General features: G+C 71.0%; 49 protein-coding genes and 1 pseudogene (2 of these 50 running past the window's edge). 29 read left to right on the top strand and 21 right to left on the bottom strand.

Features of this window, described 5'->3' with window-relative positions; all coding sequences use genetic code 11:
* Nucleotides 1-32: the end of an HAD family hydrolase gene (locus tag KSK32_RS08350; protein WP_013475152.1), read on the top strand. Its footprint begins 610 nt before the window's first position; only the last 32 of its 642 coding nucleotides appear in the window; the start codon falls outside the window, past its left edge; the stop codon is at nt 30-32.
* Between the two features lie 9 nt (nt 33-41).
* Here the strand turns inward: KSK32_RS08350 and KSK32_RS08345 are convergent, their stop codons facing one another.
* Both KSK32_RS08345 and KSK32_RS08340 read right to left on the bottom strand, forming a co-directional pair.
* Nucleotides 42-698, bottom strand: a complete 657-nt coding sequence (locus tag KSK32_RS08345) for a response regulator transcription factor (protein WP_216930061.1) — start codon at nt 696-698, stop codon at nt 42-44.
* Nucleotides 699-800: 102 nt separating this feature from the next.
* Nucleotides 801-2,105: a sensor histidine kinase gene (locus KSK32_RS08340; protein ID WP_216930059.1), complete on the bottom strand. Its 1,305-nt coding sequence runs from the start codon at nt 2,103-2,105 to the stop codon at nt 801-803.
* A 390-nt stretch (nt 2,106-2,495) separates the two neighbouring features.
* Here KSK32_RS08340 and KSK32_RS08335 point away from each other — a divergent pair, with 390 nt between their 5' ends.
* The 6 genes from KSK32_RS08335 to KSK32_RS08310 all read left to right on the top strand — a co-directional run bounded on the left by KSK32_RS08335 (nt 2,496) and on the right by KSK32_RS08310 (nt 9,317).
* A complete protein-coding gene (locus KSK32_RS08335) occupies nt 2,496-3,269 on the top strand; it encodes a redox-sensing transcriptional repressor Rex (RefSeq protein ID WP_216930057.1) in 774 nt (257 codons plus the stop codon).
* Entirely contained in the window at nt 3,266-4,639 is a 1,374-nt protein-coding gene (locus tag KSK32_RS08330) for a glutamyl-tRNA reductase (RefSeq protein ID WP_216930055.1), read from the top strand. The genes KSK32_RS08335 and KSK32_RS08330 overlap by 4 nt, the downstream gene beginning before the upstream one ends.
* A complete protein-coding gene (gene hemC, locus KSK32_RS08325; RefSeq protein WP_216930053.1) occupies nt 4,636-5,622 on the top strand; it encodes a hydroxymethylbilane synthase in 987 nt (328 codons plus the stop codon). The genes KSK32_RS08330 and hemC overlap by 4 nt, the downstream gene beginning before the upstream one ends.
* Nucleotides 5,619-7,199: a uroporphyrinogen-III synthase gene (locus tag KSK32_RS08320; protein WP_216930050.1), complete on the top strand. Its 1,581-nt coding sequence runs from the start codon at nt 5,619-5,621 to the stop codon at nt 7,197-7,199. The genes hemC and KSK32_RS08320 overlap by 4 nt, the downstream gene beginning before the upstream one ends.
* Before the next feature lie 14 nt (nt 7,200-7,213).
* Nucleotides 7,214-8,197: a porphobilinogen synthase gene (gene hemB / locus KSK32_RS08315; RefSeq protein WP_216930042.1), complete on the top strand. Its 984-nt coding sequence runs from the start codon at nt 7,214-7,216 to the stop codon at nt 8,195-8,197.
* Nucleotides 8,198-8,675: 478 nt separating this feature from the next.
* Nucleotides 8,676-9,317, top strand: coding sequence for a helix-turn-helix transcriptional regulator (locus tag KSK32_RS08310; RefSeq protein WP_289256520.1), 642 nt, complete (start codon nt 8,676-8,678; stop codon nt 9,315-9,317).
* Between the two features lie 32 nt (nt 9,318-9,349).
* On the opposite strand, the gene KSK32_RS08305 is transcribed toward KSK32_RS08310, so the two are convergent.
* The 3 genes from KSK32_RS08305 to KSK32_RS08295 form a co-directional block, all read right to left on the bottom strand.
* On the bottom strand, nt 9,350-12,616 hold the full coding sequence (locus KSK32_RS08305; protein ID WP_216930038.1) for a lamin tail domain-containing protein: 3,267 nt from the start codon (nt 12,614-12,616) through the stop codon (nt 9,350-9,352).
* 92 nt (nt 12,617-12,708) lie between these two features.
* Nucleotides 12,709-13,725, bottom strand: a complete 1,017-nt coding sequence (locus KSK32_RS08300; RefSeq protein ID WP_216935920.1) for a GNAT family N-acetyltransferase — start codon at nt 13,723-13,725, stop codon at nt 12,709-12,711.
* A 67-nt stretch (nt 13,726-13,792) separates the two neighbouring features.
* Nucleotides 13,793-14,893, bottom strand: coding sequence for a lytic murein transglycosylase (locus tag KSK32_RS08295; RefSeq protein ID WP_216935918.1), 1,101 nt, complete (start codon nt 14,891-14,893; stop codon nt 13,793-13,795).
* A 56-nt stretch (nt 14,894-14,949) separates the two neighbouring features.
* On the opposite strand from KSK32_RS08295, the gene KSK32_RS08290 reads away from it, so the two are divergent.
* Both KSK32_RS08290 and KSK32_RS08285 read left to right on the top strand, forming a co-directional pair.
* Nucleotides 14,950-15,165, top strand: coding sequence for a zinc ribbon domain-containing protein (locus tag KSK32_RS08290; RefSeq protein WP_216930036.1), 216 nt, complete (start codon nt 14,950-14,952; stop codon nt 15,163-15,165).
* A 155-nt stretch (nt 15,166-15,320) separates the two neighbouring features.
* A complete protein-coding gene (locus tag KSK32_RS08285) occupies nt 15,321-18,137 on the top strand; it encodes an adenylate/guanylate cyclase domain-containing protein (protein ID WP_216930034.1) in 2,817 nt (938 codons plus the stop codon).
* A gap of 78 nt (nt 18,138-18,215) precedes the next feature.
* On the opposite strand, the gene KSK32_RS08280 is transcribed toward KSK32_RS08285, so the two are convergent.
* The 5 genes and pseudogenes from KSK32_RS08280 to KSK32_RS08255 all read right to left on the bottom strand — a co-directional run bounded on the left by KSK32_RS08280 (nt 18,216) and on the right by KSK32_RS08255 (nt 24,235).
* On the bottom strand, nt 18,216-18,758 hold the full coding sequence (locus KSK32_RS08280; protein ID WP_216930032.1) for a phospholipase: 543 nt from the start codon (nt 18,756-18,758) through the stop codon (nt 18,216-18,218).
* Nucleotides 18,759-18,918: 160 nt separating this feature from the next.
* Nucleotides 18,919-20,583 carry a glycoside hydrolase family 10 protein gene (locus tag KSK32_RS08275; protein WP_216930030.1) on the bottom strand — a complete coding sequence of 555 codons (1,665 nt, stop codon included), beginning with the start codon at nt 20,581-20,583 and terminating at the stop codon, nt 18,919-18,921.
* A 298-nt stretch (nt 20,584-20,881) separates the two neighbouring features.
* The gene (locus tag KSK32_RS33270) at nt 20,882-21,403 is read right to left on the bottom strand and encodes a hypothetical protein (RefSeq protein WP_254186975.1); all 522 of its coding nucleotides are present in this window, start codon (nt 21,401-21,403) and stop codon (nt 20,882-20,884) included.
* Between the two features lie 6 nt (nt 21,404-21,409).
* Nucleotides 21,410-22,726, bottom strand: a pseudogene (locus KSK32_RS08260) (ABC transporter substrate-binding protein).
* Nucleotides 22,727-22,762: 36 nt separating this feature from the next.
* On the bottom strand, nt 22,763-24,235 hold the full coding sequence (locus KSK32_RS08255) for an alpha-N-arabinofuranosidase (RefSeq protein ID WP_374226697.1): 1,473 nt from the start codon (nt 24,233-24,235) through the stop codon (nt 22,763-22,765).
* Between the two features lie 149 nt (nt 24,236-24,384).
* On the opposite strand from KSK32_RS08255, the gene KSK32_RS08250 reads away from it, so the two are divergent.
* Nucleotides 24,385-25,383 carry a LacI family DNA-binding transcriptional regulator gene (locus KSK32_RS08250; RefSeq protein ID WP_216930028.1) on the top strand — a complete coding sequence of 333 codons (999 nt, stop codon included), beginning with the start codon at nt 24,385-24,387 and terminating at the stop codon, nt 25,381-25,383.
* A gap of 108 nt (nt 25,384-25,491) precedes the next feature.
* On the opposite strand, the gene KSK32_RS08245 is transcribed toward KSK32_RS08250, so the two are convergent.
* The 3 genes from KSK32_RS08245 to KSK32_RS08235 form a co-directional block, all read right to left on the bottom strand.
* Entirely contained in the window at nt 25,492-26,217 is a 726-nt protein-coding gene (locus tag KSK32_RS08245; RefSeq protein ID WP_216930026.1) for a BON domain-containing class I SAM-dependent methyltransferase, read from the bottom strand.
* A 507-nt stretch (nt 26,218-26,724) separates the two neighbouring features.
* Complete coding sequence (locus tag KSK32_RS08240) at nt 26,725-27,042, bottom strand: hypothetical protein (protein ID WP_216930024.1); 318 nt, start codon at nt 27,040-27,042, stop codon at nt 26,725-26,727.
* 38 nt (nt 27,043-27,080) lie between these two features.
* The gene (locus KSK32_RS08235; RefSeq protein ID WP_216930022.1) at nt 27,081-28,718 is read right to left on the bottom strand and encodes an ABC-F family ATP-binding cassette domain-containing protein; all 1,638 of its coding nucleotides are present in this window, start codon (nt 28,716-28,718) and stop codon (nt 27,081-27,083) included.
* Between the two features lie 85 nt (nt 28,719-28,803).
* Here KSK32_RS08235 and KSK32_RS08230 point away from each other — a divergent pair, with 85 nt between their 5' ends.
* The 3 genes from KSK32_RS08230 to KSK32_RS08220 all read left to right on the top strand — a co-directional run bounded on the left by KSK32_RS08230 (nt 28,804) and on the right by KSK32_RS08220 (nt 30,338).
* Nucleotides 28,804-29,574, top strand: a complete 771-nt coding sequence (locus KSK32_RS08230; protein WP_216930020.1) for an ROK family protein — start codon at nt 28,804-28,806, stop codon at nt 29,572-29,574.
* A gap of 87 nt (nt 29,575-29,661) precedes the next feature.
* Entirely contained in the window at nt 29,662-30,024 is a 363-nt protein-coding gene (locus KSK32_RS08225) for a M48 family metallopeptidase (protein WP_216930018.1), read from the top strand.
* A 59-nt stretch (nt 30,025-30,083) separates the two neighbouring features.
* The gene (locus KSK32_RS08220; RefSeq protein ID WP_013288724.1) at nt 30,084-30,338 is read left to right on the top strand and encodes a Smr/MutS family protein; all 255 of its coding nucleotides are present in this window, start codon (nt 30,084-30,086) and stop codon (nt 30,336-30,338) included.
* Nucleotides 30,339-30,426: 88 nt separating this feature from the next.
* Here KSK32_RS08220 and KSK32_RS08215 read toward each other — a convergent pair whose 3' ends face one another.
* Nucleotides 30,427-31,623, bottom strand: coding sequence for a helix-turn-helix domain-containing protein (locus KSK32_RS08215; RefSeq protein ID WP_289256519.1), 1,197 nt, complete (start codon nt 31,621-31,623; stop codon nt 30,427-30,429).
* Between the two features lie 361 nt (nt 31,624-31,984).
* On the opposite strand from KSK32_RS08215, the gene KSK32_RS08210 reads away from it, so the two are divergent.
* Entirely contained in the window at nt 31,985-32,734 is a 750-nt protein-coding gene (locus KSK32_RS08210; protein ID WP_216930017.1) for a helix-turn-helix transcriptional regulator, read from the top strand.
* 27 nt (nt 32,735-32,761) lie between these two features.
* On the top strand, nt 32,762-33,232 hold the full coding sequence (locus tag KSK32_RS08205) for an NUDIX hydrolase (protein ID WP_216930015.1): 471 nt from the start codon (nt 32,762-32,764) through the stop codon (nt 33,230-33,232).
* Here the strand turns inward: KSK32_RS08205 and KSK32_RS08200 are convergent.
* Together KSK32_RS08200 and KSK32_RS08195 are read right to left on the bottom strand one after the other, a co-directional pair.
* Nucleotides 33,229-33,696: an HD domain-containing protein gene (locus tag KSK32_RS08200; RefSeq protein ID WP_289256518.1), complete on the bottom strand. Its 468-nt coding sequence runs from the start codon at nt 33,694-33,696 to the stop codon at nt 33,229-33,231. The genes KSK32_RS08205 and KSK32_RS08200 overlap by 4 nt on opposite strands.
* 842 nt (nt 33,697-34,538) lie before the next feature.
* Complete coding sequence (locus tag KSK32_RS08195; RefSeq protein ID WP_216930011.1) at nt 34,539-35,975, bottom strand: PIN-like domain-containing protein; 1,437 nt, start codon at nt 35,973-35,975, stop codon at nt 34,539-34,541.
* A gap of 708 nt (nt 35,976-36,683) precedes the next feature.
* Between KSK32_RS08195 and KSK32_RS08190 the strand changes: the two genes are divergently transcribed.
* A complete protein-coding gene (locus KSK32_RS08190) occupies nt 36,684-38,126 on the top strand; it encodes a hypothetical protein (protein ID WP_216930009.1) in 1,443 nt (480 codons plus the stop codon).
* A gap of 369 nt (nt 38,127-38,495) precedes the next feature.
* Here the strand turns inward: KSK32_RS08190 and KSK32_RS08185 are convergent, their stop codons facing one another.
* Entirely contained in the window at nt 38,496-39,206 is a 711-nt protein-coding gene (locus KSK32_RS08185; RefSeq protein WP_216930007.1) for a hypothetical protein, read from the bottom strand.
* 114 nt (nt 39,207-39,320) lie between these two features.
* Nucleotides 39,321-41,699 carry a M28 family peptidase gene (locus tag KSK32_RS08180; RefSeq protein WP_216930005.1) on the bottom strand — a complete coding sequence of 793 codons (2,379 nt, stop codon included), beginning with the start codon at nt 41,697-41,699 and terminating at the stop codon, nt 39,321-39,323.
* Nucleotides 41,700-42,021: 322 nt separating this feature from the next.
* Between KSK32_RS08180 and KSK32_RS08175 the strand changes: the two genes are divergently transcribed.
* From KSK32_RS08175 to KSK32_RS08145, 7 genes are all read left to right on the top strand, one after another.
* Nucleotides 42,022-43,158 carry a PP2C family protein-serine/threonine phosphatase gene (locus KSK32_RS08175; RefSeq protein WP_216930003.1) on the top strand — a complete coding sequence of 379 codons (1,137 nt, stop codon included), beginning with the start codon at nt 42,022-42,024 and terminating at the stop codon, nt 43,156-43,158.
* A gap of 28 nt (nt 43,159-43,186) precedes the next feature.
* A complete protein-coding gene (locus KSK32_RS08170; RefSeq protein WP_216935898.1) occupies nt 43,187-44,917 on the top strand; it encodes a sensor histidine kinase in 1,731 nt (576 codons plus the stop codon).
* Nucleotides 44,914-45,366 (top strand): response regulator, encoded by a 453-nt coding sequence (locus KSK32_RS08165; RefSeq protein WP_018787678.1) that lies wholly within the window; start codon nt 44,914-44,916, stop codon nt 45,364-45,366. Before KSK32_RS08170 ends, KSK32_RS08165 begins: the two co-directional genes overlap by 4 nt.
* Nucleotides 45,359-46,168, top strand: coding sequence for an inositol monophosphatase family protein (locus tag KSK32_RS08160; RefSeq protein WP_216930001.1), 810 nt, complete (start codon nt 45,359-45,361; stop codon nt 46,166-46,168). Before KSK32_RS08165 ends, KSK32_RS08160 begins: the two co-directional genes overlap by 8 nt.
* Before the next feature lie 184 nt (nt 46,169-46,352).
* Nucleotides 46,353-47,390, top strand: coding sequence for a hypothetical protein (locus tag KSK32_RS08155; RefSeq protein WP_216929999.1), 1,038 nt, complete (start codon nt 46,353-46,355; stop codon nt 47,388-47,390).
* Nucleotides 47,391-47,426: 36 nt separating this feature from the next.
* Complete coding sequence (locus tag KSK32_RS08150) at nt 47,427-48,983, top strand: fused MFS/spermidine synthase (protein ID WP_216929997.1); 1,557 nt, start codon at nt 47,427-47,429, stop codon at nt 48,981-48,983.
* 71 nt (nt 48,984-49,054) lie between these two features.
* Nucleotides 49,055-50,755: a serine/threonine-protein kinase gene (locus KSK32_RS08145; RefSeq protein WP_216929995.1), complete on the top strand. Its 1,701-nt coding sequence runs from the start codon at nt 49,055-49,057 to the stop codon at nt 50,753-50,755.
* 17 nt (nt 50,756-50,772) lie between these two features.
* Here the strand turns inward: KSK32_RS08145 and KSK32_RS08140 are convergent, their stop codons facing one another.
* The gene (locus tag KSK32_RS08140) at nt 50,773-51,441 is read right to left on the bottom strand and encodes a TrkA family potassium uptake protein (RefSeq protein WP_216929985.1); all 669 of its coding nucleotides are present in this window, start codon (nt 51,439-51,441) and stop codon (nt 50,773-50,775) included.
* Nucleotides 51,431-52,765 (bottom strand): TrkH family potassium uptake protein, encoded by a 1,335-nt coding sequence (locus KSK32_RS08135; protein WP_216929983.1) that lies wholly within the window; start codon nt 52,763-52,765, stop codon nt 51,431-51,433. Before KSK32_RS08135 ends, KSK32_RS08140 begins: the two co-directional genes overlap by 11 nt.
* A gap of 106 nt (nt 52,766-52,871) precedes the next feature.
* Here KSK32_RS08135 and KSK32_RS08130 point away from each other — a divergent pair, with 106 nt between their 5' ends.
* Nucleotides 52,872-53,990 carry a glycerophosphodiester phosphodiesterase gene (locus KSK32_RS08130; RefSeq protein WP_216929981.1) on the top strand — a complete coding sequence of 373 codons (1,119 nt, stop codon included), beginning with the start codon at nt 52,872-52,874 and terminating at the stop codon, nt 53,988-53,990.
* A gap of 353 nt (nt 53,991-54,343) precedes the next feature.
* Here KSK32_RS08130 and KSK32_RS08125 read toward each other — a convergent pair whose 3' ends face one another.
* Nucleotides 54,344-54,571 (bottom strand): GntR family transcriptional regulator, encoded by a 228-nt coding sequence (locus tag KSK32_RS08125; protein ID WP_073829006.1) that lies wholly within the window; start codon nt 54,569-54,571, stop codon nt 54,344-54,346.
* Between the two features lie 294 nt (nt 54,572-54,865).
* Between KSK32_RS08125 and KSK32_RS08120 the strand changes: the two genes are divergently transcribed.
* The 5 genes from KSK32_RS08120 to KSK32_RS08100 form a co-directional block, all read left to right on the top strand.
* A complete protein-coding gene (locus tag KSK32_RS08120) occupies nt 54,866-55,033 on the top strand; it encodes a hypothetical protein (RefSeq protein ID WP_289256516.1) in 168 nt (55 codons plus the stop codon).
* Nucleotides 55,030-55,275 carry a hypothetical protein gene (locus tag KSK32_RS08115; protein WP_216929978.1) on the top strand — a complete coding sequence of 82 codons (246 nt, stop codon included), beginning with the start codon at nt 55,030-55,032 and terminating at the stop codon, nt 55,273-55,275. Before KSK32_RS08120 ends, KSK32_RS08115 begins: the two co-directional genes overlap by 4 nt.
* A gap of 216 nt (nt 55,276-55,491) precedes the next feature.
* A complete protein-coding gene (locus tag KSK32_RS08110) occupies nt 55,492-56,694 on the top strand; it encodes a substrate-binding domain-containing protein (RefSeq protein WP_216929976.1) in 1,203 nt (400 codons plus the stop codon).
* 3 nt (nt 56,695-56,697) lie between these two features.
* On the top strand, nt 56,698-57,441 hold the full coding sequence (locus KSK32_RS08105; RefSeq protein WP_013288706.1) for an ABC transporter ATP-binding protein: 744 nt from the start codon (nt 56,698-56,700) through the stop codon (nt 57,439-57,441).
* Nucleotides 57,442-57,497: 56 nt separating this feature from the next.
* Nucleotides 57,498-57,518 carry the 5' portion of an ABC transporter ATP-binding protein gene (locus KSK32_RS08100; protein WP_216929974.1) on the top strand. The gene runs 708 nt beyond the window's last position, so 21 of the gene's 729 nt are visible here — the first part of the coding sequence; its start codon is at nt 57,498-57,500; its stop codon lies off the right edge, out of view.

The raw sequence follows: 57,518 nt of genomic DNA, 5'->3' as shown, positions 1-57,518 counted from the left end.
AGGCGGTGACACTGGCCCGGACGCTCGCCTGACCCGCCCGGTCAGGCGCGCAGGTGGGCCAGGACGGCCAGGACGCGGCGGTGGTGGGTGGTCGCGTCCGGGGGCAGGTCCAGTTTGGTGAAGATGTTGCGGACGTGCTTCTCGACCGCGCCGTCGCTGACCACGAGCGTCCGGGCGATGGCGGTGTTCGAGCGGCCCTCGGCCATCAGTGCCAGCACCTCGCGCTCGCGCGGCGTCAGTGACGCCAGCGGGTCGTCGCGCCGTCGCCGGACCAGCAACTGGCTGATCACCTCCGGGTCGAGCACGGTTCCGCCGCCGGCTACCCGGGCCAGGCCGTCGAGGAACTCGTCGATCGCGGCGACCCGGTCCTTGAGCAGGTAGCCGATCCCGCCGCCGGCCCCGCCCGCGGTGTCCAGCAGGTCGTCGGCGTACGACACCTCGACGTACTGGGAGAGCACCAGGATCGGCGTACCAGGCACCCGGCGGCGGGCCTCCACCGCGGCGCGCAGTCCCTCGTCGGTGTGTGACGGCGGCATCCGCACGTCCACCACCGAGACGTCGGGCCGGTGCGCCACCACCGCCTCGACCAGCGCGTCACCGTCACCGACGGCCGCCACCACCTCGTGCCCGAACTCGGTCAGCAGCCGGACCAGCCCCTCCCGGAGCAGTACGGCGTCGTCCGCGATCACCACCCGCATGGGTCCGGTGTCTATCACGCCCGGACCCGGTGGCCCCCCGGTGGCCCGGATACCGGGCGCGCCGCCCGGTCGCGCGACGGCCCGGAGTCCCGGCGGGCCGGGTCACCTCGGCAGTTCGGCGTGGATCCGGGTCGGCCCGCCGGCCGGGCTGTCCACCTCCAGCGTGCCGCCCGCCGCCCGGACCCGGTCGGCGATGCCGCTGAGCCCGTGTCCCTTGGCCACGTGCGCGCCGCCGTCTCCGTCGTCGGTGACGGTGATCTCCAGCCGGCCCACCTTCCGGGTGACCTCGACCCGGCAGGCGGTCGCCCGGCTGTGCTTCGACACGTTCGTCAGCGCCTCGGCCACCACGAAGTACGCGGTGCTCTCCAGCCCCGGGTCGAGCCGCCCGGCGGCGGTGCCCAGGTCGTCGTCGAGCGCCAGTTCGGTGGGTACCAGGGCGCGGGCGGCGAGCGCGGCGAGCGCGCTGGGCAGGCCCCGGTCGACCAGGATCGGCGGCGCGATGCCCCGGGACAGGGCGCGCAGCTCGTCCAGCGTCTCCCGGGTCTGCGCGACCGCCTCGTCGAGCGTCTGCCGGGCCGCCTCCGGGTCGGCGGTGAGCTGGTGGCGGGCCCGGCCGAGGTCCATGGCGAGCCGGACCAGCCGCTGCTGCGGGCCGTCGTGGATGTCGCGCTCCAGCCGGCGCAGCGCGACCGCCTCGGCCGAGGCGGCGGCCCGCTTCTGCTCCTCCAGCGTGACGATCCGCTGCCGCATCTCGGCCACGCCGGTGAGCAGCGAGTACGCCAGCCCGGCCTGGAGCCGGGCGCAGCCGCGCGCCATCAGCGGGAGGGTGAACAGGGCGAACAGACCGATCGCGGTGTTCAGGACGATCCGTGGGCCGGGGCCGTCGCCCATCCCGAGGAGCTGGCTCAGGTCCTGTTCGCCGGCGCCACGCGGGATGGCCCAGTCGTAGGTGATGTAGAGCGTGCCGCCCAGGGCCAGCACCCACCAGACCACCAGCACCACGAACGTGGGCACCGCCACGAGCAGCCGGACGAAGGCGTGCAGCAGGTCGAGCCACGACTGGGCGTCCCGGATCGGGGTGAACACCCGGCGCCAGAACCCGGCGCCCGGCTCCGGCCGCCGGTAGACCGGCCGTACCCGGGGCCGGTCCTGCACCCCGGCGAGCCGGAGCCGCTCGATGTCGGCCAGCCCGCGGGCCGCGTAGAGGAAGCCGGCGAGGATCGGCAGGCCGAGCGTGGTCACCAGCAGCCCGGCGCTGAGTGAGATCCCCACCACTGCCAGCACGAAGCTGACGAGCGCCAGCGGGAGGCCCACGAGTACGTAGGTGGTGTCGCGGGCGAGGCGGCGCAGGAGCCCTCGTACGGGGGAGAGCGGGGTGGGCGCGGTGGCCAGTGGCACGGCGGTCATGGTTCGAGGCTATGGGCGCGTGACCCGCCGACCCATCCCGCACGCTGGCCTGTTCGGGGTGGGGTTCTCCCTACTCGAAAACGTGAGCCTCGCCTCGCCACGCCGGTCACGGAGCGCTACGGGCCCCGCGCGATTGGTCAGGGAAGTCTGGATTGAGCAATAATCGCCACGCGCCGCCGAGAGACGCGGTTGATCGATCTTACGGGAATGGAGGGGCAGGTGAAGGCGCGTCGCGAGCTTTCAAGATCGCGATTTGTGCACCCCTTCACAAACACCTACTCTGTAGTTCCGACGCGCCCTGCTAGCACAGCCGGCAATCTCGGTCGCCAGCGGGAGTCCCGAAACGACCGGCCCCCGTCGCTGGTCGAGGATCGCACCGCACGGAGTCTCATGAGCCAGCACCGTCAACCAGGCGCGTCCGGTCGCACCGGTGCCATACCGGCGCTCCCGGACCTGCCCGAGGCGACCGTGTCCCGGCTCCCGGAATACCTGCGTGCGCTGCACGCGCTCGCCGACGCCGGACACGAGACGGTGTCCAGCGAGGGCCTCGCCAACGCGGCCGGCGTCAACTCCGCGAAGCTCCGCAAGGACCTGTCCCACCTCGGCTCGTACGGCACCCGCGGCGTCGGCTACGACGTGGCGCTGCTGGTCGACCAGATCTCCTCGGTGCTCGGGCTCACCCAGTGCCGGACCGTCGCGCTCGTCGGTGTGGGTAATCTCGGTCACGCGCTGGCCGGCTACGACGGCTTCGCCAACCGCGGATTCCGCATCGCGGCGCTTGTCGACGCCGACCGGTCCCGCGTCGGCGAGGTGATCAACGGCCTGGTCGTACGGCACGTCGACGAGCTGCCCCAGATCGTCGCCGAGGAGTCGATCTCGATCGGCGTCATCGCCACCCCCGCCCCGGCCGCCCAGGCGGTCGCCGACCAGCTGGTCGCCGTCGGCGTGACGAGCATCCTCAACTTCGCGCCCTGCGTACTCTCGGTCCCGGACGGAGTCGACGTGCGCAAGGTCGACCTCGCCATCGAGCTGCAGATCCTGTCCTTCCACGAGCACCGCAAGGCATCGCTGACCGCGCTCCCCGCCACCACCGGCGGGTCCGCCCTCACCGCCCTGCCCGGCGGACTCGCGGCAACCGACACCCAGGAGGCGATCGGCACGTGAAACTGCTCGTCGTCGGCGCGTCCTACCGCACCGCCCCGGTCGCCACCCTGGAACAGCTGGCCGTCCCGCCGGCCGACCTCACCCGCACGCTGGACCGCCTGCTCGCCCAGCCGTACGTGGCCGAGGCCGTCCTGGTCTCCACCTGCAACCGGGTGGAGGTCTACGCCGCCGTCTCCGGCTTCCACGGCGGGCTCGGCGACATCTGCGCGGTCCTGGCCGACCAGGCCGGCTGCCAGCCGGCGGCGCTGGCACCGCACCTCTACGTGCACTACGACGCCGCCGCCGTGGACCACGTCTTCCGGGTGGCCGCCGGGCTCGACTCGATGGTGGTGGGCGAGGCACAGATCCTCGGCCAGCTCCGCGACGCCTACCACTCCGCCGGTGGCGCCGACTCGGCCGGGCGGCTGCTGCACGAGCTGATGCAGCAGGCGCTGCGGGTCGGCAAGCGCGCGCACGCCGAGACCAACATCGACCGGGCCGGGCAGAGCGTCGTCACCGCCGCCCTCGACCTCGCCGCCGACCTGCTCGACGGTGACCTGGCCGACCGGCCCGCCATGGTGGTCGGCGCCGGCGCGATGGGCTCGCTGGGCGTGGCCACGCTGTCCCGGCTGGGCGCCGGCCCGCTCACCGTGACCAACCGGGGCGCCGCCCGTGCCGTCCGGCTGGCCGAGTCGTACGGCGCGTCCGCCGTGCCGATGGCCGAGCTGGTCGGCGCGCTCGCCGCTGTCGACGTCGTGGTCGCCGCCACCGCCGCCACCGAGCCGGTGCTCACCCGCGACGTGGTGACCCGGGCGCTGGCCCGCCGGGACGCCGGCCGCGGCCCGCTGGTCCTGCTCGACCTGGCCGTCCCGCGCGACGTCGAGCCCGGTGTCGCCGAGCTGCCCGGCGTCGAGGTGATCGACATCGACCGGATGGCCGCCGTCCTCGCCGACGGACCGGCCGCGGCCGACGCCGCCGAGGTGGCCCGGATCGTGACCGGCGAGGTCGAGGCGTTCCTGAACTGGCTGCGCGGGGCCGACGTCGCACCGACCGTGGCCGCCCTGCGCGGCCGGGCCGAGGACGTCGTCACCGCCGAGCTGCGCCGGCTCGGCCAGCGCCGCCCCGACCTCAGCGACGACCAGCGCGCCGAGGTCGCCCGGACCGTGCACCGGGTCGTGCAGCGGCTGCTGCACCAGCCGACCGTACGGGTCCGCCAGCTCGCCGCCGAGCCCGGCGGCGACCAGTACGCGGCGCTGCTGCGCGAACTGTTCGACCTGGACGTTCCGCAGACGTCCCCGGTCGACACCGTCCCCGACGTGGTCGCCACCGATCTCGACGGACGGTCGTCGTTCGACGCCGCCGACGTCCCGCCCACCGGAGGTGCGCGATGACCGCCCCCCTTCGCCTCGGTACCCGGGGCAGCACCCTGGCAATGGCCCAGTCCGGCCACGTCGCCGAGGCCCTCACCGCGGCCACCGGCCGGCCGGTCGAGCTGGTCGAGGTGGTGACCGCCGGCGACCGGTCCACCGCACCGGTGCAGCGGCTCGGCGTCGGTGTGTTCGTCTCCGCGCTGCGCGACGCGCTGACCGCCGGCGAGATCGACTTCGCCGTCCACTCGTACAAGGACCTGCCCACCGCGGCGGCGCCCGGCCTGCACGTCGCGGCCGTACCGCCCCGGCAGGACCCGCGCGACGCGCTGGTGGCCACGAACGGCCGTACGCTCGCCGAGCTGCCGCCCGGCGCCCGCGTCGGCACCGGCGCGCTGCGCCGGATCGCCCAGTTGCACGCGCTGGGCCTGCAGTTGGAGGTCAGCCCGATCCGGGGCAACGTCGACACCCGGCTCGGCCGGGTGCTCGGCCCGGACGCCGACCTCGACGCCGTCGTGCTGGCTCGCGCCGGGCTCAACCGGATCGGGCGCGCCGACGTCATCACCGAGACGCTCGACCCGATGCTCATGCTGCCCGCGCCCGCCCAGGGTGCGCTGGCCGTCGAGTGCCGGGCCGACGACCAGGACGTGGTCGAGCTGCTCGCGCTGCTCGACCACGCACCGTCCCGTGCCGCGATCACCGCGGAACGGGCGCTGCTGGCCACCCTGGAGGCAGGGTGCAGCGCACCCGTGGCCGCGTACGCCGTTCTCGCCGAAGGCGAGCCCACCGACGAGGGCGACGTCAATCAGGAGATCTACCTGCGCGGTGCGGTGATCAGCCCGGACGGTACCCGTGACCTCCGGCTGTCCCGCACCGGAACGCCCGCCGACGCGGCGGAGATCGGCAAGGCACTCGCCGCCGAACTCCTCGAACTCGGCGCCGACTCGATCCTCGGCCAGGACGCACAGGCCAGCCCGGGGACCCAGCAACTTGGGAGCACAGAATGACCCGCACCCGTAAGCCCGTAGGCCAGATCGCATTCGTCGGGGCCGGACCCGGCGACCCGGGCCTGCTGACCCGCCGGGCGCTGGACGCCCTGGTCGAGGCCGACCAGGTGGTCTACGACCGGGGCGTACCCGAGTCGCTCCTGGCGCACGTCCGCGCCCAGGCCCGGCCGGACGCCGAGTTCAGCCCCGCCGAGGGCGTGCCGGGAGACGTGGCGAAGGTGCTGATCTCCGCGGCCCGGTCCGGGCAGAACGCCGTGCACCTGGTCGCCGGTGACCCGTTCGGCCACGACTCGGTGGTCAAGGAGGTGCAGGCGGTCGCGCGTACCGCCGCGCACTTCGAGGTGGTGCCGGGCGTCGGCCAGGCCGAGGGCGTGGCCACCTACGCGGGTGTCCCGCTGCCGGGCGTACGCACCGCCGCCGACGTCGAGGACGTCACCGCGCTGGACTTCGAGGCGCTCGCCACCGCGGTCGCCCGGGGTTCGCTGGCGCTCGCCGTGGACGCCGGTGACCTGGCCGCCGTCCGGGACGGCCTGCTGGCCGCCGGGGTCGACGGCACCACAGCGGTCGGGGTGACCGGCGACGGCACCGGCGAGACGCAGTACACCACCACGTCGAGCGTGGACTCCTTCGTCGCGGCGGCGCTCGGCTTCACCGGCCGGGTGGTGCTCACCGTGGGCGCGGCCGTCACCGACCGCGACAAGCTGAGCTGGTGGGAGAACCGCCCGCTGTACGGCTGGAAGGTGCTGGTGCCCCGCACCAAGGAGCAGGCCGGCGTGATGAGCGCGCGGCTGCGCGCGTACGGGGCGATCCCGTGCGAGGTGCCGACCATCGCGGTCGAGCCGCCGCGTACTCCGGCGCAGATGGAGCGGGCCGTGAAGGGCCTGGTCGACGGCCGGTACGCCTGGGTGATCTTCACCTCGGTGAACGCGGTCCGGGCGGTCTGGGAGAAGTTCGCCGAGCACGGCCTCGACGCCCGCCACTTCGGCGGCGTGAAGATCGCCTGCATCGGTGACGCCACCGCCGAGGCGGTCCGCGCCTTCGGCATCCAGCCCGAGCTGATCCCCTCCGGGGAGCAGTCCTCCGAGGGCCTGCTGGCCGAGTTCTCGCCGCACGACGAGATCCTCGACCCGGTCGGCCGGGTGCTGCTGCCGCGCGCCGACATCGCCACCGAGACCCTGGCCGCCGGCCTGACCGAGCGGGGGTGGGAGGTCGACGACGTGACCGCGTACCGGACCGTCCGCGCGGCCCCGCCGCCCGCCGAGATCCGCGACGCGATCAAGTCGGGCGGGTTCGACGCGGTGCTGTTCACCTCGTCGTCCACGGTGCGGAACCTCGTCGGTATCGCCGGGAAGCCGCACGCGCGGACCGTTGTTGCAGTGATCGGGCCTAAGACGGCGGAGACCGCCACCGAGTTCGGCCTGCGCGTCGACGTGCAGCCGCCGCACGCCTCGGTGCCCGACCTGGTGGAGGCGCTCGCCGCCTACGCCGTCGAGCTGCGGGAGAAGCTCGCCGCCATGCCGGCGAAGCAGCGCCGGGGCTCGAAGGTGCAGGGCCCCACCGCCCTGCGGTTCCGCTGACGAGGAGGCCCGTCATGCCGTACCCCGAGATCCGGCCCCGCCGGCTGCGCCGCAACGCGGCCGTGCGGCGGTTGGTCTCCGAGACCCGCGTCGACCCGGCCGAGCTGGTCGTGCCGATGTTCGTCAAGGAGGGACTGACCGAGCCGCGGGCGATCGCGTCGCTCCCGGGGGTGCTCCAGCACTCCCGGGACTCGCTGCGCAAGTCCGCCGTGGAGGCGGTCCAGGCCGGGATCGGCGGGATCATGCTGTTCGGGGTGCCGGCGACGCGGGACGAGACCGGGTCCGGTGGCATCGACCCGGCCGGTGTGCTCAACACGGCGATCCGGGACGTGGTCGCCGAGGTCGGCGACTCGACTGTGGTGATGAGCGACCTGTGCCTGGACGAGTTCACCTCGCACGGGCACTGCGGCCTGCTCACCCCGGACGGCGGGGTCGACAACGACGCCACGCTCGCCGCGTACGCCGACATGGCGGTGGCCCAGGCCGCCGCCGGGGTCCACGTGGTCGGGCCGTCCGGGATGATGGACGGCCAGGTCGGTGTGGTCCGCAAGGCGTTGGACGCCGCCGGGCACCGGGACGTCTCGGTGCTCGCGTACGCGGTGAAGTACGCCTCAGCCTTCTACGGCCCGTTCCGCGACGCCGTGGAGTCGGCGCTGGAGGGGGATCGGCGCACCTACCAGCAGGACCCGGCGAACCTGCGCGAGTCGCTGCGCGAGGTCGAGCTGGACGTGGCCGAGGGCGCCGACCTGGTGATGGTCAAGCCGGCGCTGCCCTACCTCGACGTGGTGTCGGCGGTCCGGGCCGCGGTGAACGTCCCGGTCGCCGCCTACCAGGTCTCCGGCGAGTACGCGATGGTCGAGGCCGCCGCCGCGAACGGCTGGATCGACCGGGAGCGGGTGATGCTGGAGACGCTCACCTCGATCCGCCGGGCCGGCGCCCAGATCATCCTCACCTACTGGGCAGTCGAGGCCGCCCAGTTGCTGCGCGAGCGCTACTGACCGCCGCTCGGCCGACGTCGCCCCTCTGCTGCCGCCACGTGCGGCGGCAGGGCTCGGCTCGCCGGGTTCTCCGGTTCCGCCCTCCTCGTTGTGGTCGCCGTGCCTTATCCACAGCCCGAGGCGGTCACTCAACGTGCCTTTTCGGTAGGCAGGACACTTCACCGCTCGCCGACTTTGCTCTGCAGCCATCGACGCAACTGTCACGAGCCGTGAGCGCTGCCTCGGTGGCTGCAGAGCAAAGTCTGCTGAGGTAGTTCTCCCTCCCTCAGCCATTGGGAGGGTTGTGTCCGCTTAAGTCGCGTTTGTGATGGCGCTGAGATGATCGCTTCAGTGGTGGTGCTTAACGCTGAGTGGTCGTCACCCTCTGTGTGCGCTGACGGTCGGCGCCGGAGTCGGCTTGAACGCCGCGTCCCGGGTTTTCCACAGGGGCGGAGAGCGGGGTTGCCCGGTCGGTGCGGGGGACGGGACCGTGGGTGGCGTGACAGACATCGCCGACACCGAGCCGGAGGCGGCCGCCGCTGCCGGCACCGCCACGGGCGCCGGCCGCGCCACCGCCACGGGCGCAGGCACGGGCACGGGCACGGGAGCCTGCGCCGCACCCGGCGGGCCGGCGCTGCTCACCGAGCCGTTCGACGTCCCGTTCCCGGCGCCGGGGATCGTCCGGGCGGTGCGCCGCCGAGCCGACGCCAGCCAGCGTGAGCTGGCCCGGTTCGCCCGGGTGCACCCGAGCACGATCGGGCGGATCGAGGCGGGCAGCCTGACGCCGAGCCTGACCATGCTGTCGCGCATCGTCGGCACGGCCGGCTTCCGGCTCGTGGTCGTCGACGAGGCCGGGCGGGTGCTCAAGCCGATGCGTGACCGGGCCGACCTGCGGGACGGCGCGGAGCGGCGATACCCGTCCCACCTCGACGTCATCACCGACCCGGAGCCGGGGGAGTGGTGGGCCGACCGGTACGGGTTGGCCCGCCCGCCGGAGACCTTCTATCGCAACCGGGAGGTCCGGGACTGGCTGCGCCGCCGCAGCCAGTGGGAGGTGCGGGTGGCCAAATACCGGAGCGTGCCGCCTCCGCCCGATCCACAACGGTGCGGATACCGCGGCGGCCCGCCGATCCGCCCGTGAGCGAATCGACGGGCCGCCGCGCGGAACGCCGCTCAGTCGTCGTTCAGGATCGTCCCGACGCCGGACGGATCGGCGAGCCGCAGGCCCGGCACCCCTGCCACGTACAGCGTGAGCTTCTCGTCCGCCTCGCGCTTGCGGTCGCCGCGCACGGTGACCGGGAACGTCAGCGAGGTCCGGCCCGCGGCCAGCACCCGGCAGCCCACGTACGGGGCGTAGTCCGACCCGGCCTGCGCGGTCGTGCCGTAGGTGGCCGCGCAGACCAGGGCCGGCTCGGAGAGCGGGCGGGACACGGTGACCGTGAACGTCATCGTGCCGGTGCCCTTGTCGCCCTCGGTGACCGAGGCGTCCGCGACCCGCAGCGAGGCGCGCGACCGGAACCGGGCCACCTGCGGGTCGTGGTCGCTGGCACCCCGGTCACCCAGGTCCGGCGCGTCGGTGGGGTAGTCGGCGTTGATGTGCGCGGTCCGTACCTGCACCAGGTCGTCGTGCATCGGGTCGTTGACGAAGAGGTTGTCCAGCGTCTGCGCCTGACCGCTGAAGGTGTACGAGTACGCCGACGCCGGAGCGTCCTGCACCAGATCGTCCCAGAGGTTGTGCAGCCCGGCCTCGTAGAGCGGGGCGAGCTGGTCCGACGGGGTCGGGTTCTGGGCGGTGGCGATCGGGTCGTCCGGCCGGGGGAAGACGTTCAGGTCGCCGCCGTAGACCACGCGGGCGTTCGGGTCGCTCGCCTCGGCGGCCCGGACGATCGCCGCCCCGTACGCGGCCTGCTCGCGGCGCTGCCCGACCCGGCTGTCCGGTCCGGACGAGAAGTGGTTGGCGACCGCCCAGAGCGTGAATCGCTCGGTCGATCCGGGCCCGGCCTGCACGGTGAACCGGGCCACCTGCGCCGCGCGGGTGTAGACGTTGCTGCCGTCCACCCCGGTCGACCGGTCCACGTCGTCCGGCAGCACCGCGTTGAGCGCCTTCGGGTTCTGCACGTCGGCGTTGGACGGCAGCGCCGCCGAGCGGTACTGGACCGTCGGCGCGGCCCCCAGCAGCGGGTCCGCGGCGGTCGCCTCGGCCAGCGACAGCCGGTCGGTCCGGAAGAGGAACGCCGAGGTGATGCCCCGGGCGTCCGCACCGGTCCGGTCGTACGCGGCGGCGTACGCCGGGCCGCCGTTGGCCGCGACGGCGAGCGCCAGCTCCTGCACGGTGTCCGGCGCGCCGTCGGCGTTGTCGGTGTCGCCGCAGGCCAGCGCGCCGTCGACCACCGAGCAGATGTCCTGGTCCTCGGCCTCCTGCACCAGGATCAGGTCGGGGCTGTGCAGCGACTGGACGATCTGCCGGGCCTGCACGGCCAGCCGGGCGGCGTACGCCTCCGGGCTCGCCGGCACGTAGTCGAACGGCGGGCTGACCCCGGGGCAACCGGTGTTGCCGGCGAAGTCGCAGCCGTCGAACGGGTCGTCCCGGTAGTCGTACAGGTTCTCCACGTTGTACGTGGCGATGGCGACCTCACTGCCGCGGTCGGCCGGCTGCGGCGGGTGGTTCGCCGCCGGGTCGGCGCCACCGGTCAGCGTGAGCTGCTCCGGCTGCACGCTGTACTTGCTGAACGCGTACGAGACGGAGCCGTAGGCGTCCTCGGTGAGCGTGTCGAACGTCCGCGCCTCGGGCAGCAGCGCCCGGGAGTCACCGGCGGTCGCCTTCACGCCGCCGGCGCCCAGCAGGATCCGCTGGTTGTTGCCGTTGTCGAACAGCGTGCCGGGGATGTCGTCGAGCGGGTGCGCGTCCCGGAACACCCGCCGGGCGTACGGGTCGGACCGCTTCATCACCGGGTCCTCGCGGTCCAGCACGTAGATCTCGGAGTCCGCGGTGGAGGAGTAGATGTGCCGGGGCGCGGAGACACCGCTGCCCGCGCGTACCCGCATCCGCTCGCCCTCGTGCCGCTCCCAGAACAGGTCGGCGGCGGCCGCCTCGGTCGGCGGGACCGCGTCGTCGACCCGGACCACGGTGTCCACGTCGAGGCCGGAGTCCAGCTTGCGGACCAGCGAGGCGCCGGAGAGCTGGGTCTGGTTGAAATACTCGGAGACCCGGCCGCGCAGCACCACCTCGTCACCGACGGTCGGGGCGTATCCGCCGATCAGCGTGGTGAACGAGCCCATGAAGACGAACAGGCCGTCGGAGGTCAGCGGGTCGTCGTCTTCGGTGCCGAGTCGGCTCTGGAGGTAGAAGCCCCACTGGTCGGCCCCGGCCGAGCTGCGGGTCAGCGACTTGCCGGTGATGACGCCGCGCACGTCGTACAGCGTGGAGCTGGTGCCGTTGCCGCTGGCCGGCGCGAGCGGCGACCGGTCGGTGCGGCCGTCCTCGTCGGCGGTGCGGCCCTGCACCTCGCCGATCGACAGCACGCTCGTTGCCTGCACGGTGAGCGTGCAGGTGGCGGTGTCGCCCGCGGCGTCGGTGGAGGTCACGGTGACCGCGTAGCTGCCGGCCGGCAGGCCGGTGGCGCTGAGCGTCGCGGTGGCCGTGCCACCGTTCCCGGTCGCCGGGGTGAAGGCGGTACGGCTGATCGAGCCGCTCGCCGGCACCGGCACGACCGCGGTGACCGCCAGGTCGGTGACCGTGTCGTCGGCGTCGGTCGCGGTGACCTCGCGGGTGGCAGTGGCGCCCGCCGACAGCGTCAGCGGGCCGCCGCAGGCCAGGGTGGGCGGCTGGTCGACCGGACCGCCGCCGGTGGTGTGGCTGCCCAGCCCGTCGAACGTGTCGGTGGCGAAGCCGGCCCACTGCGCGGCCGGGTCGAACGCGTCCGCCGGGTCGGTGTCGCCCCCGGTCACCGAGGGCAGCCGGCGCAGCGTGTTGTCCGCCGTGCTGGTGAGGCCGCTGCCCCACTCGCTTCCCGGGTCGACGCCGACCTGGCCCAGGGAGTCGACCACGGCGTCTCCCTTGCGCAGCACGATCGCGTCGTCGCCGTTGAACAGTGAGCCGGAGTACGTCTGGTCGGCTTGGGCGAGGATCGCCGGCGCGGCCGCCGCGGCGGCGAAGACGAACACGTCACCGGCGGCGACGGTGCCGGTCAGGGACACGTTCGTCGAGGTGGAGGCACCGTTGAAGAAGAACTGGAGCTGGTAGCCGCCGGCCGTCAGGTCGATCGGGGCGCCGGTGCCGTTGTACAGCTCGACGGCCTTGTTGTTGGACGACCCCTCGACGTACTCGGAGATGAACAGGTCGGCGGGCGCGGCGCTGGCCGCGGTGGGTGCGACAGCGATCGCCGTGAGGGTGACGGCGGCGGTGGTCGCGAGCGCGGCGAGGGTGCGGCGCGGGCGCATGGGGCCTCCACGATGGGTGGGCAGGAACTAACGAACGTTAAGGCTCTCGTGGGCACACCGTCCAGCCCCTTCGATGGCCGGCCGGTGAACGGTCAGCGGTGACTGTCCAGCCGGTGCACCAGCTCGGCGACGTCCACACCGTATTCGCACCAGTCGCGGTCGGGACGGTAGCCCAGCTCGGCGTTGACCTTGAGCATCGACTCGTTGTCCTGCGCGTTCCAGGTCTGCACCTCGGCCACCTCGGGCTCGGCCGAGCGCAGCTCCAGCAGCATCCGCGCCTTGATGGCCCGGTCGATGCCGTAGCCGCGATGGTCGTGGACGACGATCGTGTCGTACTGGTCGGCCCGGGTCGGGTGCTGCGCCGGCACCACCACCTCGGTCAACCCGGCCACCTCGCCGGTCTGCTCGTGCAGCGCCAGCACGATGTACGGCTTCATGCCGCGCCGGTGCAGCGTGGCGAGGCTGTCGCGCAGCCGGTCCGGGTCGTAGGAGCTGGGCCGCAGCTCCACGTCGTCGGAGTCGCGCACCTCGGCCTTGGCCCGCGCGTACGCCTCGATGAGCTCGTCCGGCGGGCCACCCGGCCAGAACTCCACGCGGTAGCCCGCGCCGACCTCGGCGGCCATCTCGGTGAGCGCCGGCCAGTCCACCGAACGCAGGTCGAGCACGCTGCGGGTCTCCACGTAGTCGCGGGTGAAACCCAGCGACTCGTAGAACCCCACGGCGGGGGTGTCGCCGACCACCTCCACGCCGATCGACTGGAAGCCCTCGTCCCAGACCCGGCGGGCGGCCACCCGCACCAGCTCGCGGCCGATGCCGCCGCGCCGGATCGACGGGTGCACCAGCACTTCGAGCACGCCGATCCCGCCGAGCAGCAGCACGTGCACATGCCCGAGGATCGCCCCGGGCGTGCCGTCCGCGGCGTCGTCGTCCTGCGCGACCCACGAGATCCGCCGCTCGCCGGGCATCACCTCGGACAGATACTCCCGCATGGAGCTCTCCCGCCATGGCGGATCCTGCGGCAGATCGGCCGCCAGGACCGCGTTCAGCGTGTCCAGCAGGGACGCGATCTCGGCGGACGACGCGGTCCTGGGATCCCACTCGCGCACCATCACCCGTCTAGCTTGCCGTCAACGGCAGCCGGGGGGAAGGGTTCAGTCCGCGAATGTACGCGAGCGGTCACCTCACGTTGCGGCTGAGCCTGCCGTACTCGTCGGCCTTGTCGAAGACGGCCTGGGCGTACCGGCGCACATCGTTGTAGGAGAGGATGGCGCCCCACCAGTCACCCGGGATGGTCATGTTCCGGCCGCCCTTGCACAGGTAGAGCCCGGCGGCGAGCGCCGCGTCGTCGATGTCGTGCGGGTTCTTCACGCCGTCACCGTCGGCGTCCGCGCCGATCTCCTGCCAGGTGGTCGGGATGAACTGCATCGGGCCGAGCGCCCGGTCGTAGACGCGGTCCTCGTCGAGCACTCCCTGGTCGGTGTCGAGGATGCGGGACCGGCCGCCCTTCCCGTCGAGCGGCTCTCCCTTGATCTCCGGCAGGGCCCGCCCGTCGGCTTGCAGCGTGGCGCCGTTGGCCGCGCCGTGGCGCGACTCGACGTAACCGATCGCGGCCAGCGTGGTCCAGCTCAACTGGCAGGCGCGGTTGGTCTGCGCGAGCACCAGTTCGGCGTAGGCGTACGCCTGGAGCGCCACCGCGGGGATGCCGGTCACCGCGCTGACCCGCTGCGCCCAGCCGGCGAGCGCGTCGGCCGGGCGCCCGGTGGGCAGCACCGGGGCGGTGGTCGCGCCGGGCAGCGGAGTGCCGGTCGGTACGGCGGTGCCGGGCAGGCCGGTCAGCTCCGGAAGTGGGGGTGTGACGGGTGCCGCGGCGGTCTGCGGCACGCTCGGTTCCGGAAGGGCCTCGGTGGCCGGCTCCGGCCGGCCGACCGCCGCCGGCACGATCACCGCTCCTGCGGTGGCGGCTACGGCGACCAGCGCGAGCAGGAACAGTGCGGGCAGCGTGGTGCGCCCGCCGGGCCGCCGGGACCAGGCGCGGGTGGCCCGGACCGCCCCGACGGTGATCTGCCTCGGGCGCGTCCGGACGGCGCGTGCGAACGGTATCCGCCGCCGCCCGCCGCTCTCGGCCGCCGCCTCGACCTTCGTCGCCGGCTCGGAGCCCGGCTCCGGGGGGAGGGTGTCGCGGTCGCGGCGGGGCCGCGGGACGGGCGGAGTGCCGTCTTCGGGTGGCGCGGCGCGTCGCAGGGGCCGGGCCGTCGCTCGCCGTTCGCCGTCCACCACCCGTCGAGTATCACCCATCCGGGTGACGACGTCAGGCCCGGCCGTACGCTTGGGGCATGCCCCGGTACGAGTTCCGTTGCCGCGCCTGCGGCGACACCTTCGAGGTCAGCCGCCCGATGGCCCAGGCCGGGCAGCCGGCCGCCTGCCCGCAGGGCCACGCCGACACGGTGAAACTGCTGTCCACGGTGGCCGTCACCGGCCGGAGCGGTTCCGCCCCGAGCGGTGGGATTCCCAGCGGCGGTGGTTGCTGCGGCGGCTCCTGCGGCTGCTGACTTTCCGCCGTCCGTCCCGCGGGTCGATCGGGGTCTTGCCGCCGGGGTGATCTTTTGGCACCTTGGGGCGGAATCTGTCCAGCCGTTCTCACGATGCGTGACGGCACGACCATAGGGCAGCATGAACCCGACGTCACCGGGCGGAGGTTCGACGTATGTCGCACGGACACCACCTCCCCAGCGGGTGGGTGACCTTCGTGTTCACCGACATCGAGGGCTCGACGCGGCTGGCCCGGATGCTCGGCCCGGTGTACCGCCCGGTCCTGCACGAGCACCGGCGGCTGCTGCGCGACACCCTGGCCGGCACCGACGGCGCGGAGCTGCTGACCGAGGGGGACTCGTTCTTCCTCGCGTTTCCCGACGCGGCCGCCGCGGTCCGCGCCTGCCTGACCGCCCAGCGCGCGCTCGCCGGCCACGAGTGGCCCAACCCGGACGCCACCCCCCGGGTACGGATGGGGCTGCACACCGGCTACGCCGAACCCCGCGACGGCGAGTACGCCAGCCCCGAGGTGCACCGGGCGGCGCGGGTGGCCGCCGCCGCGCACGGCGGACAGGTGCTCTGCTCGGCCGCCACCGCCCGGCACGCCGACCCGCTGCCGGACGGGGTGTCCCTGCTGGACCTCGGGCTGCACCGGCTGCGCGGCTTCGACGACCGGGAGCGGCTGTTCCAGCTCGTCGCGCCCGGGTTGGAGCGGCGGTTCCCGCGTCCGCGTACCGCCGACGCGACGGCGCACAACCTGCCCACCCAGGTCACCTCGTTCGTCGGCCGGCAGGCCGAGCGCGCCGAGCTGGGGCGCCTGGTCGAGGCGTACCGCCTGGTGACGGTGCTCGGCGCGGGCGGCGCCGGCAAGACCCGGCTGGCGGTGGAGCTGGCCTCCGGGATCGTCGAGGACTACCCGGACGGCGTCTGGTTCGTCGACATCGCCGCGGTGACCGACCCGGGGCTGGTGGCGTTCGAGATCGCCGCCGTGCTCGGCCTCCGCCCGGAGCCGGGCCGGCCGATGGTCGACACCCTCGTCGAGTACGCGGCGCCGCGCCGGATGCTCGTGCTGCTGGACACCTGCGACGCCCAGACCGCGGCGTCGGCCGAGGTGATCGGCCGGCTGCTGGCCGGTGGCCGGGGTGTGCGGGTGCTGGCGACCAGCCGGGAGTCGTTCGGCGTACCCGGCGAGGTGGTGTGGCGGATCCCGCCGCTGTCGGTCGACGAGGGGCCGGACGGCGGGGGCAGCGACGCGGTGGCACTGCTGCTGGACCGTACCGCCGTGGCCCGGGGCGGCCGGGCGCCGGAGCCGGCCGAGCAGGCCGACCTGCACCGGGTGGTACGCCGCCTGGACGGGTTGCCGCTGGCCATCGAGCTGGCCGCGGCCCGGCTGCGGGTGCTCTCGGCCGGGCAACTCGCCGAGCGGCTGGACGACATGCTCGGCACGCTCGACGCCGGCCGCGAGACGGCGGAACCGCCGCCGGTGGAGGCCGGCTGGAGCGGCAACCAGCAGGACACGGTGGACCTGGTGGCCGCCGCGACCGGCGCTGCCCCGCCCACTCCGGCGACCCGGGCGGTGCAGCGTTCGGCGAGCGAGCGGCACCTGACCATCCAGGCCACTGTGACCTGGTCGTACCGGACGCTCGGCGCGCGCTCGGCCCGGCTGCTGCGCTGGATGGCGGTGTTCGCCGGCCCGGTGGACCTGCCCACCGTGCAGTGGCTGCTCGACGAGGACCCGCTCGATCCGCTCTCGGTGCTCGTGGACAAGTCGATGGTGCTGGCCGAGCCGCACGCCTCCGGCAGCACGTACCGGATGCTCGACCCGATCCGGGCGTACGCGGCCCGGCGGCTGGTGGAGGCGGGCGAGGAGCAGAGCGCCCGGGCTCGCCACGTCGCCTGGTGCCGGCACGCGCTGGACCGGGCGCACCTGGGGCCGGACGGCCGCCCGGTGACCCTGTCCCTGTACGCGCTCGACCCGCTGGCGAACGAGTTGCGGGCCGCGTTGCGCTGGTGCGCCACCGGCGGCAGCGCCCGGTCGGGTCTGGTGCTGGCCGGTGACCTGGATCAGTGGTGGCGGGAGCGCGGCCTGGCCCGGGAGGGGCGGCTCTGGCTGTTCCGGCTCTACGGACGCCTCGCCGAGACCGGTGAGGTGATGCCGGACGCCGAGCTGGCCGCCGCGTACCACATGCACTCGCTGCACGCGGGCGCGGACGGCGAGTTCGGCGAGGAGCTGCGGTACTCGCAGCGCGCCGAGGCGGCCGCCCGGCAGTCCGGCGACCGGGGGCTGCTGGCCCGGGTGCTCGCCGGGCGCGCGGCGCCGCTTGTCGACATGGGGCAGTTCGCCGAGGCGGAGCGGGTCTGCCGCGAGGTGATCGACTGGGCGTACGCGCAGGACGTGGTGGGGGACGCGCTGCTGGCCGTCTACAACCTCGCCGAGTTGCTCTGGCGCCGCGGCGCGCTGGACGAGGCGGCCGACCTGCTCGCCGCGGCCCGCCCGGTCGAGGCGTCCCGGCCGGCTGAGCGGGGCGGCCGGTCGGTGGACATGCTGCTCGGCATGGTGGCCCTGGCCCGGGGCGATCTCGTCGCCGCGCACGAGCACCTGCTGGTGGCGTTGCGGTCCCGGATGAGCCACGGCTACCTGGGCCGGGCCTGCGACACGATCAACGCGATAGCGGTGCGCTGCGCGCTCGCCGGGGATGCGCTCGCCGCGGCCCGGCTGTTCGGGGCGGCGCAGGCCACCCGGGCGAACCTGCGGGCCACGCCGGGGATATACGGCCCGTACTGGTCGGCCCGGCAGGCGGAGCTGCGGCGGGTGCTGGGCGACGAGGCGTTCGACGCCGCCTACGGCGCCGGGACGGGGCTGCGGCTGGACGAGGTGGCGGCGCTGGCGCTGCACGTCGAGCACCCGGACCTGGTCGCCGATTCGCCGCGGTTCGGCACGCAGACGCCGGGTCCGTGGCCGGCGTTCGAGCCGCGCAGCACGGCGGGCTGAACCGGCCGCGCCGGGCCGTCCGCCGACGGCCATACGCGGCGGGGAGCCCGCCGGGCGGCGGACTCCCCGTGCGGTGGGTCAGGCGCGGGCGGCGGCGCGGCGCTGGGCGTCGGCCTTCATCCGGGCGGCGCGGTCGAGGTCGGCCTGCGACACGGCGGCGACCGAGCCGAAGACACTCACCGCCTGGTAGTACGTCCAGGCGAGGCTGTAGCAGGCGGGCCGGACCACCGCGTTGTACGTGGCGCAGACCCGCTTCAGGTCGGCGTAGAAGGCGCTGTCCAGGCGGGACTTGCTGGACGAGAAGACGCCCATCGCCTTGTGGTTGCGGTAGCCGAAGTCGTGCCGGTAGCAGGAGAGCTTGAAGTTGAAGCCGATCGGGTTGTCCGGGCTGGACGAGCAGTAGTCGGTGGACCAGTCGAAGCCGTACTCGGTCCAGGGGGCCCGGTTCTGCCGGGCGGTGTTCCAGGCGTTGTAGCTGGACGCGCTGGTCTGCGTCCAACTGGTCAGGACGGACAGCTTCTGCTGGGTGCTCACCGCGGCGGCGGCCGGTGTGGCCAGTCCGAGCATGGTGAGCAGGGCGAGTGCTGCGGCGGCGAGGGTGGTGGCGAGGCGACGGGACACGGGTACCTCCGCGGGTGGTGGCCGGGATCTCCGGGTGTCGACAAGTGTCGATCAAATGGGTGAGCTGGGGCGATGCTCCGGGGAACGGCTCGCTGACATCCGCCTGAACAGACGAATGCCTCCGGGCCGGCGAGGCGGCCCGGAGGCATCCGGTCAGGGGTCAGCGCACGAAGCGCGGCGGGCTCGCCAGGCTCTCGTTCGCCAGCCGGTCCAGCGCGGTCACGTAGTAGGTGTACCGGGCGCCGTCGGCCGCCGTGGTGTCCACCCAGGACTGGACAGCGCCGTCGGTGGCCCGGACGGTGCCGACCAGGTGCGAGGCGTCGGCGAAGTCGCAGCGCCCGGCCAGGCCGTGCCCGTCGAACCGGTAGATCGCGTACGACGCGGCGGTGCCGAGCGGACCCTTGCCGTCGGCCGGCTGCCGCCAGCTCAGGCGTACCCCGTCCGCCTCCCGCTGGGCCTTGGTGACCACCGGGAACAGCAGCGGCTTGCGCGGCAGATGCGTCATGGTGGGCACCAGCGCCGGGCGGGAGTAGTGCTCGGCCGCGTAGATGTCGGTGGCGCCGAGCCGGTTCGCCCGGACCTGCACCGCGGAGAAGTGCACGTTGCCGAGCACCTCCGGGTACGACCGGTTGAGCGTCAGGTGGTTCGACAGCTCCTGCGGGTTCATCCAGAACGACCCGTACGCCGGTTCACCGCTCTTGTAGTCGGCCTGGCCGATGTAGAGCTGCACCCGCGTGCCGCGCACCTGCTCGGCCCACCACGGCACCAGCCGGGCGTAGTCGGCGGCCGGGTACTGGCCGATGTACCAGTAGAGCTGCGGCACGATGTAGTCGATCCACTCCTCCTTGACCCACTTGCGGGAGTCGGCGGAGATGATGTCGTACGACTGCGAGCCGGTGGTGTCCGAGCCGTTCGGGTCGGCCGACGCGTTGCGCCAGATGCCGAACGGGCTGACGCCGAACTTCACCCATGGCTTGGCCGCCTTGATCTTGGCGTTCATCTCCTGGATCAGCAGGTTGATGTTGTCCCGCCGCCAGTCGGCCTTGTCGGTGAAGCCCCGGTTGTGCGCCGCGAACGTCGCGTCGTCGGGCACCTGGTAGGTGCCGCTCGGGTACGGGTAGAAGTAGTCGTCGAAGTGCACGCCGTCGATGTCGTACCGCTTGACCGCGTCCATCATCGCGGTCTGGACGAACTCGCGGACCTCGGGGATGCCGGGGTTGTAGTAGAGCCGGCTGCCGGCGACGCCGGCGGGCGGGTAGGCGAAGACCCAGTCGGGGTGCTGGCGGGCCGGGCTGTCCGGGGCCAGTTGCGACAGGTCGGCGCCGGCGCCGCCGGGCGCGGGCATGGAGACGCGGTACGGGTTGAACCAGGCGTGGAACTCCAGGTTGCGCTTGTGCGACTCGGTGACCAGGAAGTCCAGCGGATCCCAGCCGGGGTTCTTGCCGCGTACGCCGGTCAGGTACTCCGACCAGGGCTCGTACGGCGAGGGCCAGAACGCGTCGGCGGTCGGGCGGACCTGGACCACGACGGCGTTGTGGTTGAGCTTCCGGGCGAGGTCGAGCCAGGCCAGGTATTCGGCCTTCTGCTTCGCCACCTGGTCCGGCGCGGTCCAGGAATCCTTGCTGGGCCAGTCGATGTTCGTCACCGAGGCGATCCACATGGCCCGGAACTGGCGCTTGGGGGTGGCCGGGTCGGTGACGCATTCGGTGGAGGGGAAAGTGGCGGTGCCGGTGTCGCCGGGGGCGGCCTGCGCCGGCGTGCCGGCGACCAGCGTGCCGAGCAGCGCCGCGGCCAGCGCGGCGGCTCCGAGCCGAGTTGCCTTCATGCGGTGCGGTCCCTTCGTCGGGTCCGGGGGGACGGTCGGCGGCGGGGCGCAACGGCAAGATTCGCCGCGCTACCCATGCCGCCGGTAGAAAACTTTCATCTATCCGTGCCCGGCGCAAGACCCTGGGGGCCGATCGATGTCCGGCGTCGTCCGATCGGCCGGATCGTGACGATTCCGAGACACGCCGTCCGGGGTCGGAGCGCAAGACGGCTGGGCAGCTTGCCCGGTCACAGACCGCCACCGTGGCGGGCGCACCGCGGGCCCCCCGGAGGCGGGCCCCCGAAGGAAGGGCCCCTTCTTAACGCCGGGCCGCGCCCGGCACGATCACCACTGTGAGCGTGTCGATCCAGCTCAGCCGCTCGGCGATGATGAAGTTCGGGATGATCAGGGAGGTGGGCGGCAGGAACAGCGTGCCCACGATCAGCGCGAACAGCAGCTTCCGGCCGCGGAACCGCATCCGGGCCAGCGCGTACGCGGCCATCGACGCGGTGACCAGCACCAGCAGCGTGTGCAGGGTGGCCGCCAGCATGCTCGACCACCAGTCGCCGTAGATGGCCGAGTCGCTGGAGAACAGGTCCCGGTAGTTGTCAAGCCCGAGGAACGGCCGGTTGGGCAGTTGCAGATCCCACTGGTGCAGGCTGATCCAGACCCCGAACAGGATCGGCGCCAGCCCGAAGACGCCGAACAGGACCAGGTACGGCGCGAGGAAGAGGTACGGGGTCGCGCGGTTGCCGCGTTCCGTCGCGCGCCGTCGGCGGGTGCGAGCCGCCGGGGGCGGCGCGCCGTCACGCGCCGCCCCGACCTCGATCACGTCCGCCACGGCGGATCAGTTCCCGTACTTCTTGCGGTTGTCCTCAAGCTGCTTGTTCGCCTTGGCCGCGCCGTCGTCGAGCGCCTGCTTCGGCGACTTCTTGTTCAGCGCCGCCTCGTTGAAGGCGTTGTAGAAGGTCAGGACGACCTCGCCGAGGCCCGGCGTCGCGGGCGGGAACGCCGCGTACTCCAGCTCCGGGGCGAGCGCGTTGACCTCGGTGAGGGCCTTGAACTCGGCGCTGTCGCGCACCGCCTTGCGGGCCGGCACCTGGCCGCCCTTGGCCCAGTCCAGCGAGTGCTGGCTGAGCCAGTTGATGAAGACCTCGGCGCCGGCGACCTTGTTCTCGTTCGCAACGCGCTGCTTGACGATGGTGAAGTTGTGCGAGTTCGCCCAGGCGGCCTGCTGGGTGCCGATCTGCGGCAGCGGTGCGACGCCCCACTGCACGTCCGGGCTCTTCTTGAGGTCGTTGATCTGCCAGATGCCGTTCCAGTTGAAGGCGTTCTTGCCGCTCTTGAACGCCAGGTAGTCGGCGTCCTGGCCGACGTTCGCCGGGGAGTGGCCCTGCTTGATCAGGCCGACCAGCCAGGTGCACGCCTCGACCGCCGGGTCGGAGTTGAAGGTCGCCTTCGCGACCTCGTCGTCGAAGAGCTTCCCGCCCCACTGGTGCAGCAGGCTGTAGAACGTCATGCCGCCGGTGAACTGGAACGGGCTGACCCAGAAGCCCTGCACGCCGGACTTCTTCAGCTCGGTCAGCGCGGCGGTGTACTCGTCCCTCGTCGTCGGCGGCTTCTCCGGGTCCAGGCCGGCCTTCTGCATGACCGCCTTGTTGTAGTAGAAGCCCAGCGGGTGCATGTCCAGCGGGATGCCGTACCGCTTGTCGTTGTACTGGCCGCCCTCTCAGACCGTGGGGGCGAAGTCGCCCTCGCTCAGCTCCAGGGTCTTGGCCACGTCGTCCAGCTCGCTGATCGAGCCGCGGGCGGCGAACGTGGCGAGCTGGTCCATGTGCATGACCGCGATGTCCGGGCCGCTGCCGCTGGAGACCGCGCCGGGGAACTTGCTGTAGTAGTCCTGCCACTCGTAGGTGACCACGCTGACCGCGATGTTCTGGTGCTCGCTGTTGAACTGCTGCACCAGGGCCTTGAAGATCTCGCCGTCGCCGCCGGTGAAGCCGTTCCACAGTTTCAGGTCGACCTTCGGCCCGGTGTAGTCCTTGCCGCCGTTGCCGGCCGAGCCGGACGGGCCGTAGCTGCTGCCGCCACCGCATCCGGTCAGCGTCAGCGACGCCGCCGCACCGAGGCCGACGCCGAGGCCGAGCAGGCGGCGCCGGCTCATCTCGTTCTGGATCATGGGTACTCCTTGAGTGCCTGGTCACAGCGCCGGCGCGAAGCGCAGCAGGTTCCAGGAGGTGGCCGGCAGCAGCACGGAGGCCCGGCCGCCGTCGACTGTGGGGGTGGTGAGGCCCCGGGGCGTGACCCGCTCCGGGTCCGCTTCGGTGTTCGTGGCGTCCGGGTCGGTTCCGGCCGCCACCGTGGTGTGCGCCTCGGCCCGCAGGCCGGGCAGGCCGCGCAGGTCCAGGTCGAGCGGGAGATCCTGCGGGCTGCGGTTGACCGCCAGGACGGCCAGCTCGCCGGTCTCCTCGTCGTGCACCGCGACGGTGTCCAGCGCGGGCACGTCGCCGTACCGCCGGGTCTCGTAGGTCGGGCCGGTGGGCTCGGTCCGCAGCACGGTGCCGCGGGCGTACCGGGCGGTCAGGGCGAACGGGTGGAAGATGCTCTGCCGCCAGGCCGGGCCGCCGTTGCGGGTACGGATCGGGGCGATCACGTTCGCGAGCTGCGCCTGGCAGGCCACGCCGATGCGGTCGGCGTGCCGGAGCAGGGTGATCAGCAGGTCGCCCACCACCACCGCGTCGACGGCGGTGTAGTCGTCCTCGATCAGCGCCGGCGCCTCGACCCAGCCGCGCCGGTCCAGGTCGGACTGGAGGCGGGACTGGTACCAGACGTTCCACTCGTCGAACGAGATCTTCAGCTTGCGCTTCTGCCGCAGCTTCGCGCCGACGTGATCGGCGGTGGCGACGACCTCGGTGATGAAGGCGTCCATGTCGACGGCGGAGGCGAGCAGGCTGGCCCGGTCGCCGTCGGAGGGGTCGTAGTAGGTGTGGGCGGAGATGTAGTCGACGTGCTCGTAGGTGTGCTCCAGCACCGTCGCCTCCCACGCGGCGAACGTGGGCATGCCCCGGTTGGAGCTTCCGCAGGCGACCAGGCTGATCGACGGGTCGATCATCTTCATCGCGCGGGCCGTCTCGGCGGCGAGGCGGCCGTACTCGTCGGCGGTCTTGTGCCCGACCTGCCACGGCCCGTCCGTCTCGTTGCCGAGGCACCACAGCCGCACCCCGTACGGCTGCTCGGCGCCGTGCTTGCGGCGCAGGTCGGACAGTTGGGTGCCGCCCGGGTGGTTGGTGTACTCCAGCAGTTCGAGCGCCTCGGTGACACCGCGGGTGCCGAGGTTGACAGCCATCATCGGCTCGACCCCCGCCTCGGCCGCCCAGGCCATGAACTCGTCGAGCCCGAACTCGTTGGTCTCGATCGTCTTCCAGGCCAGGTCGAGCCGGCGCGGGCGGTCACCGACCGGGCCGACGCCGTCCTCCCAGCGGTAGCTGGAGACGAAGTTGCCGCCCGGGTAGCGGACCACCGAGACACCCAGCTCACGGGTCAGGTCCAGCACGTCGCGCCGCAGCCCGCGCGGGTCGGCTGTCGGGTGGCCCGGCTCGTACACCCCGCCGTAGACGCAGCGGCCCATGTGCTCGACGAAGGAACCGAAGATCGTGAGCTGCGCATTCGGCACGATGCCAACCTCTCCCTCGCTGCTGGTGCGGGTGACCGCGGTCACCCCCTGTCAGTGATTTCTACAACGTTGTAAGTGCCCGTGTAAAGAGGTCGTTACGTCGTCGTGACGCGGTACAGTGCGGCCAGCGTTCACCGGAAGGAAGTGCAGTGCGGCACAGGCTCAAGGACGTCGCGGAGCGCGCCGGAGTGTCGGTGAAGACCGTCTCCAACGTCGTCAACGGCTACCAGCACGTGCGCGCCGACACCCGCGCCCGGGTCGAGGAGGCCATCGCCGCGCTCAACTACCGGCCCAACCTGTCGGCCCGCAACCTGCGCAAGGGCCGTACCGGGGTGATCGCGCTGGCCGTACCCGAACTGGACATCCCCTACTTCGCCGAGTTGGCCCGGCACGTCGTCACCGCCGCCGCCGACCACGGCTGGACCGTGCTCATCGACCAGACCGGCGGCAGCTCCGAGCAGGAACGCAAGGCGGCCAGCGGGATCGGCGACCACATGATCGACGGCCTGATCCTGAGTCCGCTCGCGCTCACCGCCGACGACCTCGCCGCCCTGGCCGGCCTGCCCATGGTGCTGCTCGGCGAACGCGTCGACCACGGCCCCGCCGACCACGTCATGATCGACAACGTGGCCGCCGCCCGTGAGATCACCGCCCACCTGATCGGGCTCGGCCGCCGCCGGATCGCCGCGATCGGCTCCCAGCGCACCCCCGAGGGTGCCAGCGCCCGGCTCCGCCTGGCCGGCTACACCGCCGCGCTGACCGAGGCCGGCATCGCCTACGACGACCGCCTGGTGGCGCCCGCGCCGGCCTGGCACCGCGCGGACGGCGCCGCCGCCGTGCGCAACCTGCTCACCGCGGGGGTACGCCCCGACGCCGTCTTCTGCTTCAACGACACGCTCGCGCTCGGTGCGCTGCGTGCCCTGCACGAGGTGGGCCTGCGCGTGCCCGAGGACGTCGCGGTGGCCGGCTTCGACGACATCGAGGACGGCCGCTTCTCGATCCCGACGCTGACCACTGTCGCCCCGGACAAGGAGCGCATCGCCCGCCTCGCGGTCGAGCTCCTCGCCGGCCGCCTGGGCTCCGACCGCGACGCTCCACCGCGCGAGCTGGTAACCCCCCACCACCTGGCCCTGCGCGAATCCGCCTAGCCCGCCCCTCTCGGCCCTCTTGGCCCCGTCGATCATGAAGTTGACGGCGAAGTCGATCTCCTTGAGTGCCGCCAACTTCATGATCGACGGGGTGGGGTCTGGGCGTCCTCAGTCGAAGAAGCGGGCCAGGTGGGAGGGGGCGGGGGCGGGGGCGTCCGGCGGCAGTGGGGTCAGGTCGGCGAAGATCGACGCGCCGTCGCAGCCGACGTGCAGCGGATACCAGCGCGGCGCACCCGGTGGGCGCTGACCGCAGATGCCCTTGAACGTCTGCACGTCGAGCAGGCGTACGTGCGTCGGGTCGGCCACCGCGTTGACGTGCCGCCACCACGGGCTCATGACGTGCAGCACCCCGCCCGGTCGCAGCACCCGGTGGCACTCGTCGAACAGCGGCAGGAAGTCGATCAGGTGCTCGACGATGTGCACCGCGAAGAACACGTCCACCGAGTCGTCACGCAGCGGCAGCGAACCGGCCAGGTCGGCGACCGCGTTCACCCCCGGCGCCGGATAGATGTCCAGCCCCAGGTTGCCCGGCCACTGCTTGGTCGCGCCGCAGCCCAGGTCGACCACCACCGGCGCCCGCCCGGCCACGCTGACCCGGCACCAGATCCCGAGTACGCCGGACAGCCGGCCGATCAGCTCCCGCACCAGCCGTAGCTGCTCCAGGTCGGCGACCTCGCCGGTCAGGTGCGCCACGCCCCGGTCGAAGCGCACCTCGACCGCCGTACCGCGCAGCCGCTCGTCGTGCCGGACCATGTCGGCCCACGCCTCGGCGAGGAAGCCGTCGGTCTGCCGGAGTCGCTCACCCGAGAGCGCGGTCTGCCCCATCGCCACCATGCGCGCCCGTTACCCCCTTTTCACCCCGATATGCCCCTGCCTCCTCCCACCCTCGCCCCCGCCTTGGCCCTGCCGCGCCCCGGCCTGCCCTGTCGCGCCCGCCCTCGCCCGCCGCCTTGTTGACCAAGGAGTTTTCGTGTCAGCAGAGGACGTCTCGGAGCCCTCAAACTCCTTGATCATCGAGGCGTGTCTGAGATCTTGGAAGATTCCGGCCCTCCTGGGGGCCTTTTCCTGCCAAGATCTCCCGTGCCCCGGGACTGACCCAGTGATCAAGGAGTTCGTGTCCTGTTTCGAGGGTGAAGTGGACGCAAACTCCTTGATCAACGACGTTGCGGGGTGGTGGTGCGCGGAGAGGCGAGGTGCGAGGGCCGGTCCTCGCTGATCATGGAGTTGTGGCCCGGGTGAAGGCCGCAAAAGGGGCAGGTGAGGGGCAGCAACCGCAAGATCGACGGGAACAAGGGGCGGGGGAGAGGGGGCGGGGCGGGGCAGGGGGAGAGGGAGGGGGGGTCAGGGGGAGAGGGTTCGGCGGACTGTGCGGGAGCCCCGCATGCGCTGACGGGGCTGGGCGGGGGCCGTCTTCGGGCGCTTGAGGTGGTAGCGGTGCAGCTCGTTGTTGCCCGGCAGCGACGGATCCTCGCTCATCGCGACCAGTTCCCAGCCCTGGTCACCGGCCCGGTTCAGGTGGGCCAGCGCGGTGTCGCCGTACGGCGATACGTCGATCATGGAGCCGTCCGGGCCGTACCAGATGAAGACGACCTCCCACCCGGTGTCGGTGGTGGCGGCCTGGCGGCGGCGGACCAGCAGCGCGTACTCCCACTTGAGCATGCGCTCATTGTGGACCCGCGCGCGCCGGTCGGCACGGATCAGTGTTCGGCGATCCGTCCGTCCGCCACGCGCACCCGCCGGTTCACGCTCACCGCGTCGAGCATCCGCCGGTCGTGGGTCACCAGCAGCAGCGTTCCCGGGTAGCTCGCCAGCGCCGATTCGAGCTGTTCGATCGCCGCCAGGTCGAGGTGGTTGGTCGGCTCGTCGAGCACCAACAGGTTCACGCCCCGGCCCTGGAGGAGGGCGAGCGCGGCCCGGGTCCGCTCGCCGGGGGACAGCGTCGCCGCCGGGCGCAGCACGTGGTCGGCGCGCAGCCCGAATTTCGCCAGCAGCGTCCGTACGTCCGCCGGGGCGAGATCCGGTACGGCGGCGCCGAACGCGTCGAGCAGCGGCTGGTCGCCGAGGAACAGTCCCCGGGCCTGGTCCACCTCGCCTACCACCACACCCGGACCGAGCGCGGCGTGTCCCTCGTCCAGTGGCAGTCGGCCGAGCAGCGCGGCGAGCAGGGTGCTCTTGCCGGAGCCGTTCGCCCCGGTGATCGCCACCCGGTCGGCCCAGTCGATCTGCAGGTCCACCGGGCCGAGCGTGAAGCCGCCACGGCGTACCACAGCTTGTCGGAGCGAGGCCACGACGGCACCGGCGCGGGGCGCGGCGGCGATCTCCATCCGCAGCTCCCACTCCTTGCGCGGCTCCTCGACCACGTCCAGCCGTTCGATCAGCCGGGCGGTCTGCTTGGCCTTCGCGGCCTGCTTCTCGGTCGACTCGGCGCGGTACTTGCGGCCGATCTTGTCGTTGTCGGTGGCCTTGCGGCGGGCGTTCTTGACGCCCTTCTCCATCCACGCCCGCTGGGTGCGGGCGCGCGCCTCCAGGTCGGCCTTCGTGTCGGCGTACTCCTCGTACTCCTCGCGGGCGTGCCGGCGCGCCACCGCACGCTCCTCCAGGTAGGCCGCGTAGCCGCCGCCGTAGTGGTTGACCTGCCGCTGGTGCAGGTCCAGCTCGACGATCCGGTTGACGGTGCGGGTGAGGAACTCCCGGTCGTGGCTGACCAGCACGGTCCCGGCGCGCAGGCCGGTGACGAAGCGTTCCAGCCGATCCAGCCCGGCCAGGTCGAGGTCGTTCGTGGGCTCGTCGAGCAGGAAGACGTCGTACCGGCTGAGCAGCAGCGACGCGAGCCCGGCGCGGGCGGCCTGCCCGCCGGACAGGCCGGTCATCGGGTGGTCCAGGCCGACGTCGAGACCCAGCTCCGCGGCGACCTGCTCGGCCCGCTCGTCCAGGTCCGCGCCGCCGAGGTCGAGCCAGCGTTCCAAGGCGTTCGCGTACGCGTCGTCGGCACCCGCCGCCCCCGCGGTGAGCGCCTCGGTGGCGGCGTCAAGCGCGGCCTGCGCGGCGCTCACCCCGGTCCGCCGGGCCAGGAAGCCGCGGACCGTCTCGCCGGGCCGGCGCTCCGGCTCCTGCGGCAGGTAGCCGACGGTCGCCGTGGGCGGGCTCAGCGCCACCGAGCCCTGCTCGCGGGGGGCAAGGCCGGCGAGGGTACGCAGCAGCGTGGACTTGCCCGCGCCGTTGACCCCGACCAGCCCCACCACGTCGCCGGGTGCGACGACCAGGTCGAGGTCTTCGAAGAGGAGGCGGTCACCGTGGCCGGCGGTGAGGTCCTTGGCGATCAACGTGGCGCTCATCAGGTGACCGAGCCTACCGGCGGGCGCATCCGGATTACCGTGACCCGCGCTCGGGACGGTGCCGGGGTGAGGGAGACTCACAGCCGTGGTGACCACACTGGCGATCGACTGTGGTGGCGGCGGGATCAAGGCCTCCGTACTGGACGCCGCCGGAACCATGCGCGCGCGGCCGCTGCGCGTGCCCACGCCGTACCCGTTGCCGCCCGGCCTGTTCGTCAAGACGCTGCTGGATCTCGGCGCCCGCCTGCCCACGGCGGACCGGCTCACCGTCGGCATGCCCGGCATGATCCGGCACGGCGTCGTGGTGGCGACGCCGCACTACGTGACCCGCTCCGGGCCGCGCAGCCGCGTCGACCCCGAGTTGGTGGCCGAGTGGTCCGGGTACGACGCGCGCACCGCGCTGGCCGAGGCGTTCGGTGTGCCCGCGCTGGTGCTGAACGACGCCGAGGTGCACGGCGCGGGCGTGGTCGCCGGGACCGGCTGCGAGCTGGTGCTGACGCTCGGCACCGGGCTGGGCAGCGCGTTGTTCGACGGCGGGGTGCTGGCGCCGCACCTGGAGCTGTCGCACGCGCCGGTGCGGTGGAACACCACCTACGACACGTACGTGGGGGAGCCGGAGCGGCGGCGCCTGGGTGACGCGTTCTGGTCGCGGCGGATCCGGCAGGTGGTGGACGGCCTGCGGCCGGTGTTCCGCTGGGACCGGCTGTATCTAGGCGGCGGCAACTCCCGGCTGATCCGGCCCGAGCAGGTGGCCCGGATGGGCGACGACGTGGTGATCGTCCCGAACACGGCCGGAATCGTCGGTGGTGTCCGGGCCTGGGATCTGGTCGGCGGCCGGTACGACCCCACCACCTGATCTTCATCCGCAGGAACACTCGCGCTGGCGCCGGTGTTGTGCCAGCGTCGGACCTAGGGTCTGGCGCGACACGAGGAGGTGGGTCGAGTGGATCTTCTGGCGGAGTACCGGCGGGCGACCATGTTCTTCGAAGCGGGTGACCCGACCGGAGCGGCCCGGCTGCTCGAACCGATCATCGAGGCGGAGCCGGACAACTCCTCGGTCCGGCAGCTGCTGGCCCGCGCGTACTTCCAGTCGGCCCAGCTCAACCGTGCCGAGGAGCAGCTGCGTGAGCTGGTCGACCGCGACCCGAGCGACCACTACGCGCACCACGTGCTCGGTCGCACGCTGGAGCGGATGAACCGGCCGGTGGACGCGCTGCGGCACCTGCGCATCGCGGCCGCGATGTACACGACGAACACCGACTACGCCACCGCCCTGCGCCGGGTGGAGGGCAAGGTCGGTCGTTGACCGATCACGCGGAAGGGCAGCCCGGGCGGGCTGCCCTTCCGCGTACCTAGGATGGGACCGTGAAGCTCAAGCTCGACCTCCACGACATCTACAACAAGGGCCACGACATCGATCGGGCGCTGCGCGGGATCATGGACGAGGCGGTGGCGAAGAAGGCCACGCTCGTGGAGATCATCCCGGGCAAGGGGTCGGGCGCGCTCAAGAAGAAGGTGCTGCGCTTCCTCGACCAGAAGGACGTGAAGCAGCTCTACCACCGGGTCGAGAAGGACTCGAAGAACTTCGGCCGCCTGTTCGTGCACTTCCGCTGGAAGTGACCAGCCACGGCGTTTGATCCACTCCGATACGCCGAGGTGGCGGTATCCCGATCGCTCGGATGAAGCCATTTCCCCGAAAAGGTGTCGATCAAGCCACGCTGAGCGTTGCGGCGAGTTGGATGATCGTGGCCGGGGCGTACGGGTCTCGGGCAACCTGGGTGAGCACCGCGCGGGCGGCCGCACGGTGACGCAACTCCTCCGGCGCGATGTGGAATGCATCGATCAGGGCGCGGGCCGCATGAGCCGGTCGGTCGAAGCGAAGATTGGCGCGCGCGGCCCGCACGAGATGACCGGCGCGATGCTCGGCGGCCAACCAGCGCCAGCCGTCACGGCGCACTGCCTTCTCGTGCCACCCGACCGCATCACGGCCGTCACCGAGATCGAGAGCCGCCCGCGCCCGTGCCAGCATCACGGCCGTCGGCCCGAAGTCGGTCCGGTGGTGGTCGTGCCCGTCGCCCACCCGGGCGGCCAGAGCCTCGGCCTCGTCGAGCAGCCTTGCGGCGCCCCGGTGATCGCCGTGCCGCGCCGCTGCGAGTGCGCTCTGCATGATCAGCGCTCCGCACAACGACAGTTCCTCGGCACCGCCGTCGTCACTGTCAGGCGCTGCGATCCGGTATGCCGCGTGCAGCGCCGTGGACATGGCGGCCCTGCTGCGACCGCATGCCCGCAGCGCCTGACTGACCTGTATCGCTGCCATTGCCGTCAACCTCGGCTCATCGGTCGCGCAGTGCATGGCGCGGTCGGCGGTGAGCCACGCCAGTTCACTCGCACCCAGCTTCGTCAGCAGCGACGCCGTCACCCGGTACGCCTCCACGAGTTGCGAGCGGCCCGCGTCGGGATCATCTGCGTAGGTGCGCTGCGCGTCGACAAGCAATTGCGGGGCGAGTGCGGTGACCTGTGAATAGCGAGCGTGCTGAAATGTCGTCCAGGCGTGCTCGACAATGCGGGTCATTCGATCTGCGGGCACCAGCGGTCGACCGGTGGTCCGCCTGACGGCGATGTCGTAGGTCGACAGGGCAGCCGCGACTCGATTCACGCCTTCGGCTCGCTCGGTCCTGCCGACGGGCGTGGCACCGCGGCCGATCAAGACGGCCGCATCGATTCGTAGCACAGTGGCGATATCGCGGAGAGTGGACATTCGATCGAGGGACCGGACGCCGCGTTCGACCTTGTCCACCCAGCTCTTCGACTTGCCCAGTCGATCGGCGAACACCTGTTGTGACATCTTCCGTCGGCTGCGCCAATGTGCCACTCGTCTACCGATCGGCTGCATCTCAGTCGTCACGGCGCCACCTCCGATCCGGCAGTGCACGGGTCGTTTCCTCAGCCGGCACACGGTCTGCCTCGGCCTGCGAGAGCAGTCGTCGCTTGGCCGCCTCCCTCTCGGTTGCCTGGATCTGCTCGCCCCGGCTCGCCTCCGGTAGGTCCTTACGCCGAGGCATCGTCGCCTCCAAGGCTGCTTCCCAATGGACGTTCCATGACTTGCTCCTCAGGCGTTGAGCGAGATGGCCCGTTAGTGGTTCGGGAAGCAGGATGCATCTCTACGTCACGACGACTTCACCACAGGTGATGGACGAGTAGGGACGTCCTTGCTAAGTTCTGTCGTCCCGTAGTCGTCCCGCTCAGCTCTCCAACCAGGGATTCCGATGCCGAACGACCGCCTTCGTAGTGGGCTTCTCAAGAAGGGCTTGACGCCGGCCTTGCTTGCCGGGCAACTGGGCGTCGACCCGAAGACCGTGGAGCGGTGGATCACGCAGGGCAGGAATCCGTACCCGCGCCATCGACACACCATCGCCTCGTTGCTGGACGAGAGCGAGTCCTACCTCTGGCCAGACGCTCTGCCGGCACAACGAGCGGCGCAGGTCAGCCAGTCCGAGGTGGTTCACATCTACCCTCGTCGCGGAGCCGTCCCGACTGACCTCTGGCAGCAGCTCCTGGAGAAGGCCACACGGCAGATCGGCGTCCTGGTCTACGGCGGGCTGTTCCTGCCCGAGTTCAACCACCGATGGGTGCCGACGCTCCGCGAGAAGGCGCTCGCGGGCGCCCAGGTGGAGTTGCTGTTCGGTGACCCGGAGGGCAAGCACATCGCCGAACGGGGAGACGACGAGGGCATCGGCGCTGCCATGTCGAGCAAGATCCTGAACGCGCTTGCCTTCTACAGGGAGCTACGAGATCTGGATACCGTCGGGATCTACTATCACGACACGATCCTCTACAACTCCATCTACCGCTTCGATGACGAGATGCTGGTCAACACCCACCTCTACGGCACACCGGCCGCCTACGCCCCGGTGTTGCATCTCCGGCGCATCGGCGGAGCGGAACTGTTCGACAACTACGTCGCCAGCTTCAAGCAGGTACTGGGGAAGAAGCGGGCCGTCTGGCCTGAGCACTGAACCACCGGAGGGTGAGAGGCTAGGCCCATGGCCCGGACCGAGCACTTCAACGACCCGAACGCCCCGAAGCCGAACAGCATCGTCGTTGCGGTCACCGTCTTCGTGCAGGACGAGATGGGCCGAGTGCTCCTCATCCAGCGGACCGACAACGGTCTCTGGGCGCTGCCCGGCGGCGCCCAGGAGTTCGGGGAGTACATCGCCGAGACGGCTGTCCGTGAGACGCGGGAGGAGGCCGGTGTAGAGGTCGAGGTGACCAGCGTGGTCGGGATCTACACCAATCCGAACCATGTGGTCGAGTACAGCGACGGCGAGGTGCGACAGCAGTTCTCGATCTGCTTCCGTGGTCGCTACGTCAGCGGTCAGCCGACGCCGAGCGACGAGTCCTCGGAGGTCCGTTGGGTCGCACGCGACGACCTGGACGATCTCGCCATCCACCCGTCGATGCGGCTTCGGATCGACCACGGCTTCGAAAACCGGCAGCAGCCGTACATCGGCTAGCCCGTCAGCCGTTCTTCCGTTCGACGGACAGCTTCAAGCAGCGGCGCTTCCGCTTTCATCCAGAAGCGCGTCACCACGTCATCCGGGCCGTATCGCTCGCGGATCTCCGCCAACCGTTCATCTACGGTCAGGTCTTGACCGTCAGGCCCGGTAGTCATGTCGGCGAACCAGAGAGCGTCGGACGTCGGTGACTGTTCAAGGGGAAACTCCGCTATGAGAGCAGGTTTCAACCCTCGTTCCTCAGCTTCGTAAGAGGCGCATGAGTGATGGGCGACCAGGCTTGCCAGACGCGGCTGGAAACCCTGCCGGAGCAACCACCTAGCACCATCCAGAGCGTGGAAGCCGGTGTCAACGATGTTCGGGGCGTAGCCGATGTCATGCAACCACCCAGCAGCAGCGAGTAGTTCCGCGTCATCGCCTACGAGTCGGCCCAGGCTCTCAGCCTTCGCTCCGACGGCCTGCACGTGCTTCCACCGACGAGGGAGAGCCGCCGACAGACATCGCTCGGAGATCTGGAGGGCTCGGTCAGCTAGACGGTTCACCATGCCAGGCTACGGCTCCCACGGCCGCAGGTGTAGAGCCTTGTGGGCCAGACAGGCCGCCGGCATCTTCGAGCCATGCTTCGGTGCTTCGATGTTGCCCAGGAACGCATTTATGTGGGAAGTTGAACGCATGGCAGAAGTCGATGACGTCACTAGGGAGCTTATCGCGTTCCTCGACCTCGCGGCAGGCACGCACGCCTTCTCTATCTCGGGCCTTGCGCGTATTCGAGGGTATATCGGATCCATGGCAACAGCAGCGGATAACCCTGATCCAAAAGTTGGCTGGGCCTCGGGCGATCCGAATATTCCGGGCAGTATCAACACTCGGCGAGGATGGCGCAGGAGCGCTTTGATAAAGAACTTGGAGCCAGCTGGCCCGTCGGCTCTATACCTTGGTTGGGCTTGGGCGACCTTAGTCTTCGACCGATGGGAGGATGACTTCCGTCACCGCTTTGCCTCTGCGATGGGCTGTAAGCACTCAAATGTCCACTCGGAGCCAATGGGAGACCTTCGTCTAATCAGAAATGACATTGCGCACTGCCGGGGATTTGCGACTGCCGGCAACTCCGGGAAATGTAAGTTGCTTACCTCGTGGTTCACGGTTGGCGAGCCAATAATGATTAGCCAAGTTGACGTTGCCCAATTTGTCGAGCTCATGGAAGATGGAGGGGCGGTTTATAAAAGGCGCTGACGTCGTGGCGAGGGGCATGGCTGAATTGCGGTACCGTTGCAAGCTTCGTGAGTTACTCCGAGCAGCAGTGGTCTCAGATGTCCTTCTTAGGAGATGAAGAGATAGTGGCATCTATGCCAAGAAATTCCGAAAGCAGACGCAGTAGGTGCTCTCCGTCTACCAATTGAATGTTGTTCGTCCTGGCGATTGCCCGGGATGCCGGTCCGAATGTACTGGTTGTTACGAAGATCCCGGCTTCAGCACCGTATGCTCGCATGGAGCCTAGAAGGGCTCGTACAGAATCCGAGCCTACCATCTTCGCATAGCGCTTAGCCTCGATGAGAGTCCAGCCGTCACCGATGTTGGAATGCGGATGCCTTGCGCGGATATCATAACCCGCATCTCGTTCTTGGGGAGCAGAGGCCACATCTCGGTAGCCCATTGCAATAAAGAGCACTCGTGTAAGCTGCTCAAATATGAACGGTGGTAGCGATAGTAGATCCGGCTTGCCGTCACTTTCGCCGTCCGTCGAAGCGTTAACCTCGCGTAGCTGGTTCAGCATTTCTTCGATTCGGACCATTGCTTCGGACTTGCGAACCGCTTGCACGATGTCGTCGCTGACGCTTCCCGGGAATTGCCCGGCGGCAGCCTCCAAAAAGTCAGACAGCGTAAAGAGTTTCAGCTGTGCACCCGTGTGCTCGAAGAGCTCCTGCCCGAGTTCAGGACGCGCCCGCAGCGGGTTGCCCTTTTTATCGATGATCCACCAGTCCGGCTTGACGTCATTCGTAACTAGGGCAACGTGCTTGCAGTTGGGCAATTGGGCAGCCCTGTCAAGCACTTGTCGCCAGAGTATGTAGTCGCCGGCAGCCCGGTATGGTGACTTCTTTTCGGCATCCTCGTAACCGGGCGGCATTTCATTTGGAAAACGGAACTCAACAGCCTCCGAGACGATCTCCATCAGGTGCCGGTGATTGTAGGGATCACCAAGTTTTCCTCGGGTCAGATCCTCGAAGTGCTCAAGGACCGGGTCCGCTGAGGTGACATCGCCCGGGCCGATGTCGTGTTCGGCTTGAAGTGCCTTGAGTTCGGCCAGCGCTGGATCCAGAAGACCATCGAGGCGACCTAATATTGATTCTTCGTCCAGTCCGTGTGTTTGTGGATCCCACTCCCTGCTCGTCATGTTGTACTGGCGAAATTCGACTAGCCGGGTGATGGCTTTCCGAATCTCTGTAACTGCTTTAGCGTTTGAGCTCAAAAGGGTTGTTCGTGTCTCGCGGAACTGGGACATCTTCTTGGCAACTACATCCAGCCGGTTTCGGTGAAACTCCGCGCATGCTTGATGCGGAAGCCAGAGACGTGTCTCAACCGACTTCAATGCTGCAAAGATCTGCCGTCGCGCTGCCGTGGTTACCCGGTAAAGATGTAGCAGCGCGCTAGCGTCTAGAACTACCAAGCCACTCCCGAGGAAGGGCTCGGATTCGGTTTCCGGATGCGTCCAGGAGCGAAATGCCTGAGAGAGTCCACTGCTCACCGGAACATCCTTGCCGCCGAGGCCGCTGAAGCGCAACAAGAACGTTGAGCGGCCGGATGCTGCCTCCGACGATCAACAAGGCTGACGCTCGCCATGCGTTGACGCTGCCATCAGAGAGCGATGTTCGGCCGTCGTCCTTCCTCTGGCAGCCGCAGGGACGATGCTGAACACCAGTTGGAGGATCCAAGGTTGTCCAGTGGCGCCGTGTGAGAACTTTCTGTACGAGATCAAGGCGGCCCGCTTCGCAGGCCGCTCGCGCCGCCGAACCTGGGCCGGGCCGGTGGCCCGCCGATCGCGCCTTAGGCCTTCGGCCACGGCGCGATCGGTGATAGCCCGCCGGCGGCGCGACATACGGCGAAGCCCCGGGCCGCCATGATCGATGACGGTTCCGGGGCTTCAAGTTGGTCGAGACACAGGCAGTGCCTCCGGCGGGGCGCTCGGGCGCTCTGGGATGGTGTCGCCATCCCGACAACCTCCTTCCGGGCAGAGCCGAGCGGGTGGGGCCTGCCTGGTCAAGGTCGTTCAGACGGTGGGGTGCTCCACCCTGACCAGGCAGGCCCCACCCGCTCCACAGTGTGCGGACGAAGGCCGACGGGATGGTTCAGGGCGAGCCGCCGAATGCGTGCATTTTCGGTCCGCGTTGATGTTGACGGATGGTACGCGTAGCATAACCTTCCGCTATCAGGGCTGAGCAATGTCTGGAGCGTAATGAGAGTTTCCGAGTACTACGAATTGGGACGCACTCAGCCAGCGCTAGATTTCGTTGATGTCGACACCGCTACGGACTCGCGAGTCTTTATCGACCCGCGTGCCATTCGTATCCAAAGCTCCGGCTTTGCGGAGAACTGCAAGATGCTCTTGGTGTCGTTCTTCCATGAGCTACTGATGGCCATCTTCGAGAACGACGACTCGCGAGTGTACAACCTTCTTGGCCAATTGACCGAGCCGAATGAGACTCACCTAGGATATTCAAAAGGCCGGTCGCGTGGGCGTGGTCTAGGTGGCGTAGGCGCCGAGCGTGTGGCTGCGATGATCCGCAACAGTAAAGCAGCTAAGTCCGGAGTGCTGGCCGATCTCGAAGACACGGCTCTCTTCATTGACGGCATCAAGAATGACATCGTTTCCGACATCGCTACCCACATCTTGCGCGGTGCACTAATTGGCTATACGCAGAGGGCGGCTGAGTATTATCATATTCCGCTGGAGCGGCAGTACAGCGGCGCAATTTGGAATCCGGATATTTGTGAGTGGGAGTTCGATTATGTCGACCTGCCCCGCGTCGATGAAGAACCACTGCTTCTGATTCCGAAGTCGATTGTGCGGTTTGAGCTGACACTGGACCAGAATAAATACTACAACGGCTTCCTCGCGCCACTGCATGAAGCTGCGGAGATCGACGCCAGGAGCAATCTGGTCTCCATCTTGAAGAATGGCACTCCCCGAGTTAATAGAGAGAAGTTGCGCGAGAAGTACCCTGTAAACAAGCCTGCCATTGTCGAATATACCCACCAGTTCCCAGAAGCTCTTGACCGCTACAAGACATCTATCTCTCACCTGTCTAGTCCAGTCCTCACCCACGAGCAGCTTGCGCAGCGCCTCGATGTGCCAAATCCGGACTACGACGGTCTGCTCGCTCGAATGAAGCGGATACCTGCGGGCAAGGCGGCAGCCCACATCTATCACTCCGCCGTCGAAGAGCTGATGACCGCGCTCTTCTATCCCCACCTTGGCAACGTGCGGAAGGAGCGGGAGATACATGAGGGGCGGAAGCGGATCGACATCTGCTATGACAATTTGAGTAACATGGGAACGTTCTTCTGGCTTACCCGGCACAGGGCAGCGGAAATTCCGGTTGAATGCAAGAATTACCGGAAAGATCCCAGGAACCCTGAACTCGACCAGATGGTGGGCCGATTCTCGGATCATCGAGGGCGAGTCGGCATAATGACGTGTCGTAAGCTTTACGACAAGGCGTTATTCATCCAACGGTGCAGGGACACGGCGCGGGACGGGAACGGCTTCGTGCTTCCTCTCGATGACGCGGACTTCGAAGTGCTTGTCGAGGAGCGTAAGAAGGTTCAGAACGATTCTTATCGCGACAAATCTATGTATAAGCTAATTAGGGAGCGCTTCGATGCCTTGGTTGCATAGCGCCACTAGATGGGTGAAGGGGTCAACGCTGCCGATCGCCGGTTCCGATGCTCGGCCGCACTGAGTCCAACGGCGGCGAGAGTCAGGTTCGAGTCGTTGGTCAAGGTAGGAGATCGGCCCCGAGTGACGGTGCGCTTTCGTCAGCGTGGGTGTAGGGGTGGAAACTCCCTCGCGTCTCTGTATGCCGTAGCCGACCGCAAGATCATGCCGTCTCCAGGCCGTAGAACGGGAGCAAGCAACGGCCATCGTTGACCACCCATGCCAAATGAAGCCGCAGGTCGAAAGCGGAGTCATCCGGTTTGATCGACTATGGTCTCGGACTAGATCAATACCGCTGGAAGTAGCTCCGGTCGCGTCTGCTCGCCTCGGTCAGGTCGGGGTGAGCACCGTTATGGGGGAGCCGAAGGTGGTTCTTCCGGGACCGTGCCCGATTCCGACCAGGACCCGGTTGCCGAGCGGCGCGGCCAGGCGCACCACCACCTCGCGCTCCTCGGCGTAGGCCAGCCGAAAGCCGTTCCCGTCGCGGGCGACCTCCACCGGTTCGACGAGCACCGCCGTGTCCGTCTCGTGCACCTCGGCGTCTGGGTAGTCGGCGTATTGCGCGGGCGTTCCGATGAACCGGAACGTCAGGGTGCGCCCGTCGTTCGCGAGCACGGCCTCCTCGTGATGAGCGGCTCCTACGCCGGGTGGCCGCCACGTCATCCGACGTTCGAAGTCCGGGTCCAGAGCGATGAACGGCCATCGCCGGTCGTCGGGGTACATCATCCACGCCGGGAGTTCGCGAGTGCCTCGGTCGGTGGCGAACGGTCCGTTCGCCCGGATGATGTTCGCCAAGGGCCTCTGCGCACCGGTCTGCACGTCACGGCAGTAGTCGACGGCGGCCGGCGCGATCTCCGGCGGCAACTCGGACTCCGGAACGCCGGGGGTGTCGAACAACGACCGCCACTGCGTGTCCGCCATCAGTCGGTCGAGCGCCCTGACGCCCATCGCTGTCAACACTATCGGACGCTGCTCGCGGTGGACGGGGAAACCGTCCCACATCGCCAGCGCCTGCCGGACATGCTCCACATCGGTCGGCACACCGTCAGCCTAGCCCGCCTCGCTCCAGCTTGATCCACTCCAGTACGCCGAAGTGGCGGTATCCCGGCGCGCGGATACCGCCACTTCGGCGAAGTGGTGTCGATCAAACGGTGGTCAGAGCGGGTACGTGCGCGCCACCGCCAGCATCTCCGAGCTGTGCGACCCAGCGACCCCCACACCCGCCGGCCGCTCCCGGAACCCGGGTACCCCGGAGAGCCCGTCGCTGGCGTCCATCGCCCGCACCGAAACGGCTCCGCCGCGCGGCACGAGCGTCAGCGTCACCTCGACACCCTCCGGCGGCGGGGCGTGGAACACGATCCCGAACCCCCACTTCCCGTCGCCCGGCTCGACCGGCACGTCCCGCCCGGCCACCGAGGCGGACCGCACCGTCGCCGTGCTGGTGTCGACGTGCAGCGTGAGCAGGCGGGCCTGCCGCTGCGGCACCACCCGTACCCGCAGCACGCGCTGGTCACCGTTGCGGGTGTCGGAGAGCAGGTCCAGCTTCGGCGCGGGCAGGGGTGCCGCGGTAGCCGGTCCGCCGCGCAGCTCGGTGCCGCCCAGCCCGGGGAAGTCGTCGGCGATCGAGACCGTGCCGTCGACGTAGCCGTCGGTCCAGGGCTGCGGCTTCTCCTCGCGACTGAGCCACGCCGCCTTCCCGGTGCCCGCATCCAGCGCGTACATCAGGTGGGTCGGCACGGGATGCGCGGCGTCGAAGCGGTCCACGACCAGGCCGACCCCGGCGAGCACCACCGCCGCCAGTGCGGCGGCCGCGGCGGGCAGCGCGCCGAGCCGGCGTGCGCGCAGCGCGAGCAGGCCGCGCTGGCCGCCGGCCCGGGGGTGCAGCAGGTCCACCACCGGGAGTACGGCGAGGCCGAGCAGCACCGCGACGAGCGCGGCTACCGCGCCCATGCCCATGCCGAGCGCCGGGAACAGCAGCACCACCGGAGGCAGCAGGATCACCACTGCCACCGCGGCGGCGAGCGTCACCGCGACCACCGGCCACGGGCCGTCGGGCCGGGTGGCGAGCGCCGCGAACCCGGCGAGCGCGCCGGCCAGCGCCGGCACCGTCGTCAGGTACGCCCCGCCTGGTACCGCCACCGCGAGCAGCACCCCGAACACGGCGAGCCAGGCCAGCCCGCCGAACGCCAGCGCGGCGGGGCCGACCCGGCGGCGCAGCAGCGCGTACCAGCAGAACAGCACAGCGGCGGCGAGCGCCACGACGGCGAGGCGGTACGCCACCGGGCGGTACGGGTCGAGCAGTTCGGTGTACCCGGGGCGGATCGTGGTGATCGCGGCCCAGAGCAGCCACGCGCCGAGCGGGGCCACGACGACCGGCACCAGGGTCAGGCCGAAGCCGGCGGCGAGCGTGCCGGCGGTGGCCCGCCCGCGACGGCGCAGGAACCAGCCGAGCGCGCCGACGGCGAGCAGCGCGGCCACTGCGAGCGGCAGGGTCAGCCAGCCGGGGTAGCGGACCAGCCCGCCGAGCACCGGGAAGTAGGTGGCGTCGTGGCCGGCGCGCAGGTCGCCCAGGTCGGTGCGGCCGAACTCGCGGGCCAGGCCGAGCGTGTTGTCGCCGTGCATCTGGAGGCTGCCCCGGTCCATCCGGTCCGGCACGTCCAGCGGGGTGTGGTAGATCGCGCCGCCGTCGATGTAGGCCGAGTTCAGGCCCACGAAGTTCCGGTCGAGGAACGCGGTGAAGTCGGTGTCGTTCGGCAGTGCGCGGTAGATCTCCACCGCGAACGAGGTGCCCACCGGGTGCGGGGCGGCCTTGCCGAAGATCTCGACCAGCTTCGCGTTGTCCCGGGACGTCTCGAACATGATCACCGGGCCGGTGGAGCCGCGCGCCTCCAGGTTGAGCACCACGCCGCCGTCCCGGGCGAGCGGATGGTCGGCGGCGAATCCGGCGGCCCCGCACAGGCACGCCTCCTCGGCGTCGGTGAGCACGAAGACGACGTCGTTGCGGGGGCGCGGGCCGGTGGTCAGCGCCCGGGCCACCTCCAGGATCGTGGCGGTGCCGGCGGCGTCGTCGTTGCCGCCCGGCCCGGTCTGCACCGAGTCGTAGTGCGAGACCAGGAAGACCTTCCCGGTCGGGTCGGTGCCGGGCAGCCGGGCCACCACGTTGCGGACCCGGGCCAGCGTCGCGCCGCCCGCCGCGCCGGACAGTTGCCCGGCCTCGGGCGCGACCGCGTCCTGCACCTCGGTTTCCAGGCCCAGCCCGCGCAGCGTGCCCACCAGGTGTTCGCGTACCCGGTCGTTGGCGGCGCTGCCGGCCACGTGCGGCTCGGCGGCGATCACCTCGACGTTCCGGAACGCCCGTCCGGCGCTGAAGTCGCTCGCGGGCGCGTCCGCCGGGCGCGGCGCCGGGGTGGAGAGGCCGACCAGGACGCCCGCCCCGACGGCGAGCAGCGCGGCGAGCGCGGCCACGGCGGCGATGGGCCGGCGGCGGGGCCTGGTGAAGGCGCGGTCGGCGGGGCGGGTGGGGGGTGCGCCCACTGGGACTCCTCGGGGTGGATCTACGGGGTGGGGATCATCCTGCACCCCCGAGGGCTGCGGCGGCAGTCCTCGGTCGGTGCGCTGCGGGCGGGACAGCGCTCCCGGCGTAACATCGTGGGTCGACCGTGCCGCTGTCGGGGTGGGACCGTTGTGTCGGCCAGGATCAGCAGGGCATTCGGAAGGAGTCCGACATCACCAGCGAACTCCCGCGACTCGCGGCGGTGACCCGACCGTACCGGGGTGCGGGTGCGTCGGGTGGTGCCTTCGTGCCGTCGGCCGGGGCGGGGCTGCACGGCACCGTACCCCGGGGGAGCGGCTGCGGGTGCTGCTGGTCGAGGACGACGAGGGCGACGCCTTCCTGGTCGGTGAGCTGCTCGCCGAGACCAATTCGATGATCGACCTGCTGGTCGCCACGAGCCTCAGCGAGGCCCGGCAGCGGGTGATGGGCGTGGACTGCGTCCTGCTCGACCTGGGTCTGCCCGACGCGCAGGGCCTGGACGGGCTGCGCCGGGTGCTGGAGATGGCCAGCGGCGCCGCGGTCTGCGTACTGACCGGCCGCTCGGACGAGCACCTGGGCATCGTCGCGGTCGCCGAGGGGGCGCAGGACTACCTGGTCAAGGGCCAGGTCGACGGTGTCCTGCTGACCCGGGCGCTGCGGTACGCCGTCGAGCGCAAGCGGGCCGACGAGAACGCCCGCCGGCTGCGTGAGGTGGAGCTGCGCCAGGCCGAGTCCGCCCGCCTGGAACGCGGCCTGCTGCCACAGCCGCTGATGACCACCGACGAGGTGTCGGTGCACACGTTCTACCGGCCCGGCCGGCACGCCGCGCTGATCGGCGGCGACTTCTACGACGTGGTGCAGACCCAGCCGGACCGCATCGACCTGATCGTCGGCGACGTCTGCGGGCACGGCGTGGACGAGGCGGCGCTCGGCGTCGAACTGCGCGTGGCCTGGCGGGCCCTCGTGCTGGCCGGGGTGCCGGACGACGAGGTGCTGCCCGCGCTGGAACAGGTCCTGATGAGCGAGCGCCGCCTCCAGGAGATCTTCGCGACGGTGGCCACCACCCGGCTCGACCTGGCGTCGGCGCGGGCCACGGTACGCCTCGCCGGTCACCCGCCGCCGCTGCTGCTCAGCGGCGGGACTGTCGCGCCGGTGCCGGCCAAGGGCGGGTTGCTGCTGGGCGTACGCCCGCGTCGCCCGGTCGCCTTCGACCTGGAGTTCGACACCGACGACTGGTCCCTGCTGTTGTACACCGACGGCCTGATCGAAGGCCGGGTGGACGGCGGTGACGAACGGCTCGACGTGCCGGGTCTGACCGGGCTGCTCGCCGAACCGGCGAACCGGGCGGTGCCGCTGGCCGAGTTGCCCGCCTGGCTGGTCGGGCGGGCCGAGCAGATAAACGGCGGCCCGCTCGCCGACGACGTGGCGATGTTGCTGGTCAGCCGGGGCGCCGGCCGGTGAGTGCGAGGAACGAGCGGGAGTGGGGACTGTGAAGGCGTACCAGCAGGGGTGGACCCTGCGGCGGCGGGTGGCCGCACTGCTCGGCGTGGTGGTCGTGCTGCTGCTCGGGCTGGCCGGCGCGGAGGCGGCGGTCGCCGCGCAGAACCGGCAGAACATCGACGCGGTGCTGCTCAAGACCGGTCCGTTGCGTGTCCAGGCGCAGGAACTGATGAGCGTGCTGCTCGACCAGGAGACCTCGGTGCGCGGGTACGCGGTGAACGGCGACCGCAGCGACCTGGACCCCTACCGGGAGGGTGTGCAGCGGGAGCAGACCCTTGTCGCCTCGATCCGGGACCTCTCCGCCGGCTACCCGGACGTGCGCCGGACGCTGGACGCGGTGGAGCGGGACACCGCACAGTGGCGGGCCCAGGTGGCCGAGCCGGTCATCACCACTGTCGAACGCGACGGCCCCGAGGCCGGCCAGGCGCTGATCACCGACGCGACGCGGCAGCAGTTCGACGGCATCCGGTCGTCGGTGAACACGCTCCAGGACGAGGTCCTCGTCATCCGGCAGGAGACTGCCGAGCGGGTCAACTCGACGAGCAACCTGCTGGTCGTCCTGCTGATCATCGCCGCGCTGGTCGTGACGACCGCCGGCGTGGTCATGCTGCTCTCGCTGGACCGCATCCTGATCCGCCCACTGGCCGACCTGGTCGGCCAGGTACGCGAGGTGGCCGACGGCGACTACCGGCACCGCATCGAGGGGTCCGGCCCGCCGGAGTTCCGCCGGCTCGCCGAGGACATCGACCAGATGCGGATGAAGATCGCCCGGGAGCTGGACGAGGTACGCGAGGCGCGCGAGCGCATCGAGTGGGTCAACAGCCAGTTGCAGAAGCAGGCCGAGGAGCTGACCCGCTCCAACCGCGACCTGGAGCAGTTCGCGTACGTCGCCTCGCACGACCTCCAAGAGCCGCTGCGCAAGGTGGCGAGCTTCTGCCAGCTCCTCCAGCGGCGGTACGCCGGGCAACTCGACGAGCGCGCCGACCAGTACATCGCGTTCGCCGTGGACGGCGCGCAGCGGATGCAGCGCCTGATCAACGACCTGCTGGCGTTCTCTCGGATCGGCCGGTTGACCACCGGCTTCACCGAGGTCGACCTGAACAAGGTGATGGGCGACGTGGCCGGGCAGACCGAGGCGGCGTTGCAGTACGCCGACGCGGAGCTGACCTGGGGCGAGATGCCGACCATCCGCGGTGAGGAGCCGCTGCTGACCAACCTGCTGGTCAACCTGGTCAGCAACTCGGTGAAGTTCCGCCGGCCCGACGTGCCGCCGAAGGTGCACGTGTCGGCGCGTCTGGTGGACGGCGAGTGGGAGATCAGCTGCCGGGACAACGGCATCGGGATCGAGCCGGAGTTCGCCGACAAGATCTTCGTGATCTTCCAGCGGTTGCACTCGAAGGACGCGTACCCGGGCACCGGCATCGGCCTGGCCATCGTCAAGAAGATCGTGGAGTATCACGGCGGCCGGGTCTGGGTGGACACCGACGTGGACGAGGGCACCGTCATCCGCTTCACGCTGCCCGCGCTGAAGGCCGACATCGAGGCCGCCCAGGCCGCCCAGGCGACGGCACCGGAGGCCGAGGCCGAGGAGCAGGCCGAGGCCACCGAGGGCGACCCGGCGGACGCCGGGCGGCAGCCGGACGGCGAGGCACGCGAAGAGTCGCCCGCGGAGGCGGACCGACACGGTACAAACGGTGGCATGAAGGAGACGGTGGGATGACCGCGCCCGCGGACGGCAAGAGCCCGATCGAGGTCCTGCTCGTCGAGGACGACCCCGGCGACGTGCTGATGACCCAGGAGGCGTTCGAGGAGCACAAGCTCCGCAACCGTCTCACCGTCGTCTCCGACGGCGCCGAGGCGCTCGCCTACCTGCGCCGCGAGGGCCAGTACGCGGACGCGGTGACGCCCGACCTGATCCTGCTCGACCTGAACCTGCCCCGCCGGGACGGCCGGGAGGTGCTGAAGGAGATCAAGAAGGACGACGAGCTGCGCCGCATCCCGGTCGTGGTGCTCACCACCTCGCAGGCCGACGAGGACATCCTGCGCAGCTACCAGCTGCACGCCAACGCCTACGTGACCAAGCCGGTGGACTTCGAGCGCTTCATCTCGGTGGTCCGCCAGATCGACGAGTTCTTCGTCAGCGTGGTCAAGCTGCCGCCGCGTGGCTGACCCGCTGCTGGACGACGTCGGCGCGCTGCTGCGGGAGGCGGCGGCCAAGGTCGTCGTGCCGTTGTTCCGCCGGCTCGACGCGTCCGACATCTCCGAGAAGGCGCCGGGCGAGGTGGTCACCGTCGCCGACCGCGAGGCCGAGGCGCTGATCTCCGACGGCCTGCGACGGCTGAGTCCCGGCTCGGTGGTGGTCGGCGAGGAGGCGGTGGCCGAAGACCCGGACCTGCTGCGGCACCTGCGCGGCAGCGGCGACGTGTGGCTCGTCGACCCGGTCGACGGCACCTCCAACTTCGCCGCCGGGCGCCGCCCGTTCGCGCTGATGGCGGCGCTGCTCACCGACGGCGTACCGGTGGCCTCCTGGGTGTACGACCCGCTCGACGGCACGATGGCGGCGGCCCGGCTCGGCGTGGGCACCCGGCTTGACGGGGCGTCGCGGCGGGCGCCGCAGGCCGAGCCGCGGGTGGGCGCGCTGCGCGGCACCGCGGCGACGAAGTTCCTGCCTCCGGACTTCCGCCGCCAGGTGGAGGAGGGCGGGCGCCGCATCGGTGAGCTGCTGCCCGGCCAGCACTGCGCCGGCCGGGAGTACCTGGACATGCTCACCGGCGCGCAGCAGTTCGTGCTGTTCTGGCGCACCCTACCGTGGGACCACACGCCCGGCACGCTGCTGGTGCGCGAGGCCGGTGGCGTGGCCCGCCGGTTCGACGGCACCGACTACCACCCGGCCGACGAGGGCCGGGGACTGCTCGTGGCGGCGAGCCCGCAGATCTGGGACGAGGTGAGCGCCGCCCTGCTGGGCGGTTGAGCGGCGCAGCGCGACGGGCACGGCACGCTGCGTCGACGCCGGAGGCCGTACGCCGCCGCCGGCCTGGCGTGTCGCGCCTGGTCCGGTATCGTGACCGGCGGTCTCCGCCAGCAGGCCGCCGTCCGGCGCCGGCGGAGACGCCGCTCGGTGTGCGGGGGCCGGCGGTCGACGGAAGGACCATCACGTGCCCAGGACCAGCCCTACCGGCCGGCGCGTCCGGCGGTCGCTGCTCGCCGCGCTCGCCGCGGTGGCCGTGCTGCTCGGCTCCGGCGTGGCCGCCGGGCCGGCCGCCGCCGTACCCAGCCCGAACGCCCCGAACGAGGGCGGCAGCAAGCAGCTGCGGGCGGCGTTGGAGGCGGCGGCGAAGGGCCACATCGAGGCCCAGAACAAGCTGGAGAACTCCAAGCGTCGGCAGAAGGCGCTCGCCGCCCAGCTCACCGACGTCGAGGGACGCCTCGTCGGGCTCAGCGCGCAGGCCGGTGAGGTCGCGGCGCAGTCGTACCGGATGGGCCGGCTGACCGCGACGTCGATGCTGCTGGCGAGCGCCGACCCGAACGACTTCCTCAAGCGTGCGGCCGAGCTGGACGTGATGGCCCAGCGCGACAGCAGGCGGCTGCGGGAGCTGGCCGACGCGAAGGCGCAGGCGGCCGAGGCGAAGCTCGCCATCGACGCCGAGGTGCGCGAGCAGGCCAAGCAGGTGGCGGTGCAGGCCCGCAAGAAGAAGGACGCCGAGGTGGCGCTGGCGAAGGTCAGCTCCGGCGCCGGGTCCGGCTTCAACGGCACCTCCTCGTCGGCGAAGCCCGCGCCGCGCAGCTCGGACGGCTCGTGGCCGTCGGAGTCCTGCTCGGTGGACGACCCGACGCCCGCGTCCGGCTGCATCACGCCGCGCACGCTGCACATGCTCCGGCAGGCCCAGTCGGCCGGTTACAAGCGCTACGCCTCGTGTCACCGCAGCGGTGGCGGCGGCGAGCACCCCAAGGGCCGGGCCTGCGACTTCTCCGCCGCCAGCGGCGGGTTCGAGGACAAGACCGCCACCGGCGGCGACAAGTCGTACGGCGACAGCCTCGCCGCCTGGGCGAAGAACAACGCCAACAAGCTCGGCATCATGTACGTCATCTGGTACCGGCAGATCTGGATGCCGAACACCGGCTGGCGGGCGTACAGCGGCGGCGGCAGCCCGGCTGCGGACCACACAAACCATGTTCACATCTCGATGTATTGACCCGGCCCCTCAGTGGCGCTGCGTACCATCGCCACGATGAGCAGCACATCCTCCGACGTCACGGCGGAACCGGCGGCCGACGCCCCGGTTCCGCCCCGGGCCCTGCCCAACGGGCTCGCCGCGTTCCTCGTCTTCCTCTCCAGCGGGGCGGTGCTGGTGCTGGAGACCGTCTCGCTGCGCCTGGTCGGCCCGTACGTCGGGGTGACCCTCCAGGTGACCAGCTCGGTCATCGGCATGGCGCTGGCCGCCATCGCGTACGGGGCGTGGTTCGGCGGGTGGCTCGCCGACCGGCGTGACCCGCGCACCCTGCTCGCCCCGGCGCTGGTGCTGGCCGGCATCGCCACCGCCGTCACGCTGCCGATCGTCAGGTACGCCGGTGAGGTGCTGCGCGGCGGCGCGGCGAGCGCGGTGCTCCTGCTGACCGCGCTGACCGTGCTGCTGCCCGCGGCGCTGCTGGCCGCGATCACCCCGCTCGTGGTGAAGCTCCAGCTCGCCGACCTGCGCCGGACCGGGCAGGTGGTGGGCAAGCTGTCCAGTATCGGCACGCTCGGCGGCATCACCGCCACACTCGGCACCGGCTTCATCCTGGTGGCCGCGTTGCCCAGCTCCGTCATCGTGCTGGCACTGGCCGCGGTGATCGGGGTGACCGGGGTGGCGCTCGGCGTCTGGCTGCGCCGGCAGGCCGGACCCACCGGGCTGGCCGCGCCGGGCCGGGTCAAGGCCGCGCTGGCGCTGCTCGGTCTCGCCGCCGCCGGGCTCACCGCCGCGGCGCCGAACCCGTGCGACGTGGAGACCGCGTACCACTGCGCCCGCGTCGAGGTGGACCCGTCGTGGCCGCAGGGTCGCACGCTCTACCTCAACTCGGCCGAGCACTCGTACGTCGACCTGAACGAGCCGAACCACCTGAAGTACGCGTACACGCAGTGGATCGGCCTGGTCGCGGACGTGGCGCGGCCGGCGAAGCAGCCGATGGACGCGCTGCACCTGGGCGGCGGCGGCTTCACCGTGCCGAACTACCTGGCCGCGACCCGGCCCGGCACCGACAACCTGGTCTTCGAACTCGACGGCGGCCTGGTCGAGCTGGACCGGCGGGAGCTGGGCCTGCGCACCGGCCCGCAGATGCGCGCCGAGGTGGGCGACGCGCGGGTGCTGCTGCGCGGCGAGCCGGCCGACAGCCGCGACTTCGTCGTCGGCGACGCGTTCGGCCACCTGGTGGTGCCGTGGCACCTGGCCACCCGGGAGATGGCCGCCGACATCCGGCGGGTGCTGCGCCCGGACGGGATCTACGTGCAGAACGTCATCGACTACCCGCCGGGCCGGTTCATCCGCGCCGAACTGGCCACCGTGAAGGCCGAGTTCGCGCACGTCGCGCTGATCGCCCCGCCCGGCGCGATCGACGGGGAGCAGGGCGCCAACTTCGTGATCGTGGCCTCGGACGCGCCGCTGCCGCTCGCCGCGATCCCGCCCGGGCTGAAGTTGCTGCCGGAGCGGGCCGAGCTGATGGACGAGGCGGCGGTGACCGGGTGGGTCGGGGACGCGATGGTGCTCACCGACGACTACGCGCCGGTGGACCAACTGCTCGCGACAGCCTGAACGGGTGACTTTCCTGACCGATTCCGACCGCTGAGGTGTACCGGGGTCGACTTCGGGCAACAGGACCGACCATGGGTGGACCGGTCAGGAACGGCGTGCAACTGCTCGGCGAGCGATATCGGCTCGTCGAGCAGTTGGGTGCGGGCGGCATGTCGGTCGTCTGGCGCGGCTACGACGAGGTGCTGGGCCGGCAGGTCGCGGTCAAGGTGCTGGCCTCGCGGCTGGCCAGTGACAAGGCGTTCCGGCACCGGATCCGGGTGGAGGCGCAGGCCGCCGCGCGACTGTGCCACCCCAACATCACCAACGTGTACGACTACGGCGAGTCCGTGCAGGTCGGCCTGACCGTGCCGTACGTGGTCATGGAGCTGGTCGACGGCGGCCCGCTCAGCGGGCGGCTCGGCCGCGACGGACAGCTTCCCTGGCGGGAGGCCATGACCATCGGCGCGGAGGTCGCGTCGGCGCTGGCCGCCGCGCACGCCCGGGGCGTGGTGCACCGGGACGTGACCCCGGGCAACGTCATGCTGACGCCCACCGGGGTGAAGGTCGTCGACTTCGGCATCTCGGCGCTGGTGGGGGAGAGCGACAAGGGGCCGGACGGTGCGCTGCTCGGCACGCCCGCGTACCTGGCGCCCGAGCGGCTGGACAACGGCCACGTCTCGCCTGCCACCGACGTGTACGCGGTGGGGCTGCTGCTCTACCGGATGCTCACCGGCCGCCTGCCGTGGCAGGCCAGCACCACCACCGAGATGTTGCGCGCCCACATGTACCGCGACCCGGACCCGATGCCCGCGGTGCCTGGCCTGCCCGAGCCGGTCGCCGCGCTGGTGCAGCGCTGCCTGGCCAAGCGCCCCGAGGACCGCCCGGCCACCGCCGAGGTGGCCCGTACGCTCGCCGAGGCGGCCGGTATCGCGGCGGTCGTGCCGGTGTCACCGGCGTTCGGCCGGATGGACCCGGCGCTCGCGGGGAACGCGGGCACGACGATCCTGCCGTGGTCGGCCGAGACCGGTGCGCTGCCGTTCTCGGCGGTCCGCACCCGGACCCGGCGGGCGGTGGCGCGGCGGCGCAAGCTGGAGGCCGGGGTGGCCGCCGTCGGACTGATCGCGGTCACCGCCACGCTGTGGGGCGTGACGTCGCGGAGCCCGGCCAGCGGCGGGGTGGAGCCGACCGAGGCGAAGATGGGGCTGCCCGAGCCGACGCCCTGCGCTGTCGACTACTCGCTGCGCCACGACACCGGCAAGGACTTCTCCGCCGAGCTGACGCTCACCAACACCGGCGCCCAGGAGATGCGCGGCTGGACGATGAGCTTCACGTTTCCCGGTAAGCAGACGGTCACCACGGCCCAGCCTCCGGCACGCCAGGTGGGGCAGACCGTGTCGGTCACCGCTCCGGCGGCGACCCCGGCGCTGGCGCCGGGCGCGTCGACGAAGCTGACGCTGGCTGGGCGTTACACCGGGAGCAACACGCTGCCGGTGGAGTTCACGGTCGGGGGTCGCACGTGCGGCGTGCAGGTGTCGGGGATCGCCGGCTCGGTGCCGGTCACCGTCGCGCCGACCACCAAGGCGCCCGCCAAGCCGCCCGCAAAGCCGGCCACCAAGCCGGCCACCAAGGCCACCAAGGGTGGCCCGGCGAAGGCGAAGCCGGCGCCCAAGGCCAAGCCGGCGCCCAAGGCCAAGCCGGCGCCCAAGGCCAAGCCGCCGAAGCCCGCCAAGGGCAAGGCCGGGAAGAGCGACGACGACGATGACGATGACGACGAGCGCGAGGACGACGACTGAGCGGCAGTGGTGCCTGCTCAGCCCAGCGCGGAGAAGCGCTGCACCTGGGTGATGCCGCCCTCCACGATGAGCACGCTGTCCGGCGTCAGCACCGTGTCCGGTCCGGCGTACCGGAACGGCTGTCCGGACCGCTTCGCGCCCACCACCATCACGCCGTACCGGTCCTGCGGGGCGATGTCGCGCAGTGACCGCCCGACAAGCGGGGCCGGCACCTTGATCTTGGCGATGGCGAAGTCGTCGCCGAACTCGATGAAGTCGAGCATCCGGCTGACGATCAGGTGCGCCACCCGCTCGCCGGTCTCCGCCTCGGGGAAGACCACGTGGTGCGCGCCGACGGAGTGCAGGATCTTCGCGTGCTTCTCCGAGGTGGCCCGCGCCCAGATCTGCTCGATCCCCAGCTCGGCGAGCGCCAGAACGGTGAGCACGCCCGCCTCCAGCGACGCGCCGATCGCGACCACGACCCGGCGGAAGTCCGCCAGCCCGAGCTGGCGCAGCACCTCCTCGTCGGTGCTGTCCGCCTGCACCACCCGGTCCAGCTCGCCCGACCAGTGCTGAACCCGGACCGGGTCACGGTCGACCGCGAGCACCTCGTGGCCGAGCCGGGACAGCGACTCGGCCAGGCGCGAGCCGAACCGGCCCAGGCCGATCACCACGATGCCCGTCTCGTTCGGATGTCTAACCGACAATGGGTTGCTCCTCCGGGTAGCGGTACAGCCGCCGACGGGTGTTCAACGCGATCGCCGAGCCGAGCGTGAGCGGCCCGACCCGGCCGACGTACATGAGCGCGGTCAGCGCGTACTGGCCCGCCGGGGACAGCTGCTGGGACAGGCCGACGCTCAGGCCGGTGGTGCTGAACGCGGAGGTCACCTCGAACAGGGCCGCGTAGAAGGGCACCTGCGCGGTCAGCGCGATCAGGACGACAGTGCCGACGGCCACCAGCGCCACGCTGAGCAGCGCCACCGTCAGCGCCTGCCGCTGACTGGCCGGGGACACGCGGCGTCGTCCCACGGTGATGTCCGGCTCGCCGCGCAGCTCGGCCCAGATGACGAAGCCGAGCAGGAAGAACGTGGAGACCTTGATGCCGCCGGCGGTGCTGGCGCTGCCACCGCCGACGAACATCAGGCCGATGAACATCGGGTAGCTCTCGTCGGTGAGCCGGTCCACGCTGATCAGTTCGAAACCACCGGTCCGGCTCAGCGCGATCTGGCCGAAGGCCGCGAGCACCTTGCCCGGCACGTCGTAGGTGCCGATCGTGTACGGGTTGGACCACTCGGCCAGCAGCAGGTAGACCACGCCGACAACGGTCAGCACCACGCTGCCCCAGACGGTCAGCTTGGTGGCCACCGCCCAGCGCGTCAGCCGCCGCCACTCCCGGGTGGCCTCGAAGATCGCCGGGAAGCCGAGCCCGCCGACGATCGCCCCGGCGCTGAGCGACAGCGTCACCCAGGGGTCGCGACCGAAGGCCACGAGGCTGTCGGAGTAGAGCGTGAAGCCGCCGTTGTTGAACGCCTGGACCGAGTGGAACACGGCGGACCAGAGCGCCCGCCCCGGCGTGTAGTCGTAGACCAGCCACACTCGTCCGCCGACCACCGCGGCCACCAGCGCCTCGGTGACGAAGACGGTGGCCGCGATCCGCACCAGCAGCCGACGCAGGTCACCGAGCCCGAACTCGGCGGTCTCGGCCTGGACGAGCAGCCGGTTGCGCAGGCCGAGCTGGCGGGAGACGGCGAGGATCACCAGCGACGCGCCGGTCAGGATGCCGAGCCCGCCGAGTTGCGTGAGCACGGTGATCGTCACGAGCCCGAAGTGGTTCCAGTAGTTCGGCGTGTCGGTGACGGTCAGGCCGGTCACCGACACCGCCGAGGTGGAGGTGAACAGCGCGGTCTCGAACGAGGTGTAGCGCCGCTGGCTCGTGGCCCAGGGCAGCATGAGCAGCCCGGTGCCGACCAGGATCACCACCAGGAACCCGAGCGGCACCAGCCGAACGGGCTTGCGGAGCAGTCGGCGCACCCCGTCATCTTCCGTCCGGAGATTCACCGGCAGGTCAGGAACCGACCAACTGGCGGTCAACCGGGACCGGTCTGCTGTGCGTACCCATCGACGACAGGAGACGGCGTTGCGACGTACCCTTTCCGCCCTCGGCGTGGCCGGCGCGCTGCTCGCGGCGGCCGCTGTGGTGGTGCCGGCCGTGGCCGCCCAGGCCGGCCCGGACCACCGCGCCGAGCAGGCCCGCGCGCCCCAGCGGCCGATCGTGATCGGCCACCGCGGTGCGAGCGGCTACCGCCCGGAGCACACCCTGGAGGCCTACCGGCTCGCCATCCGCCAGGGCGCCGACTTCATCGAGCCGGACCTGGTCTCGACCAAGGACGGCGTCCTGGTCGCCCGGCACGAGAACGAGATCTCCGGCACGACGGACGTGGCGGCCCGCCCGGAGTTCGCCGGCCGGAAGGCGACGAAGACCATCGACGGGGTGACGGTCACCGGCTGGTTCACCGAGGACTTCACGCTGGCCGAGCTGAAGACGCTGCGGGCCAAGGAGCGCCTGCCCCAGGTGCGGGTCGCCAACACCGCGTTCGACGGCAAATTCGAGATCCCGACGTTCCAGGAGGTCATCGACCTGGCGCGGGCCGAGTCGAAGGCCCGGGGCCGGACCATCGGCGTCTACCCGGAGACCAAGCACCCGACCTACTTCGCCTCGATCGGCCGCTCGCTGGAGGAGCCGCTGGTGACGGTGCTGCGCCGCAACCGGCTCACCCACCGCGCCGACCCGGTGTTCGTGCAGAGCTTCGAGACCGCCAACCTGCGCAAGCTCGACAAGATGATCGACGTACGGCTGGTGCAGCTCATGGACGCGAGCGGCGCGCCCTACGACTTCGTCGCGGGCGGCGACAAGCGGACCTACGCCGACCTGGCCACCCCCGCGGGCCTGGCCTGGATCTCCCGGTACGCCGACGGCGTCGGCCTGAACAAGAACCTGATCGTGCCCCGGGACTCGGCCGGACGGCTGCTCGCACCGACCTCGGTGATCCGGGACGCGCACCGGCGCAAGCTGGTGGTGCACGCGTGGACGTTCCGGGCCGAGAACCAGTTCCTGCCGGTGGACTTCCGCATCGGCAGCGACCCGAACGCGCGTGGTGACATCACGTCCGAGTACGAACTGTTCTTCGACCTGGGCCTGGACGGGGTGTTCAGCGACCACCCCGACACGGCGGTGGCCGCCCGAGCGGGCCGCTGACCCTGCTCCGCTGAAACGGGGTGCCCGCCGCTTGCGGCGGGCACCCCGTCCGCGCTTTCCCCGGTTTCGGTCGCGCTCGGCCGCCCCCGAGATCTTGGTACGAAACGGCCCCTCCAAGGGCCATTCCGTACCAAGATCTCCCCCGCTTCGGCGATCTTGGAGTTGTGGCACCTCACGGAGCCCCTAATCCGGACATCCTAGGCACCACAACTCCAAGATCTGCGGGCGGAGATCGGCGGGCGGCGGGTGGCGGGCGGTGGTGGCGGGGCTTGTCGCGCGGGGCGGGCCGCCACTTCGGGGAGGTGGCTGCTTCCGGGCGCGATGATGCCGCCACCTCGGCGTGGTGGAGTTGATCAGGCCGGGGGTTCGGCCACGTAGGTGCCTCGGCCGGGCTGGCCGGTGATCAGCTCGCGATCGTGCAGCAACGACATCGCCCGGTAGGCCGTGTTCATGTGGACGCCGTAGGTCTCGGCCAGCTCGCGGGTGGAGGGCAGCCTGTCGCCCGGCTTCAGCTCACCACTCTTGATCTTTGCGGCGATGTCGTTGGCGATGCGGCGGAACGGTGCTTCTGCTGTGGGCATGGTGGGGACTCCGGTTGGTTCGGCAAACCTCGGGAGCCGGACCCGGATTGGGCTCCGGGGGCGTACCGCCGAACGGGCTGCGGTCTCGGGGCCGGCGGCCCGCCCGCGTCCCCTGTCTGCGGGCGGGCCGCCTCCACGGCTCGGTGAGGAGGATCGGCGTGCGCAACGTGCTCAACCTGTTCCAGTCTCCCGCGGCGAAACCGCCCCGGGAGACTGCCGAGCCAGGGCTGGTACCGCTCGGATTCGTGCCGCCCGCTGAGCGTCGGGCAGATCCGCGAGCGGCGGTTCCGGACCGTGCGGCACGGGCTCGACCCGGCGGAGGTGCACGCCTTCCTCTATCGGGTGGCGGGTGACCTGGCGCTGGCCCGGCGTGACGCGTCCCGGCACGCCGAGGAGAACACGCGCATCAAGCAGGCGCTCAAGAGCTGGCAGTCCCAGTTCGCGCCGGGCGCGCAGCGGTGAGCCGGGAGCGGTTCGTCGTACACCTGCCGGTGCTCGCGGCCGACCTCGACGGCGCGCGGGGGTTCGCGCGGGCCATCTGCCGGGCGCTGGGGTTCCTGGCCGACGTGGAGCGCGCCGGGACGACCGTGTCGCGGGAGGACGAGCAGTCCGTACGCCACTGGGTCTGGTGCGACCGGCTGCGCGACGGTGGCCGGCGGTGCGCGCGGGCGGCCGACCACGACGGGGACTGCGGCGGGCGCTGACCGGCCCGCGATGGCCGGGGCCGACATTCCCGGCGGGGTGTGCGTGGCGGGGTCGGCCATCCCGGGTCGGTGCGGTTACGTGACGATGTCCGGCGCTGTAACGTGCGGCCACCCCGTCACGGGCACTTGTGTGCGTCGGCCACATAGCCCGTGGGTGACGTCACTTCTAGCGTGAGCCGACAACTGACATTCCCCCTGTCCTCACCTGGAGTCGCAATGACGATCCGGCACACGCGACGGGTGTTCCTTACCGCCGCCACCTCGGTGGCGGTCGCTCTGGCCGCCACGGCCTGTGGCAGCCCGCAGGACACCGCATCCGGCGGCGGCGACGCCGCCCCGGTCAAGGTCGGTCTGGTCTACTCGCAGTCCGGCCCGCTCGCCAGCTACGGCAAGCAGTACATCGAGGGTTTCAAGGCGGGCCTCGACTTCGCCACCAAGGGCACCGGCAAGGTCGGTGACCGCACGATCGAGGTGACCGAGGCCGACGACGCGGGCGACCCGGCCAAGGCCGTGTCCGCCGCGAAGGATCTGATCGGCAAGGGCACGAAGATCATCGCTGGGTCCACCTCCTCCGGGGTGGCGCTCCAGGTGGCGCCGATCGCCGCGCAGAACAAGGTGCTGTTCATCTCCGGCCCGGCCGCCACGGACGCGGTGACCGGCGCCAACAAGTACACGTTCCGCTCCGGCCGGCAGTCGTGGCAGGACGTGGTGACCGCCCGGTCGTTCATCGGTGACGCGGCCGGCAAGAAGGTCGTGGTGTTCGCGCAGGACGGCGCGTTCGGTGATGCCAACGAGGCCGCCGTCAAGGCCGTGATCGGCGGCGCGGGCGCGAACGTGAGCAGCGTCCGGGCCCCGGCCAGCGCCACCGAGTTCACGCCGTTCGCCAGCCAGATCAAGGCCGCCAAGCCAGACCTGCTCTTCGTCGCCTGGGCCGGCACCACGGCCGGCGCCATGTGGCAGACGCTCGACCAGCAGGGCGTCCTCGCCTCCACCACCGTGGTCACCGGCCTGGACATCCGTGCCTCGTGGCCGACGTTCGGCGCCGCCGGCAGCAAGATCTCGTTCCTGTCGCACTACTTCGACGGGGCCAGCGACACCGAGGCCGCCAAGGCCGCGAAGGCGAAGGTGCCGGGCGGCACGCTCGACCTGTTCCACCCGGACGGGTTCGCCGCCGCGCAGATGGTCGTCCGTGCCGTGCAGGAGGGCGGCGACGACGTGGAGAAGATGGTGAAGGCGCTGGAGGGCTGGGAGTTCGAGGGCGTCAAGGGCACCATGAAGATCCGCGCGGAGGACCACGCGCTGCTACAGCCGATGTACCAGGCCAAGCTCTCCGGCAGCGGCACCACCTTCACGGCGACCGTCCAGAAGTCGCTCACCGGTGACGAGAGCGCGCCGCCGGTCGCGCAGATGAAGGGCTGACCGATGCTCGCCACCCGCGGTCTGACCTGGCGGATCGGTGAGGTCGCCATCGTCGACTCCGTCTACCTCGATCTGGCGCCCGGGGAGTTCCTCGGCGTGATCGGGCCCAACGGCGCCGGCAAGACCTCCCTGTTCAACCTGATCACCGGCCTGCGCCGGCCCACCGAGGGCACGGTCCTGCTGGACGGCGCGGACATCACCGCGCTTCCGCCGCACCGGCGCGCCCGGCTCGGACTGGGGCGTACCTTCCAGGCGTCCTCGGTCTTCGGCTCGCTGAGCGTGCGGGAGAACGTCCGGCTCGCCGTACAGGCACACCGGGGTGGCTCGATGAAACTGTGGCGGCGGGCGGCGGCCGACCGGGAGGTGGCCGCCGCCGCCGACGCGGCGCTCGACCGGGTCGGCCTGCACCACAGGGGTACGGCGCTCGCCGGCACCCTGGCCCACGGCGAGAAGCGCAAGCTGGAGATCGCGCTGCTGCTCGCCGGGGAGCCCCGGGTGATGCTGCTCGACGAGCCGATGGCCGGGGTGAGCGCCGAGGACGTGCCCGAACTGGTCAGCGTGATCAAGTCGTTGACCGGCGACAGCGGCCGGGCGGTGCTCATGGTGGAACACCACATGGACGTGATCCTGGAGCTGGCCGACCGGATCGCCGTGATGCACCACGGCGCGCTGCTGGCATGCGACACCCCGGACACGGTGATGGCGAACGCCACCGTGCAGGAGGCGTACCTGGGGGAGGCCCTGTGAGCGGGAGGAGTGAGCCGGGTCTGCGAGCCCCGCAGTCGCGAACGAAAGGCGGCGCTGTGACCGAACCTGTCCTGTCC

Source organism: Micromonospora sp. WMMB482 (assembly GCF_019038635.1).
GTDB classification, from domain to species: domain Bacteria; phylum Actinomycetota; class Actinomycetes; order Mycobacteriales; family Micromonosporaceae; genus Micromonospora; species Micromonospora marina.
This window is presented reverse-complemented; position numbering and strand designations above follow the sequence as displayed.

What these genes read in the sequence shown, in the direction of transcription:
- KSK32_RS08345 (WP_216930061.1), bottom strand. Translation starts at nt 698, where the DNA reads ATGCGGGTGGTGATCGCGGACGACGCCGTACTGCTCCGGGAGGGGCTG.
- KSK32_RS08340 (WP_216930059.1), bottom strand. Translation starts at nt 2,105, where the DNA reads ATGACCGCCGTGCCACTGGCCACCGCGCCCACCCCGCTCTCCCCCGTA.
- KSK32_RS08335 (WP_216930057.1), top strand. Translation starts at nt 2,496, where the DNA reads ATGAGCCAGCACCGTCAACCAGGCGCGTCCGGTCGCACCGGTGCCATA.
- hemC (WP_216930053.1), top strand. Translation starts at nt 4,636, where the DNA reads ATGACCGCCCCCCTTCGCCTCGGTACCCGGGGCAGCACCCTGGCAATG.
- KSK32_RS08320 (WP_216930050.1), top strand. Translation starts at nt 5,619, where the DNA reads ATGACCCGCACCCGTAAGCCCGTAGGCCAGATCGCATTCGTCGGGGCC.
- hemB (WP_216930042.1), top strand. Translation starts at nt 7,214, where the DNA reads ATGCCGTACCCCGAGATCCGGCCCCGCCGGCTGCGCCGCAACGCGGCC.
- KSK32_RS08305 (WP_216930038.1), bottom strand. Translation starts at nt 12,616, where the DNA reads ATGCGCCCGCGCCGCACCCTCGCCGCGCTCGCGACCACCGCCGCCGTC.
- KSK32_RS08300 (WP_216935920.1), bottom strand. Translation starts at nt 13,725, where the DNA reads ATGGTGCGCGAGTGGGATCCCAGGACCGCGTCGTCCGCCGAGATCGCG.
- KSK32_RS08290 (WP_216930036.1), top strand. Translation starts at nt 14,950, where the DNA reads ATGCCCCGGTACGAGTTCCGTTGCCGCGCCTGCGGCGACACCTTCGAG.
- KSK32_RS08285 (WP_216930034.1), top strand. Translation starts at nt 15,321, where the DNA reads ATGTCGCACGGACACCACCTCCCCAGCGGGTGGGTGACCTTCGTGTTC.
- KSK32_RS08275 (WP_216930030.1), bottom strand. Translation starts at nt 20,583, where the DNA reads ATGAAGGCAACTCGGCTCGGAGCCGCCGCGCTGGCCGCGGCGCTGCTC.
- KSK32_RS08245 (WP_216930026.1), bottom strand. Translation starts at nt 26,217, where the DNA reads ATGGTGGCGATGGGGCAGACCGCGCTCTCGGGTGAGCGACTCCGGCAG.
- KSK32_RS08240 (WP_216930024.1), bottom strand. Translation starts at nt 27,042, where the DNA reads ATGCTCAAGTGGGAGTACGCGCTGCTGGTCCGCCGCCGCCAGGCCGCC.
- KSK32_RS08235 (WP_216930022.1), bottom strand. Translation starts at nt 28,718, where the DNA reads ATGAGCGCCACGTTGATCGCCAAGGACCTCACCGCCGGCCACGGTGAC.
- KSK32_RS08210 (WP_216930017.1), top strand. Translation starts at nt 31,985, where the DNA reads ATGCCGAACGACCGCCTTCGTAGTGGGCTTCTCAAGAAGGGCTTGACG.
- KSK32_RS08205 (WP_216930015.1), top strand. Translation starts at nt 32,762, where the DNA reads ATGGCCCGGACCGAGCACTTCAACGACCCGAACGCCCCGAAGCCGAAC.
- KSK32_RS08190 (WP_216930009.1), top strand. Translation starts at nt 36,684, where the DNA reads ATGAGAGTTTCCGAGTACTACGAATTGGGACGCACTCAGCCAGCGCTA.
- KSK32_RS08165 (WP_018787678.1), top strand. Translation starts at nt 44,914, where the DNA reads ATGACCGCGCCCGCGGACGGCAAGAGCCCGATCGAGGTCCTGCTCGTC.
- KSK32_RS08150 (WP_216929997.1), top strand. Translation starts at nt 47,427, where the DNA reads ATGAGCAGCACATCCTCCGACGTCACGGCGGAACCGGCGGCCGACGCC.
- KSK32_RS08145 (WP_216929995.1), top strand. Translation starts at nt 49,055, where the DNA reads ATGGGTGGACCGGTCAGGAACGGCGTGCAACTGCTCGGCGAGCGATAT.
- KSK32_RS08125 (WP_073829006.1), bottom strand. Translation starts at nt 54,571, where the DNA reads ATGCCCACAGCAGAAGCACCGTTCCGCCGCATCGCCAACGACATCGCC.
- KSK32_RS08110 (WP_216929976.1), top strand. Translation starts at nt 55,492, where the DNA reads ATGACGATCCGGCACACGCGACGGGTGTTCCTTACCGCCGCCACCTCG.
- KSK32_RS08105 (WP_013288706.1), top strand. Translation starts at nt 56,698, where the DNA reads ATGCTCGCCACCCGCGGTCTGACCTGGCGGATCGGTGAGGTCGCCATC.